49 protein-coding genes (3 of these 49 running past the window's edge) are annotated in these 56,204 nt (G+C 73.3%); 30 read left to right on the top strand and 19 right to left on the bottom strand.

Going from position 1 to position 56,204, the window contains the following annotated elements; genetic code table 11:
* The 6 genes from ACFYP4_RS26675 to ACFYP4_RS26650 form a co-directional block, all read left to right on the top strand.
* A protein-coding gene (locus ACFYP4_RS26675) for a carboxyl transferase domain-containing protein (RefSeq protein WP_358853954.1) crosses the window boundary here: on the top strand, nucleotides 1–798 show its end. Its footprint begins 801 nt before the window's first position; only the last 798 of its 1,599 coding nucleotides appear in the window; its start codon lies off the left edge, out of view; its stop codon occupies nucleotides 796–798.
* A gap of 29 nt (nucleotides 799–827) precedes the next feature.
* Nucleotides 828–2,669 (top strand): biotin carboxylase N-terminal domain-containing protein, encoded by a 1,842-nt coding sequence (locus tag ACFYP4_RS26670; RefSeq protein WP_388788649.1) that lies wholly within the window; start codon nucleotides 828–830, stop codon nucleotides 2,667–2,669.
* Between the two features lie 80 nt (nucleotides 2,670–2,749).
* Entirely contained in the window at nucleotides 2,750–3,883 is a 1,134-nt protein-coding gene (locus ACFYP4_RS26665; protein WP_388788646.1) for an acyl-CoA dehydrogenase family protein, read from the top strand.
* A gap of 68 nt (nucleotides 3,884–3,951) precedes the next feature.
* Nucleotides 3,952–5,517 carry a 4-coumarate--CoA ligase family protein gene (locus ACFYP4_RS26660; RefSeq protein WP_388788642.1) on the top strand — a complete coding sequence of 522 codons (1,566 nt, stop codon included), beginning with the start codon at nucleotides 3,952–3,954 and terminating at the stop codon, nucleotides 5,515–5,517.
* Nucleotides 5,514–6,248, top strand: coding sequence for an enoyl-CoA hydratase family protein (locus ACFYP4_RS26655; protein WP_358853950.1), 735 nt, complete (start codon nucleotides 5,514–5,516; stop codon nucleotides 6,246–6,248). Before ACFYP4_RS26660 ends, ACFYP4_RS26655 begins: the two co-directional genes overlap by 4 nt.
* Nucleotides 6,236–6,841, top strand: a complete 606-nt coding sequence (locus ACFYP4_RS26650; protein ID WP_358853949.1) for a TetR/AcrR family transcriptional regulator — start codon at nucleotides 6,236–6,238, stop codon at nucleotides 6,839–6,841. Before ACFYP4_RS26655 ends, ACFYP4_RS26650 begins: the two co-directional genes overlap by 13 nt.
* Nucleotides 6,842–6,865: 24 nt before the next feature.
* Here the strand turns inward: ACFYP4_RS26650 and pdxH are convergent, their stop codons facing one another.
* On the bottom strand, nucleotides 6,866–7,504 hold the full coding sequence (gene pdxH / locus ACFYP4_RS26645) for a pyridoxamine 5'-phosphate oxidase (RefSeq protein WP_388788813.1): 639 nt from the start codon (nucleotides 7,502–7,504) through the stop codon (nucleotides 6,866–6,868).
* Nucleotides 7,505–7,965: 461 nt separating this feature from the next.
* On the opposite strand from pdxH, the gene ACFYP4_RS26640 reads away from it, so the two are divergent.
* Nucleotides 7,966–9,066: a citrate synthase 2 gene (locus ACFYP4_RS26640; protein WP_358853948.1), complete on the top strand. Its 1,101-nt coding sequence runs from the start codon at nucleotides 7,966–7,968 to the stop codon at nucleotides 9,064–9,066.
* A gap of 25 nt (nucleotides 9,067–9,091) precedes the next feature.
* Here ACFYP4_RS26640 and ACFYP4_RS26635 read toward each other — a convergent pair whose 3' ends face one another.
* Complete coding sequence (locus ACFYP4_RS26635) at nucleotides 9,092–10,120, bottom strand: 2-oxoglutarate and iron-dependent oxygenase domain-containing protein (protein WP_358853947.1); 1,029 nt, start codon at nucleotides 10,118–10,120, stop codon at nucleotides 9,092–9,094.
* A gap of 799 nt (nucleotides 10,121–10,919) precedes the next feature.
* On the opposite strand from ACFYP4_RS26635, the gene ACFYP4_RS26630 reads away from it, so the two are divergent.
* Nucleotides 10,920–12,305: a PAS domain-containing protein gene (locus ACFYP4_RS26630; protein ID WP_358853946.1), complete on the top strand. Its 1,386-nt coding sequence runs from the start codon at nucleotides 10,920–10,922 to the stop codon at nucleotides 12,303–12,305.
* A gap of 52 nt (nucleotides 12,306–12,357) precedes the next feature.
* Here the strand turns inward: ACFYP4_RS26630 and ACFYP4_RS26625 are convergent, their stop codons facing one another.
* Nucleotides 12,358–13,113 (bottom strand): SIS domain-containing protein, encoded by a 756-nt coding sequence (locus tag ACFYP4_RS26625; protein ID WP_358853945.1) that lies wholly within the window; start codon nucleotides 13,111–13,113, stop codon nucleotides 12,358–12,360.
* A gap of 305 nt (nucleotides 13,114–13,418) precedes the next feature.
* Between ACFYP4_RS26625 and ACFYP4_RS26620 the strand changes: the two genes are divergently transcribed.
* Together ACFYP4_RS26620 and ACFYP4_RS26615 are read left to right on the top strand one after the other, a co-directional pair.
* Nucleotides 13,419–14,111, top strand: a complete 693-nt coding sequence (locus ACFYP4_RS26620) for a metal-dependent transcriptional regulator (RefSeq protein ID WP_358853944.1) — start codon at nucleotides 13,419–13,421, stop codon at nucleotides 14,109–14,111.
* 622 nt (nucleotides 14,112–14,733) lie between these two features.
* Nucleotides 14,734–15,663 (top strand): alpha/beta hydrolase, encoded by a 930-nt coding sequence (locus ACFYP4_RS26615; RefSeq protein WP_358853943.1) that lies wholly within the window; start codon nucleotides 14,734–14,736, stop codon nucleotides 15,661–15,663.
* A gap of 402 nt (nucleotides 15,664–16,065) precedes the next feature.
* Here the strand turns inward: ACFYP4_RS26615 and ACFYP4_RS26610 are convergent, their stop codons facing one another.
* The 3 genes from ACFYP4_RS26610 to ACFYP4_RS26600 form a co-directional block, all read right to left on the bottom strand.
* Nucleotides 16,066–17,700, bottom strand: a complete 1,635-nt coding sequence (locus ACFYP4_RS26610; protein WP_388788635.1) for a transporter — start codon at nucleotides 17,698–17,700, stop codon at nucleotides 16,066–16,068.
* On the bottom strand, nucleotides 17,697–18,488 hold the full coding sequence (locus ACFYP4_RS26605; RefSeq protein WP_388788632.1) for an ABC transporter ATP-binding protein: 792 nt from the start codon (nucleotides 18,486–18,488) through the stop codon (nucleotides 17,697–17,699). Before ACFYP4_RS26605 ends, ACFYP4_RS26610 begins: the two co-directional genes overlap by 4 nt.
* Before the next feature lie 106 nt (nucleotides 18,489–18,594).
* Complete coding sequence (locus tag ACFYP4_RS26600) at nucleotides 18,595–19,254, bottom strand: bifunctional DNA primase/polymerase (protein ID WP_388788629.1); 660 nt, start codon at nucleotides 19,252–19,254, stop codon at nucleotides 18,595–18,597.
* A 310-nt stretch (nucleotides 19,255–19,564) separates the two neighbouring features.
* Here ACFYP4_RS26600 and ACFYP4_RS26595 point away from each other — a divergent pair, with 310 nt between their 5' ends.
* Nucleotides 19,565–20,950: a transcriptional regulator gene (locus ACFYP4_RS26595; protein ID WP_358853939.1), complete on the top strand. Its 1,386-nt coding sequence runs from the start codon at nucleotides 19,565–19,567 to the stop codon at nucleotides 20,948–20,950.
* A gap of 237 nt (nucleotides 20,951–21,187) precedes the next feature.
* Nucleotides 21,188–23,212 carry a hypothetical protein gene (locus ACFYP4_RS26590; protein ID WP_388788626.1) on the top strand — a complete coding sequence of 675 codons (2,025 nt, stop codon included), beginning with the start codon at nucleotides 21,188–21,190 and terminating at the stop codon, nucleotides 23,210–23,212.
* 37 nt (nucleotides 23,213–23,249) lie between these two features.
* Here ACFYP4_RS26590 and ACFYP4_RS26585 read toward each other — a convergent pair whose 3' ends face one another.
* Nucleotides 23,250–24,563: an ABC transporter substrate-binding protein gene (locus ACFYP4_RS26585; protein WP_388788623.1), complete on the bottom strand. Its 1,314-nt coding sequence runs from the start codon at nucleotides 24,561–24,563 to the stop codon at nucleotides 23,250–23,252.
* Nucleotides 24,564–24,680: 117 nt separating this feature from the next.
* On the opposite strand from ACFYP4_RS26585, the gene ACFYP4_RS26580 reads away from it, so the two are divergent.
* Nucleotides 24,681–25,181: a hypothetical protein gene (locus ACFYP4_RS26580; protein ID WP_358855215.1), complete on the top strand. Its 501-nt coding sequence runs from the start codon at nucleotides 24,681–24,683 to the stop codon at nucleotides 25,179–25,181.
* 47 nt (nucleotides 25,182–25,228) lie between these two features.
* On the top strand, nucleotides 25,229–26,110 hold the full coding sequence (gene purU / locus ACFYP4_RS26575) for a formyltetrahydrofolate deformylase (protein WP_358855214.1): 882 nt from the start codon (nucleotides 25,229–25,231) through the stop codon (nucleotides 26,108–26,110).
* A gap of 125 nt (nucleotides 26,111–26,235) precedes the next feature.
* Here the strand turns inward: purU and ACFYP4_RS26570 are convergent, their stop codons facing one another.
* Complete coding sequence (locus ACFYP4_RS26570) at nucleotides 26,236–27,597, bottom strand: maleylpyruvate isomerase N-terminal domain-containing protein (RefSeq protein ID WP_388788620.1); 1,362 nt, start codon at nucleotides 27,595–27,597, stop codon at nucleotides 26,236–26,238.
* Nucleotides 27,598–27,611: 14 nt separating this feature from the next.
* Nucleotides 27,612–28,169 carry a sigma-70 family RNA polymerase sigma factor gene (locus ACFYP4_RS26565; RefSeq protein WP_388788617.1) on the bottom strand — a complete coding sequence of 186 codons (558 nt, stop codon included), beginning with the start codon at nucleotides 28,167–28,169 and terminating at the stop codon, nucleotides 27,612–27,614.
* A 343-nt stretch (nucleotides 28,170–28,512) separates the two neighbouring features.
* On the opposite strand from ACFYP4_RS26565, the gene ACFYP4_RS26560 reads away from it, so the two are divergent.
* Both ACFYP4_RS26560 and ACFYP4_RS26555 read left to right on the top strand, forming a co-directional pair.
* Complete coding sequence (locus ACFYP4_RS26560) at nucleotides 28,513–28,887, top strand: STAS domain-containing protein (RefSeq protein ID WP_358855212.1); 375 nt, start codon at nucleotides 28,513–28,515, stop codon at nucleotides 28,885–28,887.
* A 175-nt stretch (nucleotides 28,888–29,062) separates the two neighbouring features.
* On the top strand, nucleotides 29,063–29,575 hold the full coding sequence (locus ACFYP4_RS26555) for an EF-hand domain-containing protein (protein WP_388788614.1): 513 nt from the start codon (nucleotides 29,063–29,065) through the stop codon (nucleotides 29,573–29,575).
* Between the two features lie 21 nt (nucleotides 29,576–29,596).
* Here the strand turns inward: ACFYP4_RS26555 and ACFYP4_RS26550 are convergent, their stop codons facing one another.
* Nucleotides 29,597–31,096 (bottom strand): class I adenylate-forming enzyme family protein, encoded by a 1,500-nt coding sequence (locus ACFYP4_RS26550; protein WP_388788611.1) that lies wholly within the window; start codon nucleotides 31,094–31,096, stop codon nucleotides 29,597–29,599.
* A 204-nt stretch (nucleotides 31,097–31,300) separates the two neighbouring features.
* Here ACFYP4_RS26550 and ACFYP4_RS26545 point away from each other — a divergent pair, with 204 nt between their 5' ends.
* From ACFYP4_RS26545 to ACFYP4_RS26530, 4 genes are all read left to right on the top strand, one after another.
* Entirely contained in the window at nucleotides 31,301–32,494 is a 1,194-nt protein-coding gene (locus ACFYP4_RS26545) for an amidohydrolase family protein (RefSeq protein ID WP_358855209.1), read from the top strand.
* A complete protein-coding gene (locus ACFYP4_RS26540; protein ID WP_388788608.1) occupies nucleotides 32,494–33,648 on the top strand; it encodes an acyl-CoA dehydrogenase in 1,155 nt (384 codons plus the stop codon). The genes ACFYP4_RS26545 and ACFYP4_RS26540 overlap by 1 nt, the downstream gene beginning before the upstream one ends.
* 9 nt (nucleotides 33,649–33,657) lie before the next feature.
* Nucleotides 33,658–34,581: an acyl-CoA dehydrogenase family protein gene (locus ACFYP4_RS26535; RefSeq protein WP_388788605.1), complete on the top strand. Its 924-nt coding sequence runs from the start codon at nucleotides 33,658–33,660 to the stop codon at nucleotides 34,579–34,581.
* Nucleotides 34,582–35,061: 480 nt separating this feature from the next.
* Nucleotides 35,062–35,538 carry an ATP-binding protein gene (locus tag ACFYP4_RS26530; RefSeq protein WP_358855206.1) on the top strand — a complete coding sequence of 159 codons (477 nt, stop codon included), beginning with the start codon at nucleotides 35,062–35,064 and terminating at the stop codon, nucleotides 35,536–35,538.
* Nucleotides 35,539–36,029: 491 nt separating this feature from the next.
* Here ACFYP4_RS26530 and ACFYP4_RS26525 read toward each other — a convergent pair whose 3' ends face one another.
* The gene (locus ACFYP4_RS26525) at nucleotides 36,030–36,965 is read right to left on the bottom strand and encodes a cyclase family protein (protein WP_388788602.1); all 936 of its coding nucleotides are present in this window, start codon (nucleotides 36,963–36,965) and stop codon (nucleotides 36,030–36,032) included.
* A gap of 83 nt (nucleotides 36,966–37,048) precedes the next feature.
* On the opposite strand from ACFYP4_RS26525, the gene ACFYP4_RS26520 reads away from it, so the two are divergent.
* The 4 genes from ACFYP4_RS26520 (at nucleotide 37,049) to ACFYP4_RS26505 (ending at nucleotide 41,793) form a co-directional block, all read left to right on the top strand.
* Nucleotides 37,049–37,993: an SDR family NAD(P)-dependent oxidoreductase gene (locus ACFYP4_RS26520; protein WP_358855204.1), complete on the top strand. Its 945-nt coding sequence runs from the start codon at nucleotides 37,049–37,051 to the stop codon at nucleotides 37,991–37,993.
* 2 nt (nucleotides 37,994–37,995) lie between these two features.
* A complete protein-coding gene (locus tag ACFYP4_RS26515) occupies nucleotides 37,996–39,144 on the top strand; it encodes an acyl-CoA dehydrogenase family protein (protein ID WP_388788599.1) in 1,149 nt (382 codons plus the stop codon).
* 25 nt (nucleotides 39,145–39,169) lie between these two features.
* A complete protein-coding gene (locus ACFYP4_RS26510; protein ID WP_358855202.1) occupies nucleotides 39,170–40,219 on the top strand; it encodes a Zn-dependent alcohol dehydrogenase in 1,050 nt (349 codons plus the stop codon).
* 287 nt (nucleotides 40,220–40,506) lie between these two features.
* Complete coding sequence (locus ACFYP4_RS26505) at nucleotides 40,507–41,793, top strand: MFS transporter (RefSeq protein WP_358855201.1); 1,287 nt, start codon at nucleotides 40,507–40,509, stop codon at nucleotides 41,791–41,793.
* Here the strand turns inward: ACFYP4_RS26505 and ACFYP4_RS26500 are convergent.
* Nucleotides 41,680–42,660, bottom strand: coding sequence for a GlxA family transcriptional regulator (locus ACFYP4_RS26500; RefSeq protein WP_388788810.1), 981 nt, complete (start codon nucleotides 42,658–42,660; stop codon nucleotides 41,680–41,682). The genes ACFYP4_RS26505 and ACFYP4_RS26500 overlap by 114 nt on opposite strands.
* 531 nt (nucleotides 42,661–43,191) lie before the next feature.
* Nucleotides 43,192–43,965 carry a helix-turn-helix domain-containing protein gene (locus ACFYP4_RS26495; RefSeq protein ID WP_388788595.1) on the bottom strand — a complete coding sequence of 258 codons (774 nt, stop codon included), beginning with the start codon at nucleotides 43,963–43,965 and terminating at the stop codon, nucleotides 43,192–43,194.
* Nucleotides 43,966–44,286: 321 nt separating this feature from the next.
* Here ACFYP4_RS26495 and ACFYP4_RS26490 point away from each other — a divergent pair, with 321 nt between their 5' ends.
* The 3 genes from ACFYP4_RS26490 (at nucleotide 44,287) to ACFYP4_RS26480 (ending at nucleotide 46,961) form a co-directional block, all read left to right on the top strand.
* Nucleotides 44,287–44,787: a glycine-rich domain-containing protein gene (locus ACFYP4_RS26490; protein ID WP_388788592.1), complete on the top strand. Its 501-nt coding sequence runs from the start codon at nucleotides 44,287–44,289 to the stop codon at nucleotides 44,785–44,787.
* A 75-nt stretch (nucleotides 44,788–44,862) separates the two neighbouring features.
* Nucleotides 44,863–45,489, top strand: a complete 627-nt coding sequence (locus tag ACFYP4_RS26485; RefSeq protein ID WP_388788589.1) for a class I SAM-dependent methyltransferase — start codon at nucleotides 44,863–44,865, stop codon at nucleotides 45,487–45,489.
* Nucleotides 45,490–45,629: 140 nt separating this feature from the next.
* Nucleotides 45,630–46,961 carry an MFS transporter gene (locus ACFYP4_RS26480; protein ID WP_388788586.1) on the top strand — a complete coding sequence of 444 codons (1,332 nt, stop codon included), beginning with the start codon at nucleotides 45,630–45,632 and terminating at the stop codon, nucleotides 46,959–46,961.
* 112 nt (nucleotides 46,962–47,073) lie between these two features.
* On the opposite strand, the gene ACFYP4_RS26475 is transcribed toward ACFYP4_RS26480, so the two are convergent.
* The 6 genes from ACFYP4_RS26475 to ACFYP4_RS26450 all read right to left on the bottom strand — a co-directional run bounded on the left by ACFYP4_RS26475 (nucleotide 47,074) and on the right by ACFYP4_RS26450 (nucleotide 54,884).
* The gene (locus ACFYP4_RS26475) at nucleotides 47,074–47,703 is read right to left on the bottom strand and encodes a flavin reductase family protein (protein WP_358855198.1); all 630 of its coding nucleotides are present in this window, start codon (nucleotides 47,701–47,703) and stop codon (nucleotides 47,074–47,076) included.
* Nucleotides 47,704–47,825: 122 nt separating this feature from the next.
* Nucleotides 47,826–48,824, bottom strand: a complete 999-nt coding sequence (gene gap / locus ACFYP4_RS26470; protein WP_388788583.1) for a type I glyceraldehyde-3-phosphate dehydrogenase — start codon at nucleotides 48,822–48,824, stop codon at nucleotides 47,826–47,828.
* A 107-nt stretch (nucleotides 48,825–48,931) separates the two neighbouring features.
* Complete coding sequence (locus ACFYP4_RS26465; protein WP_358855196.1) at nucleotides 48,932–49,888, bottom strand: helix-turn-helix domain-containing protein; 957 nt, start codon at nucleotides 49,886–49,888, stop codon at nucleotides 48,932–48,934.
* 36 nt (nucleotides 49,889–49,924) lie between these two features.
* Entirely contained in the window at nucleotides 49,925–50,836 is a 912-nt protein-coding gene (locus ACFYP4_RS26460; RefSeq protein WP_388788581.1) for an enoyl-CoA hydratase/isomerase family protein, read from the bottom strand.
* An 88-nt stretch (nucleotides 50,837–50,924) separates the two neighbouring features.
* Entirely contained in the window at nucleotides 50,925–53,150 is a 2,226-nt protein-coding gene (locus ACFYP4_RS26455; RefSeq protein WP_388788578.1) for an acetate--CoA ligase family protein, read from the bottom strand.
* A gap of 540 nt (nucleotides 53,151–53,690) precedes the next feature.
* The gene (locus ACFYP4_RS26450; RefSeq protein WP_388788575.1) at nucleotides 53,691–54,884 is read right to left on the bottom strand and encodes a flavin-containing monooxygenase; all 1,194 of its coding nucleotides are present in this window, start codon (nucleotides 54,882–54,884) and stop codon (nucleotides 53,691–53,693) included.
* 354 nt (nucleotides 54,885–55,238) lie between these two features.
* Here ACFYP4_RS26450 and ACFYP4_RS26445 point away from each other — a divergent pair, with 354 nt between their 5' ends.
* Entirely contained in the window at nucleotides 55,239–55,691 is a 453-nt protein-coding gene (locus ACFYP4_RS26445) for a DoxX family protein (protein WP_388788572.1), read from the top strand.
* Nucleotides 55,692–55,738: 47 nt separating this feature from the next.
* Nucleotides 55,739–56,204, top strand: partial view of a Zn-ribbon domain-containing OB-fold protein gene (locus ACFYP4_RS26440; RefSeq protein ID WP_388788807.1) — the 5' portion only. It continues 38 nt past the right edge of the window; the window shows 466 of its 504 coding nt (coding positions 1–466); it begins with the start codon at nucleotides 55,739–55,741; the stop codon falls past the right edge of the window.
* A protein-coding gene (locus ACFYP4_RS26435; protein WP_388788569.1) for a GNAT family N-acetyltransferase crosses the window boundary here: on the top strand, nucleotides 56,194–56,204 show its 5' end (the start). 646 nt of this gene lie beyond the right edge of the window; only the first 11 of its 657 coding nucleotides appear in the window; its start codon is at nucleotides 56,194–56,196; the stop codon falls past the right edge of the window. Before ACFYP4_RS26440 ends, ACFYP4_RS26435 begins: the two co-directional genes overlap by 49 nt.

Below are 56,204 nucleotides of genomic sequence, written 5' to 3'. Positions count from 1 at the left end.
GGCGATCCGGGCCCGGCCGCGCCCCCGAAGTACGACGAGGACGAACTCCTCGGCGTCGTCCCGGGCGACCTCAGGCAGCCCTTCGACCCGCGCGAGGTCATCGCCCGCGTCGTCGACGGCTCCGACTTCGACGAGTTCAAGCCCCTCTACGGGACCAGCCTGACGACCGGCTGGGCGAGCCTGCACGGCTATCCCGTCGGGGTGCTGGCCAACGCCCGGGGCGTGCTGTTCAGCGCCGAGTCCCAGAAGGCCGCCCAGTTCATCCAGCTCGCCAACCAGCGCGACATCCCGCTGCTGTTCCTGCACAACACCACCGGCTACATGGTCGGCAGGGAGTACGAGCAGGGCGGCATCATCAAGCACGGCGCGATGATGATCAACGCGGTGAGCAACTCGCGGGTCCCGCACCTGTCCGTCCTCATGGGCGCCTCGTACGGAGCCGGTCACTACGGCATGTGCGGGCGGGCGTACGACCCGCGGTTCCTGTTCGCCTGGCCCAGCGCCAAGTCCGCCGTCATGGGCCCGCAGCAGCTCGCGGGCGTCCTGTCGATCGTCGCCCGGCAGTCGGCGGCGGCGAAGGGACAGCCGTACGACGACGAGGCCGACGCGGCCCTGCGCGCCATGGTGGAGCAGCAGATCGAGTCGGAGTCCCTGCCGATGTTCCTGTCCGGGCGGCTGTACGACGACGGGGTCATCGACCCGCGCGACACCCGCACCGTCCTCGGCCTGTGCCTGTCCGCGATCCACACGGCGCCCTTCGAGGGCGCGCGCGGCGGCTTCGGCGTCTTCCGGATGTGACGGCCATGACGGATGTGAGGTCCCCCCGAGTGATCACTTCAGTCCTCGTCGCCAACCGCGGCGAGATCGCCTGCCGAGTCTTCCGCACCTGCCGCGAGCTGGGCATCAGGACCGTCGCGGTGCACTCCGACGCCGACGAGAACGCCCTGCACGCACGCGTGGCGGACGCAGCGGTGCGGCTGCCGGGCGCGGCGCCCGCGGACACGTATCTGCGCGGCGAACTCGTCGTGCGGGCCGCCCTGGCCGCCGGGGCGGACGCCGTGCACCCCGGGTACGGCTTCCTGTCCGAGAACGCGGACTTCGCGCGGGCCGTGACCGACGCGGGCCTCGTGTGGATCGGACCGCCGCCCGGGGCGATCGAGGCGATGGCGTCCAAGACGCACGCAAAGAAGCTGATGGGGCTCGCTCCTTTGGAGAAGGTCACCCGGGACGACCTCCCGGTGCTCGTCAAGGCGGCGGCGGGCGGCGGCGGACGCGGCATGCGCGTCGTACGCGAACTCGACCAGCTGGATGCCGAGTTGACGGCCGCGCGCGCCGAGGCGCTGAGCGCCTTCGGGGACGGCGAGGTCTTCGTCGAGCCGTACCTGGAGGGCGGGCGGCACGTCGAGGTGCAGATCCTGGCCGACACGCACGGCACGGTGTGGGCGCTGGGCACCCGGGACTGCTCCCTCCAGCGGCGCCACCAGAAGGTCATCGAGGAGGCACCGGCGCCCGGCCTCACCCCCGAACTCACGGCGGAACTAGGCGAACTGGCCGTGCGCGCCGCCCGCGCGGTCGACTACACCGGGGCCGGCACCGTCGAGTTCCTGGTCGCGGACGGCAGGGCCCACTTCCTGGAGATGAACACCCGCCTCCAGGTCGAACACCCCGTGACCGAAGCGGTCTTCGGCATCGACCTCGTGGCGCTGCAGATCCGCGTCGCCGAGGGCGCTGCCCTCGAAGACGGTCCGCCCGCCGCCCGCGGCCACGCCGTCGAGGCCCGTCTCTACGCCGAGGACCCGGCCCGCGACTGGGCCCCGCAGACGGGCACACTGCACCGCCTCACCGTCCCGGACGGCATCCGCCTGGACACCGGTTACACCGACGGCGACCTCATCGGCATCCACTACGACCCGATGCTCGCCAAGGCCGTCGCCCACGCGCCCACCCGCGCCGAGGCGGTCCGCAAGCTCGCCCACGCCCTGGAATCGGCCGACGTCCACGGCCCCGTCACCAACCGCGACCTGCTCGTACGGTCACTGCGGCACCCCGAGTTCACCGGCGCGCGCATGGACACCGGCTTCTACGAACGGCACCTGGCCGCACTCACCGAGGCGGTCCCGGACCCGTACGCGCCGCTCGCCGCCGCGCTCGCCGACGCCCACGGGCGCTCCCGCCTCGGTGGCTGGCGCAACCTCCCCTCCGCGCCGCAGACCAAGCGGTACCTGATGCACGGCACCGAGCACGAGGTCCGCTACCGCCACACCCGCGACGGCCCGACCGCCGAGGGCGTGCGCGTCGTCCACGCCGACGCGGCTCTCGTCGTCCTGGAGATCGGCGGCGTACGGCGGAGATTCCCCGTCAGCCGGTACGGCGACCGGATCCACGTCGGCGCCACCGCCCTGACCGCCCTGCCCCGCTTCCCCGACCCGGTGGCCGACCGCACCCCCGGTTCGCTGCTGGCGCCGATGCCCGGAACCGTCGTCCGCGTGGCGGAGGGCCTGGCCGAGGGGTCCGCGGTGGAGGCCGGACAGCCCCTGCTGTGGCTGGAGGCGATGAAGATGGAACACCGGATCGCCGCCCCGGCCGCAGGCACGCTCACCGACCTGTGCGTCACCCCCGGGCAGCAGGTGGCGGTGGGGTCCCTGCTGGCAGTGGTGCGCGAGGCCTGAAGCACGGGAGGACATCGCCCGGGCGGCACCGACGCGCGGGCGCGACCGGCCACGACGAAACCCGCAGACGAAGGAGCCGCATGAGCCCCGTCATCGAGTCCGACGAGCACAAGGCCCTCAGGGCCGCCGTATCCGCCCTCGGCAGGCGCCACGGCCGCGCACACGTCCGGAAGGAACTCTGGTCGGAGGCGGCAAAGCTCGGCTACCTCGGCGTCAACCTCCCCGAGGAGTACGGCGGCGGTGGCGGCGGGATCTCCGAACTGTCCATCGTGCTGGAGGAGTTGGGTGCGGCCGGCTGCCCCCTGCTGATGCTGGTGGTCTCCCCGGCCATCTGCGGCACCGTGATCGCCCGCTTCGGCACCGACACCCAGAAGCGCGAGTGGCTCCCCGGCCTCGCGGACGGCACCCGCACGATGGCCTTCGGCATCACCGAGCCCGACGCCGGCTCCAACTCCCACCGCATCACCACCACCGCCCGCCGCGACGGCGACGACTGGCTGCTCAGCGGGCGCAAGGTGTTCATCTCCGGCGTCGACATCGCCGACGCCACCCTCATCGTGGGCCGCACCGAGGACGCCCGCACCGGCCGCCTCAAGCCCTGCCTGTTCATCGTCCCGCGCGACACCGAGGGATTCGGGCGGCGGCGGATCGACATGGAACTGCACAGCGCCGAGAAGCAGTTCGAGCTGACCCTGGACGACGTACGGCTGCCCGCCGACGCGCTCGTCGGCGAGGAGGACGCGGGCCTGCTCCAGCTGTTCGCCGGACTCAATCCCGAGCGCGTCATGACCGCCGCCTTCGCGATCGGCATGGGCCGCTACGCGCTGTCCAGGGCCGTCGAGTACGCCCGCGACCGCACCGTCTGGCGGCAGCCCATCGGCGCCCACCAGGCCGTCGCCCACCCCCTCGCACAGGCCCACATCGACATCGAACTCGCCCGCCTGATGATGCAGAAGGCGGCCTTCCTCTACGACTCCGGGGACGACGCCGGCGCGGGAGAGGCCGCCAACATGGCCAAGTACGCGGCCGCCGAGGCCTGCGTGAAGGCGGTCGACCAGGCCGTGCACACCCTCGGCGGCAACGGCCTCACACGGGAGTTCGGCCTCGCCTCGCTCATCACGGCCGCACGCGTGGCCCGGATCGCCCCGGTGAGCCGGGAGATGATCCTGAACTACGTCTCCCACCAGACCCTGGGCCTGCCCAAGTCGTACTAGGAGTCGTAACGAGCGCCGTGCAAGGAGCCGTACCAGGAGCCGTACAAGCACTCGTACCAGGAGGAACCGTGTTCCGCAGCGAGTACGCAGATGTCCCGGCCGTCGACCTCCCCATCCACGACGCCGTGCTCGGCCGGGCCGCCGAGCGGGGCGGCGCCCCCGCGCTCGTCGACGGCGTGGACGGCACCACCCTCACCTACGAGCAGGTGGACCGTTTCCACCGCAGGCTCGCCGCCGCGTTCGCCGAGGCGGGTCTCGTCAAGGGCGACGTCCTCGCCCTGCACAGCCCGAACACCATCGCCTTCCCGACCGCCTTCTACGCCGCCACCCGCGCCGGCGCCTCGGTCACCACCGTCCACCCGCTCGCCACGGCCGGGGAGTTCGCCAAGCAGCTGCGGGACTGCGGCGCCCGCTGGATCGTCACCGTGTCGCCGCTGCTGGAGACGGCCCGCGCGGCGGCCGGGCAGGCGGGCGGCGTACGGGAGATCTTCGTCTGCGACGGCGCGCCCGGCCACCGTTCACTGATCGACATGCTCGGTTCGGCCGCGCCCGAACCGCGGATCGACATCGACCCGGCCGAGGACGTCGCCGCGCTCCCGTACTCCTCGGGCACCACCGGCGTCCCCAAGGGCGTGATGCTCACCCACCGGTCCATCGCCACCAACCTCGCGCAGCTCTCGCCGACCCTGCCGATGGGCCCCGGCGACCGCATCCTCGCCGTGCTGCCGTTCTTCCACATCTACGGGCTGACCGCCCTCATGAACGCACCCCTGCGGCAGGGCGCCACCGTCGTCGTGCTGCCCCGCTTCGACCTCGACACCTTCCTCGCGGCGATCGAGAGGCACCGCATCACGGGCCTGTACGTGGCGCCGCCGATCGTCCTCGCCCTCGCCAAGCACCCGGCGGTCGCGCGGTACGACCTGTCGTCCCTGCGCTACCTCATCTGCTCCGCCGCCCCGCTGGACGCCGCGCTCGCCACCGCCTGCTCGCGCCGCCTCGGACTGCCGCCGGTCGGCCAGGCCTACGGCATGACCGAACTGTCACCCGGCACCCACGTCGTTCCCCTGGACGCCGTGGACCCGCCGCCCGGGACCGTCGGCAAGCTGATCGCGGGCACGCAGATGCGGATCCTGTCCCTGGACGACCCGGACAAGGACCTCGGCGTCGGCGAACCCGGCGAGATCGCCATCCGCGGCCCCCAGGTCATGAAGGGCTACCTCGGACGCCCCGACGCCACCGCCGCGATGATCGACCGGGACGGCTGGCTGCACACCGGCGACGTCGGGTACGTGGACGCCGACGGCTGGCTGTTCGTCGTGGACCGGGTCAAGGAACTCATCAAGTACAAGGGCTTCCAGGTCGCCCCCGCGGAGCTGGAGGCACTGCTGCTGACCCACCCCGGTGTCGCCGACGCCGCCGTCGTCGGGGTGTACAACGACGACAACAACGAGGTCCCGCACGCCTTCGTGGTCCGCCAGCCGGCCGCTCCCGACCTCTCCGAGGGCGAGGTCATGATGTACGTCGCCGAGCGCGTCGCCCCGTACAAGAGGGTGCGCGGGGTGACCTTCGTCGAGAGCGTGCCGCGGGCCGCCTCGGGCAAGATCCTGCGCCGGGAACTGCGGGAGCGGTCATGACGCCCGTCGCCGTCACCCGGGAACGGGGTGTCGCCACGCTCACCCTGAACTCGCCGGGCAGCCGCAACGCCCTGTCCGCCCCGCTCGTCGCCGCCCTCGCCGACGCCCTGACCGCGTGCGGCGAGGACCCGGGCGTACGCGCCGTCGTCCTCACCCACACCGGGAACACCTTCAGCGCCGGAGCGGACCTCCGGCAGCCGCCGGACCCCGCCGCGTTCGTGGCCCTGCTGCGGCAGGTCGTGGAGCTGCCCAAGCCGGTCCTCGCACGCGTCACCGGCCACGTACGGGCGGGCGGACTCGGGCTGGTGGGCGCCTGCGACATCGCGACGGCCGGACCTGAGGCGTCCTTCGCCTTCACCGAGGTCCGCATCGGGGTCGCGCCCGCCGTGATCTCCATGCCCCTGCTGCCCCGCCTCGACCCGCGCGCCGCCGCCCGCCACTACCTCACCGGCGAGCGCTTCGACGCGGCCGAGGCGGCCCGCTGCGGCCTGCTGACGGAGGCCGCCGAGGACGTCGACGCGAGCCTCGCACCGGTCCTGGACGGCCTGCGCCGGGCCTCACCCGAGGCCCTGGCCGAGACGAAACGGCTGCTCACGGCTAGGGTGCTGGAGACCTTCGACCGGGACACCGCCGCGCTCACCGCGCTCTCGGCACGCCTGTTCGCCTCCGACGGCGCCCGCGAGGGGATGACGGCCTTTCTGGAACGACGGGATCCCGCATGGGTGCTGTGACCGCGACCGGCGTCGACCGTGCCCCGAAGCAGGACCGCAGCCGGGCCACCCGGCAGCGGCTGCTCGCGGCGGCCGTGGCCTGCCTCGCCGAACACGGCTGGGCGGGCTCCACGGTCTCCGTCGTCGCCGAACGCGCCGGCGTCTCCCGGGGCGCCGCCCAGCACCACTTCCCCACCCGCGAGGACCTGTTCACCGCCGCCGTCGAGTACGTCGCCGAGGAACGCTCCACCGCCCTGCGCGCCCTCTTCCCGGAGGGCGCCGCCGACCGCCCCGCCGTCGTCTCCGCCCTCGTCGGCCTCTACACCGGGCCCCTCTTCCGCGCCGCCCTCCACCTGTGGGTCGCCGCGTCCAACGAGGAGCAGCTGCGCCCCCGGGTGACCGAGCTGGAGGCCCGCGTCGGCCGCGAGAGCCACCGCATCGCCGTCGACCTGCTGGGCGCCGACGAGACGCGCCCCGGCGTCCGCGAGACCGTCCAGGGACTGCTCGACATGGCCCGCGGCCTGGGCCTGGCGAACCTGCTCACGGACGACGCGGGCCGCCGCGAACGGGTCGTCGCGCAGTGGGGCGCACTCCTCGACGACGCCCTCGGCTGACGGCGCGGCCCCGGCCCGGTCACGTCAGGGGCTGAGCCGCTCCACCCGCCAGGCGCCGTCCGCCCCGGCCACGTACCGGAGCCGGTCGTGCAGCCGGTTCTCGCGGCCCTGCCAGAACTCGACCGACCGCGGGGCGATCCGGAACCCGCCCCAGTGCGGCGGCACCGGCACCCGCTCGCCCTCCGGATAGCGGGCGGTCAACTCCTCGTACGAGGCGTCGAGTTCCGTGCGCGAGTCGATCACCGTGGACTGCGCGCTCGCCCAGGCGCCGAGCTGGGAGCCGTGCGGGCGGGTGCGGAAGTACGCCGCCGTCTCGTCGCGTCCGGTGCGCCGCGCGACCCCCTGGACGATCACCTGGCGGGCCATCGGATGCCACGGGAACAGCAGCGACACGTGCGGATTGGCGGCCAGCTCGCGCGCCTTGCGGGAGTCGTAGTTGGTGTAGAAGACGAAGCCCCGTTCGTCGTACTGCTTCAGCAGCACCGTGCGCGCACTGGGGCGGCCGTCCGCGTCCGCGGTGGAGACGACCATGGCGTTCGGCTCGTACACCACGCCCCGCACCGCGGCCTGCGCCGCCTGCTCGAACCAGCGGCCGAACTGGTCCATCGGGTGGGGAGCGAGGTCAGGCTCGTCGAGACCCTCCGCGCGGTAGTGCGCGCGCATCGCGGCGGGGTCGGCGGCCGGCGGTCCGCCGACGGCCTCGGCGGCCTCGGCCGCACGCTGGACGAGGGGCTCGGCGGCGGATTCATCCGGGAAGCGGTCGGTCACGCGGCCATCCTGCCGTACGGACCCGGGGTCCCGGCGGTGAGCTGCTGGAGCGGATGCGCGAGCGACTGCTCCACGGGTGCGCTTCGTCACTGTGTGGCACTGAGTGCCGCACGCTCTCCCCAAAGGTGGCACTCAGGGATATCGTGCTGCTGCCGTTCCGGTTGGGTGACCGCCGACCGCACGGGGCACCACCGGGGTGACCGCTTCGGACCGCGAGCCGCCGGAGACTTCGGGCAGTCCCGCACGAGTCTTCGGACCCGGCCGGGGAACCGGACCGGACCCGCCCCGCCCACGTCCGGCACATGGTCGCCGAACCCCGAACACCATCTGTCGCACCCACCACGAGGAGCCGCCTGATGTCCGACTTCGTACCCGGGCTTGAGGGAGTCGTCGCGTTCGAGACGGAGATCGCCGAACCGGACAAGGAGGGCGGCGCGCTCCGGTACCGGGGCGTCGACATCGAGGACCTGGTCGGCCACGTCTCCTTCGGGAACGTCTGGGGCCTCCTCGTCGACGGCGCCTTCAACCCCGGACTGCCGCCCGCCGAGCCCTTCCCGATCCCCGTCCACTCCGGCGACATCCGCGTCGACGTGCAGTCCGCCCTCGCCATGCTCGCCCCCCGCTGGGGTCTCAGGCCGCTGCTCGACATCGACGAGCGGCAGGCCCGCGACGATCTCGCCCGCGCCGCCGTCATGGCCCTGTCGTACGTCGCCCAGTCCGCCCGCGGCCAGGGCCTGCCGATGGTCCCGCAGAGCGAGATCGACAAGGCCCAGTCCGTCGTCGAGCGGTTCATGATCCGCTGGCGCGGCGAGCCGGACCCCAAGCACGTGGCCGCCGTCGACGCCTACTGGACCTCCGCGGCCGAGCACGGCATGAACGCCTCGACCTTCACCGCCCGCGTCATCGCGTCCACCGGCGCGGACGTGGCCGCGGCGCTGTCCGGCGCCGTCGGCGCGATGTCCGGCCCGCTGCACGGCGGCGCCCCCTCCCGCGTCCTCGGCATGATCGAGGAGATCGAGCGCACCGGCGACGCCGAGGCCTTCGTCAAGCGGGCCCTCGACAAGGGCGAGCGCCTGATGGGCTTCGGGCACCGCGTCTACCGCGCCGAGGACCCCCGCGCCCGCGTCCTGCGCCGCACCGCCCGCGAGCTCGGCGCCCCCCGCTTCGAGATCGCCGAGGCCCTGGAGAAGGCCGCCCTCGCCGAGCTGCACGCCCGCCGCCCCGACCGGGTGCTGGCCACCAACGTCGAGTTCTGGGCGGCCATCGTCCTCGACTTCGCCGAGGTGCCGGCGCACATGTTCACCTCGATGTTCACGTGCGCCCGCACCGCGGGCTGGTCGGCGCACATCCTGGAGCAGAAGCGCACCGGCCGCCTGGTACGGCCGTCCGCCCGCTACGTGGGCCCCGGCTCCCGCAGCCCCCAGGACATCGCGGGCTACGGGGGCATCACGTCCTGACCCCGGCCCGGTACGCCGTCCGCCCTCACGCGGGCACGAGCAGCCCCGCGTGGTGGCGGGCGGCGACCAGCGGATGCGCGCGGAGCTTGCCCTTCAGCTCGTTGCGCCCGTACTCCGCGAAGAGCGGGTTGGCCGGGTCCGTCGTCACCCCCGGCGCCGCGGACGCGCGCGGGAACGGCAGCGGCTCGACCCGGGCGTCGAGCCGCGGGTTGTAGAAGAACGGCACGGAGAACCGCTCGGTGGCCCCGGGTGGGCTGACCACCCGGTGGCTGGTCGCCAGCAGGTAGCCGTTCGTCGCCACCTCCAGCAGCTCGCCCAGGTTGACGACGAACGCCCCCGGGACCGGCGGCACGTCGTGGAAGAGCCCGTCCGCGCGCTGCACCTGGAGTCCGCCCACCTCGTCCTGGAGCAGCAGCGTCAGGAACCCGTAGTCCTTGTGCGCGCCCACCCCCTGGCCCGCGCCGTCGCCCGCGCTGCCCGGGTACCGCACCAGCTTCAGCTGCGGATGGGCGCGCTCCCCGAACGCGGTCTCGTAGAAGTCGCCGGGCGCCCCGATCGCGGTCAGCAGCTCGCGCAGCAGCCGCGCCGCGACGGAGCTGAGCCGGTCGATCCACGCGAGCGCGGCGGTACGCAGTTCCGGCAGCGCGGCCGGCCACTGGTTGGGGCCCTGCAGCCACCAGTACGCAGGTTCGTCCGGGCCGGGAATCCTGGCGGGCCGCTCGGGGCCGATGTCGAGCTGGTCCCGCCAGTCCCGGCTGCCGCCCGTCCGCTCGTCCCCGGTGCGGGTGTAGCCGCGGAAGTGCGGGGAGTTGACGTTGTCGAGGGCCAGCCGGTCGGCCTCCGGGAGCGCGAAGAACCGCCGCATGGCACCGAGCAGGGCGGAGGTCTCGGCCTCCGGCACCCCGTGCCCGACGAGCTGGAAGAAGCCCACGTCGTGGGCGGCGCTGTGCAACTGCGCGTGCAGCAGCGCACGCGCCTGAGGACCCCGGCCGGCGGCCGACAGGTCGATGATGGGGAGCTGCTGGTACGACGGGTTCGTCGCGGCATTCGTCATGGGATGCGTCCGCAGGGGTGTACGGGTGCCCGGGCCGCCGCCGGGGGTGGGGCGGGCGCCACGGGTGCCGGGTGGGCGTGGAGAGGGAGGGGGCGCTCCCGGGAAGAACCGGGAGGCGGGTGGTGCGGGGCCGGGGTCAGACGGACCGTCGACAGCCCGTGCTCGTGACGCGGACGTAGTCCACATGGCGGCGTCGTACGAGCGAAAGCATGCGCCCAGCGTACTGCGGGTCCCCCGAGCGGGACGCGGCCCCGGTCACATCCGTGGTCCGCTTCCGCGAAGTCGCCCCGGCCGCGGGCGATCCGTGCCCCCCGACGCAGGCGACCCGCGGGCTCTGGTCCCCTCGCCGGGGCGAGGAGGCCGGCCGGACGTACCGGCGAGCCCGCGGGTCGGGTGACTGCGTGGAAATTCGGCCGGCTGCACGCGCGAACACGCGCGCTGGTCCGGCACCGCACTGCATGGGGTGGCGGGCCGCTAGCCCGCAGCCACCTCGCTCGTCCGGGTTCCATACATCTGCCGGATCACCTCCTTTCTCAGCGTGCGCCCAGCCTAGGAACCGATCCCGCACGGCTCAACCGTTTTTTCCGGGACGCCTGCGGTTGGGCATCCCGGGCAGGCGAGGGACCATGGGAAGTGCGCGGCGACGGAGCCGCCGGGGACCGGGGACGGAGCTTCGCCCCGCGACGATTTCCCCGAACTTCGGGGAACGTGGTGTGGGCTGGGTCACGTTCCAGTTGAATGATGACGAGTGAGCGAACCGACGCGCCGTACGTGCGGACGCAGCCTGCAGGGGGTTCAGGTGAGTGCTTCCCGGCGTAGTGGGACCACCGACGAGCTGGGGCCGGACGAGCCCGAGCACGACGGTTCGGATCTTCTTGCCGCGCTGCTGGACGGGATGGACGCGGCGCTGTGCGCCTTCGACGCCGACGGCGTCGTCACGCACTGGAACCGCGAGGCCGAGCGGATCCTCGGCTGGACCGCGGCCGAGGCCGTCGGCCGGCGCGGGTTCGCCGGATGGGCCGTGCGGACGGCGGACGCGGCGGAGGTCGCGCAGCGGCTGATGTCCGCGATGGACGCGCCCGGACGGCAGGTCCACGAGTTCGCGCTGGTCACCAAGGACGGCGGCCGCGTCCTCGTGCGGACGCAGTCGGCGGCCGTCCGCGGACCCGACGGCAAGCCCGCCGGGGTCTACTGCGCCTTCAGCGAGGTGCACACCCAGATCGACCTGGAGCGCTCCATCGCCCTGAGCGAGGCCCTCTTCGAGGACGCCAGCTGGGGCGTCGTGCTCGTGGACGCCGACCTGCGGCCCGCCGTGGTGAACGCCCACGCGGCCCGGGCCCTCGGCACCGGACGCACCGCCGTCCTCGGCCGCCCCCTGGGCGAGCTGCTCGCCCAGGGCGTCGAGGAACTGGAGAGCGCGCTGACGCACGTACTCGCCGAGGGTGCCCCGCCCGCGCCCGCCGAGATGTGGGTGAGCGTGCGCACGGCGGAGGGCGACAAGCGCCGCTGCTGGCGCAGTGGCTTCCTGCGGCTGGCCTCGCCGCTCACGGAGGAGCCCGTGCCGCTGGGGGTCGGCTGGCTCTTCCAGGACGTGACCGAGTCCAAGCAGACGGAACAGGAGGCCGCGCTGCTGCGGTTCCGCGCCAACCAGCTGCACCGGGCCGCGCGGGCCGCCGCGGAGTGCGAGGATCCCGCCGAGGCGGCCACGGTGCACCTGGACTTCGCGCTCGCCGGATTCGCCGACCACGCGCTGATCGACCGCGTGGCGGGCGGCCCGGTGGCCGACGGCGACACCCCGGTGCGGCTGGTACGGGACGCGGCCACGCCCGCCGGGGCGCCGGGTCCGAGCCTGCCGGGCGGGAAGGCGGGGATCCCCGTGCGGTACGCGCCGAGCCATCCCGCGCTCCAGTGCGTGGAGCGGTCCGGATCGGTGCGGGCCGGCGCGGGGAACGCCTCTCCCGAGGCGGCCCGCGAGTGGGCGGTGGCCCGCCAGTGGCCTGCGGACTCCGTGCACGCGCTGTGCGCCGTACTGCGCAGCCGTGGCCGCACGCTGGGCGTCGTGACGTTCCTGCGGGGCGCGGGGCGCAGCCAGTTCGAGCGGGCGGACGCGGTGTACGCGGAGGACGTGGCCGTCCGGATCGCGGCGTCCCTGGACCTGGCGGCCCTGGTGGCGCCGGACCGGTGACCCGGGTCGGAAATCCGTTGGCGGCAGGGGCTCTCCGGAGCCCGGTTCCGGCTCAGTGGCGGTAGAAGATCCGGTCCGCGTACTCGCTCATCACCCGGCCGTTCCAGTCGTGGCCGCCGTCGACGTTGCCCGAGCGCAGGAGCGGGGGCTCGATGCCCCGCTCGGCCAGGGCGCCGGCGGCCGTGGCCATCACGGCCTGGAGCAGCGCGGCGGTGACCACCGTGGAGGCGGGGGCGAAGGGCGCCGGGATGGCGTCCACGCTCAGCTCCGCGTCGCCGACCGCGATCTTCGAGTCCAGCACGATGTCGCAGTGGTCCTTGAGGTAGGTGCCGGAGGCGTGCCGCGACCTGGTCTCCGAGGCGTAGGCGACCGACGTCACGCCGACGACCTTCAGGCCGAGGGCGCGGGCGTTCACCGCCATCTCGACGGGGAGGGCGTTGCGTCCGGAGAGGGAGACGATCACGAGGAGGTCGCCGGCGCGGGCGGGGCTGGAGTCCAGGACGGCGCTCGCGAGGCCGTCGACCCGCTCCAGCGCGGAGCCGAGCGTGGCGGGCATGACGTCGACGCCGACGACGCCGGGCACGGCGAGCAGGTTCATCAGGGCGAGGCCGCCCGCGCGGTAGACGACGTCCTGCGCGGCGAGCGAGGAGTGCCCGGCGCCGAAGGCGAACAGGCGGCCCCCGGCGGCGACGGTGTCCGCGACGAGCGTGCCCGCCGCCTCGATGGCGTCGGCGTCCTCGTCCCGCACCCGCTGGAGCAGGCCGATGGCGGCGTCGAAGAACTGCCCGGCCAGCTTGCTCTCGCTCATCGGCGAAGCCCCTTCGAAGTCGCGTCGGCGGCGGCACGCCGGTGTCGGCGGCGGCCCGGAGCCGGGCGAACCGGCGGCCCGGCCGGGCCGTGCTCCCGTCGTGTCGCGGATCACGTTGCGGTCTGGACCAGTGCCCTGTCAATACGGCCCCCGCGGGCGGCGCGGACAGGCCGTCCGGGCATCGCGCAGCGCGCGGTTTCCCGGGCACGGCACGGTTGTCGGTGGTATGCGTCAGAATTGGGTCCAGGGCCAGCGCACGCGCCGGAGAGCGGTCCAGCTCTCGGCAGAGCAATCGAGGGGCACGTATGTCCGGACTGATCGACACCACGGAGATGTACCTCCGCACCATCCTCGAGCTGGAGGAGGAAGGTGTGGTCCCCATGCGCGCCCGGATCGCGGAGCGGCTCGACCAGAGCGGACCGACGGTCAGCCAGACGGTGGCGCGGATGGAGCGCGACGGCCTGGTGGCCGTGGCGGCCGACCGTCACCTGGAGCTCACCGAGGAGGGCCGCCGCCTCGCCACCCGCGTGATGCGCAAGCACCGGCTGGCGGAGTGCCTGCTCGTCGACGTGATCGGTCTGGAGTGGGAGCAGGTGCACGCCGAGGCGTGTCGCTGGGAGCACGTGATGAGCGAGGCGGTCGAGCGCCGCGTCCTGGAGCTGCTGCGGCACCCCACCGAGTCGCCGTACGGGAACCCGATCCCGGGCCTCGAGGAGCTGGGCGAGAAGGACGGCGCCGACCCGTTCCTGGACGCGGGCATGGTGTCGCTGGCCGACCTCGACCCGGGCGCGGACGGCAAGACCGTCGTCGTCCGGCGGATCGGCGAGCCCATCCAGACGGACGCGCAGCTGATGTACACGCTGCGGCGGGCGGGGGTGCAGCCCGGCTCGGTCGTCAGCGTCACTGAATCGCCCGGCGGCGTGCTGGTCGGCAGCGGCGGCGAGGCCGCGGAGCTGGTGGCGGACGTCGCCTCCCACGTGTTCGTCGCCAAGCGCTGACCTCCGGCGAGCCACACCTCCGAGTCCCTTCGGGTGTCAACTGCCGCGCCGCCAGGGGCAGTTGTGACGTCGAGTCGATCCCGTCGAATTCGAGATCCAGTGCGCGGAATCGCAGCGCCGCGACCGTTTGCGTGCGACGCTGTCGCGTGAGGCATATGACCGAGGGGTTCTTGGCCGTCGTCCGACAGCGATGTCACGCGGGCCGGGGAGGGAGCGGGAGATGTGCCGCAGGACGTGGAGAGGGCCCCGGCGCCGCTCGGCGCCGGGGCCTGTCCTCCCCTGTGCTGACCCGGAGCCCCGAGCTCCCAGGGTCATCCCCACCGGACCTTTTCCCCGAGTGGTCCGTTCCCTGTGGAAGATCTCCCCTCGGTGGCGGCCGTCAATCCCTGGGGGAGGTCACTCGAATGAGGGGTGTTGCCGTGCGAGAGCCCCTTTTCGAATCCCCATTCGATAGCGTGGGTGTGACGGATCATGTGTGACGCGCGCTGTATCACCGGGCACGTGGTGGCGAGGTGAGCGGCGGGCACGGCGGGACCCGGCAGAAGCGGCAGGACGACCAGCGGTACGGAAATGGACCGGCGGAAGTGAGCGGTCCGAGCGAGCCAGGGGGGTGCCAGGACCTATGGTGCGGCGCATCGACGTGACCGGAGCGGCCGGCGTACGGCTCGCGGCCTGGGAGTTCGGCGACCCTCCGAAGGGCGATCCGGGCCGGGCGGCGGAACCGGCCGTGACCGTGCCCGCGCAGGCCGGTGCCGGGCGGTTAGCCGCCGAGCGGACCGAGCAGGGGCCCGGCGTGCTCCTGCTGCACGGCCTGATGGGCCGTGCCTCGCACTGGGCGTCGACCGCGCGCTGGCTCTCCGAGCGGTATCGCGCCGTGGCGCTCGACCAGCGCGGCCACGGGCAGAGCGACAAGCCCCCCGAGGGGTTCTACACCCGCGAGGCCTACGTCGAGGACGCCGAGGCCGCGCTCGAACAGCTCGGTCTCGCGCCGGCGGTCGTCATAGGCCACGCCATGGGCGCGCTGACCGCCTGGCAGCTCGCCGCCAAGCGTCCTGACCTCGTCTGCGGCCTGGTCATCTGCGACATGCGGGCCTCGGCCCTGGGCGCCGCGTCCCAGCGGGAGTGGGAGGACTGGTTCAAGGCCTGGCCCGTCCCGTTCGCGACGCTGGCCGACGTCCGCAAGTGGTTCGGCGAGGACGACCCCTGGGTGGAGCGCCCCAATCCGGCCCGCGGGGAGTTCTACGCCGAGGTGATGTCCGAGTCGGGTGACGGCTGGCGCCCCGTCTTCGAGCCGGAGCAGATGCTCAAGTCCCGCGAGACCTGGGTGTACGACGCGCACTGGGAGGAGCTGACCCAGGTCCGGTGCCCTGCCCTGGTGGTCCGCGGCCTCGACGGCGAGCTCGGCCGCGCGGAGTCCCAGGAGATGGTCCGCGTCCTGCCCCGCGGCGAGTACGCGGAGGTCGCCGACGCGGGCCACCTCGTCCACTACGACCAGCCCGACGCCTGGCGCGCGGCGATCGAGCCGTTCATGGACAGCGTCCTGACGAAGTGAGTGCGGCCGGGCCGCCCGGTGATCCCGCCACGGAGGGTGCGCCCGGGGCTCCGCGCGGGCGCCCGTCCGCGTGACGTGCGGACCACGCCCCGCCGGGGCAGCGGCCCCGCCTTGTGACGGGGCCATGCCGGCATTGGCTCCAGCCGGGCCCGTGCGGGCCCGTGGCAGAGGGCTGCCGTGTCCCCGGTGCGGTGGGGGCACGTACGGCGGCCCGCTGTCGACGGTGCCGGGGGTCTCGCTCGGCCGCGGGGCGGGCCCGTGCCGGGCGGTCGGCGGCCATCGGGCCGGAAGAAATGTGCCCGGCACCTGACCGGATGCCTCGCGCCGCCCCCCCTGGCCGGACCGGCGAGTCACCGCACCATGCCGGCGCACTGCCCGGGGCGCGCACCGCGTCCCGTTCCGTCAGCCCTTGCTCACCGCCGTGAGGATCTCCGGCAGTCGCCGGGCCGTGCGAGGGGCGGCCAGGCGCAGGCCCAGCAGCGTGATCAGCGCGCCGTACGCGGTGCCGGCCGGCAGCAGCAGCCACGTCCACGCGTCGCCGTCCGCGGTCACGTTCAGCCAGATCGTGAGCGCGATGACCGGGGCGCACAGCAGCGCCGCCGCCACCATCCCGCCGAAGATCGAGATCCAGGCGAGGCCCGCCTGGCCCGGGGCCACGTTCTTGTAGCCCTCCTGCGGGATCGAGTACGGGAAGCGGGCCGACGACCAGGCGCCGGTCGCCAGCATCGCGCCGAGCAGCGCGAAGGACAGCCCGAGCACCTCCGGCAGCCGGGCCCAGTCGCCGAGCAGCGCGGTGGTCGCTACGGTCACGAGCGTCGCGTAGGGCAGCGTGATCACCAGCAGCGCCAGTGCCCGCCCGCGCAGCTCGACATAGGCGTCCCGGGTCGACGAGATCGTCGTCGCGACCATCCAGAACGCGGAGGTGTCCTGCCCGAACTGGTTGTACATCTGGATGCCGAGCATGCCGGCCGCGAAGCACGCGAAGTAGACCGACCCGGTGCCCTGGAGGGCGTTGAACACCGGCACGATCAGCCCGACGGCGAGCGAGGTCACCCAGGCCGCCTTGGTCTTCGGGTCGCGCCACACGTAGCGCAGGCTCCGCTCCATGACGGTCCCGGTGCGCCCCGCGGGCAGCAGCCGGCTCAGGCCCGTCGAAGCGCGTTCCCTGGCGGCGGGCTCGGCCGCCTGCAGCGTCGACCCGTCCGGCGAGGTCATCAGCCGGGTCAGACTCCGCGACCAGAGGACCAGCAGGCCCACCAGAGCGGCCCCGGTGAGCAGGAGCTGGACGGCCGCGACACCGTACGAGCCCTCGCTCACCGCGTGCACCGCGCCGATCGCGGAGGCGGGCGGCACCCACCGCAGCACGTCGCCCGCCGGTTCGAGCGCGGCCAGCCCGCCCGCGGAACCGAGCCGCTGCGCGCCGAAGTTGACCAGCTGCGCGCCGACGGCGATGACGAGACCGCTGAGCACCGCGAGGTCGCGCCCCCGGCGGCTGGTCAGCAGCCGGATGTTGGCAGCAGCGACGGCCCGCGCGAGGGCCACGCAGACGAGCAGCGCGAGCGCCGTGGCGATCACCGCGGTGACGTACGCCGCCGGACCGTGCGCGACGGCCAGCACGGAACCGCCGAGCAGGCAGAGCGTGAACAGCGGCCCGATGCCGACCAGGGAGGCCACGAGCAGCGCCCGCACCAGGGGCCGCGGACGCAGCGGCAGCATCACCAGCCGGGTGGGGTCCAGGGTCTCGTCGCCGCTGGGGAAGAACAGCGGCATCACCGCCCAGCCGAGCGCGAGGACCGCCACCAGCAGGACGGTGACGGCGGTGGCGTGGGCGTTGCCGCGCAGGGCGATCAGGCCGATCAGCTGGAGCGCGGCGAAGAGGAGCACGAGCACGGTCGAGGTGACGTACGCGGCCCGCCGCCCGGACGACTGCCGCAGCCCGTTGCGCAGGAGCGACAGCTTGAGACGTACGAAGACGGAAGTGACGGAGGCGGCGGGTGCGGCGGGTGCGGCCGGACCCGGGGCGGTGGCCGTGTTCACCGGGCGCCGCCGCCGAGCCAGTCGAGGTCGGAGCCGGCGGTCCGGCCGTGCGCGCCGACGAGTTCGAGGAAGGCGTGCTGGAGCGAGGGGGCGTCGCCGCGGACCTCGGCCAGCGGGCCGTGCGCGCGGATGCGTCCGGCCGCCAGCACCGCCACCCAGTCGCACAGCGACTCGACGAGCTCCATCACGTGGGAGGAGAAGACGACGGTGGCGCCGGAGGCCGTGTAGCGCTCCAGGACGCCCCTGATGATCTGCGCGGACACCGGGTCCACACCCTCGAACGGCTCGTCGAGGAACAGGACTTCGGGGTTGTGCAGGAGTGCGCAGGCCAGGCCGATCTTCTTGCGCATGCCCGTCGAGTAGTCGACGACGAGCTTGTGCTGGGAGCCCGCGAGGTCGAGGACGTCCAGGAGCTGGGTGGCCCGCTTGTCCACCTCGGCGCCGGGCAGTCCGCGCAACCGGCCGGTGTACGCGAGGAGTTCGCGCCCGGACAGCCGCTCGAAGAGCCTGAGCCCCTCGGGCAGGACCCCGATCCGGGCCTTGACCTGTACCGGGTCGCGCCACACGTCGTGGCCGACGACCTCGACGGTGCCCTGGTCGGGCCTGAGCAGCCCGGTCACCATCGAGAGGGTGGTGGTCTTCCCGGCCCCGTTCGGTCCGACCAGTCCGATGAACCGGCCCGCCGGCACCTCCAGATCGATACCGGCGACGGCGATCTGGTCCCCGAACCGCTTCCAGAGCCGCCGTACGCGTACGGCGGGCACATCCACCCCTGCTGCCTCGGTCATACAAGCACCTTAAGGGGAGCGACCCCGCTGCCGGCGGGGTGCGGGGAACCGCGTGACCGGCCGCGCGGCGGGCCCGGGGCGCGCGCAGCGCGGGACCCGCCCGGCGCTACCGGCGCACGTCCCGCCCGCAGGCGTAGGCGAGCGGCGGGACGAGCTCCTCCGCGTCCGGCAGCCAGCGGTTCGCCGGCGTCGGCCGGCAGGCCCACTGCACGGCACCCCGGAACCCGTGGCGCGTGGGCGGGGCGGCCACGTACGTGCCCTCGCCGAACACCACCAGGTCGAGGGAGGCGGGCGGCCAGCCGAGCGTGCGGACGAGGTCGGGGAGCTTGGCCGCGGCTCCCGGGAGGACGAAGAACTGCATGCGCCGGTCGGGCGTGCAGGTCACCGGACCGAGCGTCAGCTCCATGCGCTCTATGCGCGCGAGGGCCAGGAACCCGGCGGACTCGGGTACGTCGATGGCGTCGAACGTCCGTCCCGTGGGCAGCAGGATCGAGGCCGTGGGCTGCGTCGACCACATCCGGCGGACGACGGACGCGCTGCCCGTCGCCCCGGTCGCCCAGTCCTCGCGCGCCGGGTGTGCGCCGGGCAGGGCGCACGCGGGTTCACCGCAGGAGCAGCGCTGCGTGCCGTCGACCGCCTCCAGCCAGGTGCCGGGGAACACGTCCCAGTGGCGCTCCTCGACGTAGCGCACTGCGGCGTCCAGCAGCGCTTCGCCGCGCTGCACGGGGATCTGAGCGGTCTCGGTGCCTGCGATGGTCTCGTCCACGGTCCACTCAACTCCCGCACCCACCTCGGGTTACGGCCTGCGCGCGGGGGAGGAGCACCGCGCCCGCTTCCGGGGCGCACGGGTGCACGGGCGGGGGCGCGCACGGGCAGCGGCAGCGGGGGGTGGGTAATCCCCTGGGGGGTCGGGCAATCGCCTTTACCCCGGCAAACCTCACATGCCTCGCATCTTCCGTATCTCGATGGGGCATTGATCTTCCTGGCCGCCTCCGCACGCCGGGGGCGGTCACAGAGGACACGTCAACTCCGTGTGTGGGCAGGCACGCGAGTCGCCAGAGAGCAGGGGGTACGCCATGGCCGCAAGGCCGCTCGTCGCGCGGCAGCCGAACGAACGACTGCAGGCGCTCATCCAGGAAGCGGGCTGCTCGAACGCAGGACTGGCCCGCCGGGTCAACATGTGCGGCGCGGAACACGGACTGGACCTGCGCTACGACAAGACGTCCGTGGCGCGCTGGCTGCGCGGACAGCAGCCGCGGGGACGGGCGCCGGCGGTCATCGCCGAGGCCCTGGGCCGCAAGCTGGGCCGCACGGTCACCATCGACGAGATCGGCATGGCCAACGGCAAGAACCTCGCGTCCGGCGTCGGGCTCCAGTTCTCGCCGACCGTCCTCGGAGCCATCGAGCAGGTCTGTGAGCTGTGGCGCAGCGACGTGGGGCGCCGGGACTTCCTCTCCGGCTCCTCCGTGGCGGCCTCCGCGCTGGTCGAGCCGAGCCGCGACTGGCTGATCTCCGCACCGGACTCGCAGGTCGCCCGCGCGGCGGGGCCGCGTGTCGGCCTGCCGGACGTGGCGGCGGTCCGCGCGATGACCCAGGCCCTCGTGCAGCTGGACCACCAGTACGGCAGCGGCCACGTACGGCCCGTCGTCGTGCACTATCTGAACAGCGTGGTCTCCGGGCTGCTCGCGGGCTCCTACCGGGAGGCGGTGGGGCGCGAACTGTTCGCCGCGGTCTCGCGGTTGACCGAGCTGGCCGGCTACATGGCCGTCGACACCGGGCAGCCCGGGCTCGCCCAGCGGTACTACATCCAGGCGCTGCGGCTCGCCCAGGCGGCCGGTGACCGCGGGTACGGCGGCTACGTGCTCGCCGCGTCCATGAGCCACCTGGCCGCGCAGCTCGGCAACCCGCGCGAGATCGCGCAGCTGGCCCGCGCGGCCCAGGAGGGGGCCCGCGGCCGGGTGACCCCGCGTGCGGAGTCGATGTTCCACGCCGCGGAGGCGCGCGGGCACGCGCTGATGGGCGACGTGCGGGCGGCGCAGCTGGCGTCGGGGCGGGCGGTCACCGCCCTGGAGTCGGCGGACGCGGCCTCCGGGGACGACCCGACGTGGATCGCGCACTTCGACGAGGCCTATCTGGCCGACGAGCTGGCGCACTGCCACCGGGACCTGGGGCAGGCCGAGGCGGCGGCGCGGTGCGCGCAGGAGTCCCTCGCGGGGCACCCCGAGTCGCGGGCGCGGCGGCGGGCGATCGGTTTCGTGCTGCTGGCCACCGCGCAGGTGCAGCAGCGCGAGATCGAGCAGGCCTGCCACACGGGCCTGCGTGCCGTCGAACTCCTCGGCACCCTGCGGTCGAACCGCGGGGCGGAATATCTGGAGGATTTCCAGCAGCGGCTGGAGCCGTACCGCGAGGAGGCCGTGGTAAGGGAGTTCGGGGCGCGGATGGACCTTCAGGCGGCGGCCTGAGCGGGCGTCTGCGGGGTTATGGCGCGCGCGAGGTGAACGGACGGGGCGCGGTCGCGTGAACAGCAGGGAAACCGGTGCGCACGCGGTGGAGGGAGGCGTGCGGGGCGCACCGGGGGGCGGTTCCGGCGTCGCGGTCGCCGGGGCGGGGGTCGGGCCATGTGCTGCGTGGCACGGGGTTGTCGGGACCCGGTAGCGTGAGCCGACGATTCCGAAGGTCCCCCATTCGTAGGAGTCCCGGTGACGCAGAGTGGACAGGGCGATTCGCCCTCGGCGCGACCCGCGCGCGAAGGCATCGTGCTGCCCTCCGACGGCGGAGAACCTCTGCTGCCGGGCACGACGGGTGACCGCACGGCGCCGGCCGGCGGCCGGACCTGGGACGGCGGTTGGAGCCCCACCGCCGCCCCGGACCAGGACCCCGGGCCCGGCCGGCATGCACAGCCCGGCCAGGGCCCCGCGCAGCCCGGCTGGGGAGCCCCGGCCGACGGCACGGGCTCGCCGTCCGAGGTGCAGGGTTCCGGGCAGTACGGCCAGGGCGCGCAGCAGGGTTCCGGGCAGTACGCCCAGCCCGGCCAGGGCGCGCAGCAGGGTTCCGGGCAGTACGGCCAGGGCGGCCAGGGCGCGCAGCAGGGTTCCGGGCAGTACGGCCAGGGCGGCCAGGGCGCGCAGCAGGGTTCCGGGCAGCCCGGCTGGGGAGCCTCTGCCGAGGGCACGGGCTCGCCGTCCCCGGTCTGGGGCGCGTCCGAGCCGCACCGCTCCGCCCCCGCCCCGGACTGGGGCACCCCCGCCACCGCCCAGGCGAACTGGGCCGGGCCCGGGACCGGCCAGGGCTGGGACGAGTCGGCGGCGTCCCAGGGCTGGACCGACCCCGGTGCACAGGGCTGGGGCGGGACCCCGGCGCCGTCGCAGCCGCTGCCCCCGGAGGGCACGCGGCCGGGCCGCCACGGCACCGGCGGCCACCGTGCGCCGCAGGCACCCGGCGCGCACGCCTCCGCGCCGCCTCCGCAGGCCCCCGACGGCCGTCACACGCCGTCGCACCGCGCCGGAGCCGCCTCGCCGCTGCCGCCCGCCGCGCCCGTGGACGAGGGAGCCACGCAGTACCTGCCGCCGGTCCCCGCGGCGCCCGACGAGGGCGCCACCCAGTACCTGCCGCCCGTTCCCGCGGCGCCGGACGAGGGCGCCACCCAGTACCTGCCGCCCGTTCCCGCGGCGCCGGACGAGGGCGCCACGCAGTTCCTGCCCCCGGTGAGCCCCGGCGCCCTGCCGCCCGAGGTGCCCTCCGACGCGACGCGGTACCTGGGGCGCGCGAACCACGCCCCGCCGGGACCGCTGCCGTCCGCGGGGCACCCGGACGCCGAGGCCACGCAGTACATCGCCCCGGTCCCCGCGGAGCCCGCCGGAGCGTCGTACGGGATACACCCGGGGGGCCCGGAGGACCGTACGCCCCCCGCGGAGTTCGACAACCTCTTCCGCAGCGAGCCGGAAGGGCCCTCGTCCACACAGCAGTTGCCCCGGATCGACTCCCCGTCCCGGCGGGCCCCGCAGGGCGCGGGTCCCGGCGCGCCGGGCGGCCGGGCCGCCGCGCGCCGCGGCGCCGACGGCGGCAGCGGCGGGGGCGGCGGGGGCGGGGGCAGCCGTACCGGTTCGCGCGTGCCGGTGATCGCCGCCGTCGGCGTCGGCATCGCCGTCCTCGGCATCGGGGCCGGCGCCCTGCTCAGCACCGGTTCGGGCGGCGACGAGAAGAACGAAGGCAAGCCCGTCTCGGCGGCGGCGTCCACCGCGACGCAGTCGCCGTCCGCCTCCGCCGACCCGGCGAAGGCGCAGGCGGTCGCGCTGGACAAGCTCCTGGCCGACAGCAACGGCAGCCGGGCCTCCGTGATCAAGGCCGTCGGCAACGTACGGGCCTGCAACAACCTCGGCCAGGCGGCCACCGACCTGCGTGCCGCGGCCGGGCAGCGCAACAACCTCGTCACCCGGCTGTCCCGCCTCAAGGTCGACAAGCTGCCGAACCACGCGGACCTGACCACCGCGCTCACCAACGCGTGGAAGGCGTCCGCGTCCGCGGACAACCACTACGCGGCGTGGGCCGACCAGGTCGCCGGCAAGCACGGCTGCCACAAGCACCGCGCCCGCACCACCGCACAGTCCCAGGCGGGCGACCGGGCGAGCGGCACCGCCAGCGCGCAGAAGAACAAGGCCGCGGGGCTGTGGAACTCCATCGCGTCCACCTACGGACTGACCCAGCGTCAGGCGACGCAGCTCTGAGGCCCGTTGTTCCCGGGGGAGGCCGGCGGCCGCGCGCTCACAGCGAGTTCGAGGCCGCGCTCTCCAGCGTCTTCGACACGTTGACGAACCCGCGCCGCGCGGAGGCCAGCCGGCCCTGGCGTACGACCTGGACGGTCACGTCGGCGTTGATCAGGCGCGGGAAGTCGACCGCCGCCAGCAGGTCCCCGAAGCGCCAGCTGAGCGTGGGCGTGAGCCGGCCCGTGGTGACCTCGAGGCCGTCGTCGAGCTTGCGCCGGACGGTGCGGGCGCTCACCTCGCCGTCGCCGAGGGCCTCCAGGGCCCGGTGCAGGACGTTGTAGGCGATCCAGGTGGTCTGCACCCCGGCGTCCGAGGGGTTGATCCGGTTGTCGTCGAAGGCCTGCTCGCGGATCACCGTCTTCATGGCGTTCCAGCGCGCGTCGCTCGACGCCGGGTACCAGCTGGTGACGTAGGCGTTCTCGTACGGGCCCGAGGGCCCGCCGGTGGCGTCGATCACCGTCTGGTCGACGCTGCCCAGCACGGACGCGGTGCGCACCTTCGGGTAGTCGTCCCGGTGGTGGCGGAAGGAGTCCATGAAGGCGGCCGTGCGGTCCCCGAGCGCGGACACCACGCAGCCGCGCTTCGCGGGGTCGGAGGACGCCCGGGCGAGGGCCTGGGAGACCTGCGCCGAGTACTCGGTGGAGTCCTCCGCCGCCCGTATGTCCACGGCCGGCGCGTGCCGTTTCCGCTCCAGGCCCGCGCCGATGAGCACCGGGAGTTCGTCACCGGCGATGGTGTCCGGGCGGACGAGCACGACGGGCCCGCACGTCTCGCCGAGCTCCTCACCCAGGCCGGCCAGCAGCGCGGGCTGCCCGCCGTTGACGGGGTAGGAGAACGGGCTCTTGAACTCGTCGTCCGTGAGGCCGTAGCCGCCGATGTACGGGATGCCGGCGCCCTGCAGCGGGGAGAGGAAGGAGCTGCCGTGCTGGCTGTAGGAGCCGACGACGGCCACGACGTCCTCCCTGGCCGCGCGCCGGGCGCACTTCGCGGCGTCCACGGAGTCGTTGTGGTCGTTGCAGGTGAGCACCCTGAGCTCGCGGCCGTTGATGCCGCCGCGGGAGTTGACCCAGCGGGCGTACGCCTGCGCCATGGCGGGCATGCCCGGCTTGTTCGTCGCGGCGGTCTCCTCGGGCGCCCAGGTCATGACGGTGATGGAGTCGCCCCCGGAACCCCCTGTGACACCGGGGACGACTCCACAGCCGACGGCGATCGACGCACACACCGCCAGAGCGCCCGCCGCCAGCAGCGTGGCCCTCAGGGGGCGGGACGGTCGGGAGGGGGAGGAACTGCGGGTGCGTCGCCTGCCGGTCATGCCCACGCACGATTCCGTCACATCACCAACCCGGGAGTGACCATCGGTCAACACACGGTGACATACAGGTGAACAACGGGGTGTGGTGAGCGCCCCTGTGAAGGGAACGTACGATCGATGACCGTGCAAGGTTCGGAGAAGTCTTCCCGTCGCGGGCACCGCTCATCCACCATGGGCGGCATGCCACTGAACGACATGCCGTGGTGGCGCTGGCGCAGCAATGTGCGCTCCGCGCTGCACATGCTCTCCGACCCCGGGTTCCAGCGGGACGTCTGGCTCGCGGGCGTCGACGGGTACGGGGACGTCACCGACGCCGTGTACCGCCTGGTCGAGGACACCTGGCTGGACAACTGGTCCGCCGAGAAGTACGTCGGCACGATCCTCCGCGACTCGCAGGAGGCGGCCCTCGTCGACACCGCCGTGCTGCGCGTCCTGCGGATCATGCACCAGGTCGGCCCCGACGCGCCGGTCTCCGCCTATCTCGACCACCACGCATGGCCGGAGGCGGTCCGCGCCGCCCGCGAGGCGCACGTGCGCCTCGCGACGAGCGACGGGGACGACCCCGACGTGCCGCCCCGCACGCTCGAGGTGCTCCGCATCCTGACCCGGTCCGCCTAGCGATACACCCGCCCGGCCCGGCTGCCGGATATGGGACCCTGGCGTGCATGAACGAGCAGTCCGTCCCCGCCGCCGCGCCCGCCGAGCAGTACGTCCTCATCCTCTCGTGCCCCGACAAGCAGGGCATCGTGCACGCCGTGTCGAGCTATCTCTTCATGACCGGCTGCAACATCGAGGACAGCCAGCAGTTCGGCGACCACGACACGGGCCTGTTCTTCATGCGGGTCCACTTCTCGGCCGAGGCACCGGTGACGGTGGACAAGCTCCGCGCGAGCTTCTCCGCGATCGGTGACGCCTTCCACATGGACTGGCAGATCCACCGGGCCGAGGACCGCATGCGGGTCGTCCTGATGGTCAGCAGGTTCGGTCACTGCCTGAACGACCTGCTCTTCCGCGCCCGGATCGGCGCGCTGCCCGTCGACATCGCCGCCGTGGTCTCCAACCACACCGACTTCGCCGAACTCGTGGCGTCGTACGGCGTCCCCTTCCACCACATCGCGGTGACGAAGGACACCAAGGCGGAGGCCGAGGCGCGGCTCCTGGAGCTGGTGCGCGCCGAGGACGTGGAGCTGGTCGTCCTGGCCCGCTACATGCAGGTCCTCTCGGACGACCTGTGCAAGCAGCTGAGCGGCCGCATCATCAACATCCACCACTCCTTCCTGCCGAGCTTCAAGGGCGCCAAGCCGTACCACCAGGCGCACGCCCGCGGTGTGAAGCTCATCGGTGCCACCGCGCACTACGTGACGGCGGATCTCGACGAGGGCCCGATCATCGAGCAGGAGGTCGAGCGCGTCGGCCACGACGTGACCCCGGACCAACTCGTCGCCATCGGCCGCGACGTGGAGTGCCAGGCCCTGGCCCGCGCGGTGAAGTGGCACGCGGAACGCCGCATCCTGCTCAACGGCCGCCGCACGGTGGTCTTCGCGTAGCAGCGGCCTCCGGGCGGGCACACCCGGGCGGCACCCCGCCTCCGGCCGTGTCCGCCCGCCTCCCGTTGCCTCCGGCTGCGTATGACCGCATCCCGCTGCCTCCGGCTGCATCCGGGCGCGTCCGGCTACATGCGGCTCAAGGACGCCGCCGCGCTCAGCACGTCCTTGATCGCCTCCCGGTCCCCGTCCTGCCCGGCGGCGGCCTCATCGGGCGGTACGTGCCCCGCGGCCAGCCGGCAGAACTCCACCCCGTCCAGGGCGACATGCGCGACCTCCCGCTCGGCGGAGCCGACCGCGCCCGGCGAGTCGAGCGGGACGAGCCACTCCCCGCCGCCCGCGCCCTCGATCTCCAGCCGCAGGCTGCGACCGGGCGCGCCGGCGGCGACGAGGTGCCGGGCCGGCGGGGACGACAGACCCGCGCGCCGCCGCTCGGCCAGCGACACGGGCAGCATGCGGGCCGCCAGGTCGATCATCCGGTGCAGATGGCGGGGTGCGGGCGGCTCGTACGGGTAGTCCACCGCCTCGGCTATGTCGCCCGCGTGCACCCAGCACTCGAACGCCCGGTCCAGCATGGAGTCGCGCAGCGGCAGCTCGAAGCCGCCGTACGGCACGGGCAGGAGCCCGGAGCCGCCGCCCGCGAAGGACACCGTGCGGACCAGGTTGTGGCTCTGCTCCCGCCAGGGGCCGCGCAGGGCACGGGTGGGCGGGAAGTGCGACGCGGCCCAGTACGCCTCGGTCCGCCCGGCGGGCGACCCCTCGTCCGCGCGGGTCCCGCCCAGCGGATCGTCCAGCCCCAGCGCGACGGCGACCAGACCGTCGACGCTGAGCAGGTGGGCGATCACTCCGGCGACGGTCGTACGGCGGCTCACGGGACCTTCGCCGTCGAACCAGCGCAGCCGCACGGGCGCGTGCCACTCGGCGCCGCCGATGTCCTGCAGCAGCGCGTCGAGCCGTGCGGTCTCCGCGTCGTACGGGGCCGCCCAGTCGGGCACCGGGATGCGCGGCGGGCGCCGGCCGAGGCAGCCCTCCAGCACTCTGGTGCGCAGCGTCGGGTCGAGGTCGAGGCTCTCCGCCGGGTGCAGCAGTCCGACCGCCTCGCGCAGCCGGCGGGCCTCGTCCGCGCAGGCGCCGCACTCGCCGAGGTGTTCCTCGACGGTCAGCGTCTCCTCCGGTGAGCAGGCGGCGAGCGCCCAGGCGCCGAGGAGCGATTTCAGGACACGGTGCTCCAGGAGCAGCGGCGCGGGGGAGCGGGGCACCCCGGCCGGGTCCGGCTCGGGAAGCGGAAGTCCGGTGTCCTCGACGGAGGCGCGCGGCAGCGGGATGAGCGCCGGCCGGCCGGGACCTTCCCCGGAACCGGTCTTCCCGGGACCGCTCTCCACCCCGCCGGGACCGCTGGGACCTTCCCCGCGGCCGGTCTCCCCGCCGCCGTGTCCCCCGTGCGCGCCCTCCGGGCCGAGGCCGTCGAACCGCTCGGCGTCCCCGGTCACCGCGTGCTCCCCGGTTAGGGCGGGGTCCCGGACGGACCGGCTTCGTGCGCCGTCGAAAGCAGCTGGAGTCCGAGGCGCAGCCGGCGCCGGGCCTCGTCCTCGGTGATGCCGAGGTCCGCGGCGGTCTGGCGGTAGTCGCGGCGCTGGAAGTAGGCCCGCTCCAGGGCGGCCCGCAGCGGGGTGGGCATCGAGGTGACGATGTAGTCCGCGCGGGCGGCCACCGAGGCGCGGCGCACCCGGCGTTCCAGCTCCTCCGCGCTGCCCCGGCCGCCGGCGAGCGCGGCGGTCTCGGTGACGCGCAGGCGCTGCACGGCGAGCCGGTGGGTCAGCGTGGCGACCCAGGAGCGCAGCGGGCCCTGCTTGGGGTCGTAGGCGTCCGGGTTCTCCCAGACGTGGGCGAAGACCTCGCGGGTGATGCCGTCGGCCGCGTGCTCGTCCCCGAGGACGCGGTGGGCGAGTCCGTGCACGAGCGAGGCGAACCGGTCGTACAGCTCGCCGAGCGCCGCCGCCTCCCCGCGAGCGAGCCGCTGCTGCATCTTGCGGTCCCAGCGGGGCGGTGCGTCCTTCGCCATACGGCCCCTCACCCCTGCTCGTCGTGGTGCCCGTTCTGCCGGGTCCAGCCTGTGCGCGTCGCTGTCTTGAATGTAGTCGGCACGTCCGGCGACGCACGCCCCTTTACGGCAATGTGCGCCCCTTGACGAGCGGCGTTTGGTAGTGGACTCCCGTCGGCGCGGCGCCTACCCGTCCCCGCCCCGATCAGACCTGACCCGGACAGATCGACCGGGAACGGATTGGCTCGACCGGGACGGGCTTTCGATCACCGGCGGGTGTTTCATGGAAAAGGCTGCCGGGCAGCCGCGCAGGAGAAGCGAGGGAGCGCATTCCGCTTCCGGCGAGCGACGAGAGGCGTGGCTGGTGACGCTCAGGGTGACCGACGGGGAGCAGGGCGACTGGGCCGTGCTCCAGGTGACGGGCGAGATGGACCTGGTGACATCACCGGTGGTCCGCCAGCGGGTGCACGACGTGGTGGCCGACGGCCGCCACAGTCTCGTCCTCGACCTGTCCGAGGTCTTCTTCTGCGACTCCAGCGGGGTGGGCGTGCTCATCGCGACCCGCCGGCTCATCCGTTCCTGCCAGGGGCGGCTGCGGCTGATCCTGCCCGCGCAGGGCGCGGAGGACGGTTCGCACGTCAACCGGGTGCTCGCCGCCCTCGGGGTGCGCCGCCTGTTCGAGGTCTTCCCCGACCTCGTCACCGCCCTCGACGAGGAGTCGCAACCGCTGTCCGCGTGAGAACCGGGTCACCTCGCCGTGGCGCGGTGCCACACAGGTGTCCCGGAATTCCCGCGGTCTTGGTACAAGCGCCGGTTTCCCGCTCCCGGGAGGGCACCGGCGTCGTACGCTCCCTGCCAGATGAACGCGCAGTCCGGCTGAAAGTCCGGCTCTGATGTAAGGCGGTCCGAACACCATGGTCAGCACCGAGTACGAGCGCAGGATCGCCGCCCGGTTCGCCACCTTCGACCAGGACGGCAACGGCTACATCGACCGCGAGGATTTCAACGCGGCGGCCAAGTCCGTCCTCGCCCAGTTCGCCACGGCGGCCCGGTCGGACAAGGGCCAGGCCCTGTACAGCGGCGCCGAGGCGTTCTGGCAGGGCATGGCGGGCATCGCGGACCGGGACGGCGACCAGCGCATCACGCGCGCGGAGTTCGTGAACGGCGCGGCCAAGCGGCTGCGCGACAACCCCGACCGCTTCGCCGAGATCGCGCGCCCCTTCCTGCACGCGGCGCTCGCCGTGGCCGACGGCGACGGGGACGGCGCCGCCACGGTCGAGGAGACGGCGCGGGTCCTCCAGGCCCTGGGCGCCCCGGAGGACGTCGCCGCCGCCGCGGCCGGCAGCCTCGACACGGACGCCGACGGCCGTATCGGCGAGACGGAGGTCGTCACCGCCTTCGCCCGCTACTTCACGGTGCCCGAGTGAGAGCCGCGGCCCGCTCGGCGGTCACGCGGAGAAGCGCTCCCTGAGCCGGTACTTGAGCACTTTGCGCAGGGTCTCGTTGCGCGGAAGGGCGTCCACCACCTCCAGTTGCTCCGGCAGCTTGTGCACGGACAGCCCTTCCCCGCGCAGATACTCCGTCACGGCCGGCAGGGTCAACGCGGGCGCCCCCGGCGGCTGTTCGACCACCGCGCAGACCCGCTCGCCGCGTTCGGCGTCGGGCAGGCCGATCACGGCGGCGTCGCCGACGGCCGGATGCCGGTGCAGCAGGTCCTCGATCTCCCTGGCCGAGATGTTCTCGCCCTTGCGGATGATCACGTCCTTGAGGCGGCCGGTCAGCACCAGATGACCGCTGTCGGTCAGCCGGCCGAGGTCGCCGGTGCGCAGGAAGCCCTCCTCGTCGAAGGCCTGCGCCGTCTGCGCCGGGTCCAGGTACCCCTGGCAGACGGCTTCGCCGCGCAGCCGCACCTCCCCGTCCACGATCCGGATCCGCATGCCCTCGGGTGGTCTTCCCTCCGTCGTCGCGAGGTTCTCGGCCGTGTCGTCGGGCGAGCCCATCGTGATCATCGGAACCTCGGTCATCCCGTATCCGTGGGTGAGCTGGACGCCCATCTCGCGCACCACACGGTGGTAGAGCTCGGGCGGTTTCGGCGCCCCGCCGCCCGCCAGCAGCCGCAGCGTCGGGATCACCTTCGCGCCGGGCCGCCTGCGCTGTTCGGCGAGGAACATCGAGTAGAACGCGGTGGAGCCGCCGGCCACCGTCACCCCGTGCCGGCGGTACTCGTCCAGGGCGGCGGGCAGCGCGAAGTGCTCGAACAGCACCGCGGGGAAGCCGTACAGCAGCAGCATCACCGTGTAGTCGGGCCCGGCGATGTGCGCGTACGGGAAGGCCATCGAGCCCACGTCGTCGGCCGACAGGCGCAGCGCGTGCGCCAGGCAGGAGCCGCCCGCGATCAGTGAACGGTCGGTGTGCAGCACGCCCTTGGGGTCGGAGGTGGTGCCCGAGGTCCAGTAGACCCACCGGACGGCGGTGCCGTCGGCGGGCGGGGCGGGCAGCACGGACGGATCGCCGTCCGGCAGGTCGTCGTACGCCTCGAAGACGCCCTTCGCGCCGAGCGCGCGCGCCATCTCCGTGTGGTCGAAGCCGCGCCACACGCCCGGTACGGCGAAGAACTCGGCCCTGGACGCCCGCAGGGCGAAGCCGACCTCGCGGTGCCGGTAGAAGGGGATCACCGGTGACTGCACGGCGCCGAGGCGGGCCAGTGCGAAGGACAGCAGCGCGGTCTCGATCCGGGTCGGCAGCTGCCAGGCGACCACCGTGCCGGGGCGTACGCCCATGCCGTACAGGCCCGCCGCCACCCGCTCGGCGCGCCCGCGCAGCTCGCCGAAGGTCAGCCGGCGGTCCCCCTGGAGCAGGACGGGCCGGTCGGGGGTCAGCTCGGCGCGACGGCCGACCAGTTCCCAGAGCGTGTGCGACGCGGCGAGTGCGTGTGCGGTGTCGGTCACGTCGATCCCCTCGCTGCCGGTTCCCTGCGGCCTGTCACCGCCGGTCCCCCGCGACCGGCCGAAAGCCCGGAACTGATGGACAGTCAGATAGTGGGCAGAGCGTAGGGCGCACCGCCTTGTCGGTCCAGGGGTGCGGGGCTAGCCTGGTTTCTGACGGGTCATCAGATACGTCGCCGGACATGCACCCCACGGTGGAGGGGACCCATGACGGAACTGCCGCGGATCGTCAGCGTCGACGACCATGTGATCGAGCCCGCGCACCTCTTCGAGACCTGGCTGCCGCAGAAGTACCGGGACCGCGGCCCCAGACCGCTCACCGCGGGCATCGGCGAACTCGCCTACGTCGCCGGCAAGTACCGGATCACGATGGACCCCGACGGGCCGCCCACCGACTGGTGGATCTACGAGGACCTCAAGTTCCCGTACAAGCGCAACATCGCCGCCGTCGGCTTCGACCGCGACGAGATGACGCTGGAGGGCATCACCCGCGCGGAGATGCGGCGCGGCTGCTGGGATCCCGCCGAGCGCCTCAAGGACATGGACCTCAACCACGTGGAGGCCAGTCTCTGCTTCCCCACCTTCCCCCGCTTCTGCGGGCAGACCTTCGCCGAGGCGCACGACAAGGAGGTCGCCCTGGCCTGCGTCCGCGCGTACAACGACTGGATGGTCGAGGAGTGGTGCGGCGACAGCGGCGGCCGGCTGATCCCGCTGTGCCTGATCCCGCTGTGGGACATCGGCCTGGCGGTCGCCGAGATCGAGCACAACGCCGCCCGCGGGGTGAAGGCCGTGACCTTCTCGGAGATCCCCACCCACCTCGGGCTGCCCTCGATCCACTCCGGTTACTGGGACCCCTTCTTCGCGGTCTGCCAGGAGACCGGCACCGTCGTGAACATGCACATCGGGTCCAGCTCGCAGATGCCGGCGGCGTCCCCGGACGCACCGCCCGCCGTGCAGGCCTCGCTGAGCTTCAACAACGCCATGGCCTCGATGATGGACTTCCTCTTCTCCGGCGTGCTCGTGAAGTTCCCCCGCCTCAAACTCGCCTACTCCGAGGGGCAGATGGGATGGATCCCGTACGCCCTGGAGCGAGCCGACGACGTCTGGCAGGAGCATCGCGCCTGGGGCGGGGTCAAGGACCTGATCCCGGAACCGCCGTCGACGTACTACTACCGGCAGATCTTCTGCTGCTTCTTCCGCGACAAGCACGGCATCGCGTCCCTGGACACCGTCGGCCGCGACAACGCCACCTTCGAGACGGACTACCCGCACGTCGACTCGACCTTCCCGCACACCAGGGAGGTCGCCCTCGATCACGTGCGGGGCCTGGACGACGAGACCGTCCACAAGCTGATGCGCGGCAACGCGATCCGCATGCTGGACCTGGACCTCGACAGGTAATGGACCTCGCGTACACGCAGGAGGAGCAGGACTTCCGCGCCCGGCTGCGCGCCTGGCTCCGCGAGGTGCTCCCCGGGCTGCCCCCCAGACCGTCGCCCGACGACTGGCCGGGACGGCGCGCGTACGACCTCGGCTGGCAGCGGATGCTGTACGAAGCCGGGTACGCGGGGCTGCACTGGCCCGTCGACGCGGGCGGCCGGGGCGCCACCCCGACCCAGCACCTGATCTTCCTGGAGGAGACCGAGAAGGCGGGCGCGCCCTACGTGGGCGCCAATTTCGTCGGGCTGCTGCACGCCGGGCCCACGATCGCCGCCGAGGGAAGCGCCGGGCAGCGGGCGCGCTGGCTGCCGCCCGTGCTGCGCGGCGACGAGGTGTGGTGCCAGGGGTTCTCCGAGCCGGACGCGGGCTCGGACCTCGCGGCGCTGCGCACGCGCGCCCGCCGGGACGGCGACGACTACGTGGTGAGCGGAACCAAGATCTGGACCTCGCACGCGGAGGTGGCCGACTGGTGCGAGCTGCTGGTGCGGACGGACCCCGGAGCCCCGAAGCACCGCGGGATCTCCTGGCTCGCCCTGCCCATGGACGCCCCGGGCGTAACGGTCCGCCCGCTGCGCACGCTCGCGGGCTCCACCGAGTTCGCCGAGGTGTTCCTCGACGAGGTGCGCGTCCCGGTGGCCAACCGGGTCGGCGCCGAGAACGACGGCTGGCGCGTGACCATGGTGACGCTCTCCTTCGAGCGCGGCACGGCGTTCGTCGGTGAAGTCGTCGCCTGCCGGAGGGTGTTGGGCGAGATCGCCCGGGAGGCCCGGCGGAACGGCCGCTGGGACGACGCCGTGCTGCGCCGCCGCCTCGGCCGGCTGAACGCCGAGTTCCGCGCGCTGTGGCGGCTGACGCAGTGGAACGTGAGCGAGGCGCAGCGGACCGGCGGGGTACCGGGCGTCGGCGGGTCCGTCTTCAAGCTGCGGTACTCGCACGCCCGGCAGGAGCTGTACGACGCGGCGGCCGAGGTGCTCGGCCCCGGCGCGCTGGACCTGCGGCACGCGTGGACCCTCGACCGGCTGTCGTCGCTCTCGTACACCATCGCGGCGGGCACCTCGCAGATCCAGCGGAACATCGTGGCCGAACGCATTCTGGGCCTGCCGAAAGGACGGTGACGGCTCCCCGTGCACTTCCAACTCACCGAAGATCAGCTGGCGTTGCGGGCGGGGGTGCGCGCGCTGCTCGAAGGACGTTTCGGCGCCGGGGCGCTGCGGGCGGCGGTGGCCTGCGGCGGTCTCGACCGTGCGCTGTGGCGCGAGCTCGGCGCGGCGGGCTTCTTCGCGCTGCGCCTGCCGGAGGCGGACGGCGGCGTCGGCCTCGGCCTGCCGGAGGCCGTACTGGCCTTCGAGGAAGCCGGGCGCGTGCTGCTGCCAGGACCGCTGGTGGCCACGCATCTCGCCGCCGGGACGGTGCCCGGGGCCGCCACCGGGGAGACGGTGGTGACGGCCGCGTACGGCGGACTCGTGGAGTGGCTGCGGGAGGCGGACGTCGTACGGGGGCAGACGCGGGCGCCCTCCGCCGGTGCGGTCACCGGGGGGACCGTGCTCCCGCCGGTGCGGGGAGCCGTACCGCTGACGTCCGTGGATCCGTCGACGCCCCTGCACCGGGTGCCCGTCCGCGTACCGCCCGATCCCGTCGTCGTCCTGCTCACCGCCGCCGAACAGCTGGGCGGTGCGGCCCGCACCTGCGAGCTGGCGGTGCAACACGCCCGGGCGCGCGAGCAGTTCGGGCAGCCGATCGGCGCCTTCCAGGCGGTCAAGCACCTGTGCGCCGAGCTGCTGGTACGGGTGGAGACCGCACGCGCGGCGGTCTACGCGGCGGCCGTCACCGCCGACCCGCTGGACATCGCCGCCGCCCGGCTGCTCGCCGACGAGGCGGCGGTGCGCGGCGCCCGGGACTGCCTCCAGGTGCACGGCGGCATGGGCTTCACCTGGGAGTCCGACGTGCATCTGTACCTGAAGCGGGCCTGGGTCCGGACACAGCGCGCGGGCTCCGTCACGGAGAGTGAGGAGAAGTTGGCTGGAAATCTGCTGTCCGAATCCTCCTGATGAGGCTCTGTTCAGGGGAGTGCGCGCAGGCCGCCCGGAGGGATGTCGCGGATCGTGGCAGTCGGCAATCACGGAGCGTCGAGACCGGGTTGTGTCCTAGGCGTGACTCGTCACCGCCTGGAGTCGGCACCGTGCTCCGGTACCTTGTGTGGGATGCGAGTGGTTGTGAGGCCGGACCGTACCGGTGCTGCCCCCGAGGCGGCCCCGGATCCGGCGATGTGCGCCGCTCGCAGGGCGGGACGGACCGTCGTCCCCGCCTGTTCGACTCCCCGTCACGAGCGTCGCACAGTATGCCGTACGCGTACTCCTTCGCGCTGGAATATGCCCGAAGCGCTTGTTGGGGTGACTGTACGTCAACCATGCTGTCTCTCAAGGGAATCACGTTCCGTGACCCTGGTTCTGGCCATGCAGGTGAAGGCCACGATCGTGGCCCTGGTGAGGCGCGAGGCGATGTGTCCGCCGGTTCGGATGGTGTGAACGGTGCAGGTGCTTCAAGTGCAGCTGGAGATCCGGCCCGACCCCGCAGAGGTGGGTCGCGCCCGTCGCTGGGCCCGTGCGCGGCTCGCGGTGTCCGGGATAGAGGCCGACGAGCCGCTGGCCGAGACGCTGATCCTGCTCGTCTCGGAGCTGGTCACCAACGCGGTGGTGCACACCGGCTGCCCGGCCGTGCTGCGCCTCCAGCTGGGGGTGCGTGACGAGCCCCCCGGTGTGCCCGCGGGCACCGTGCGTCTGGAGGTGGCCGACGCGAGTGGTTGTCCCCCGGCCCCGCGGCACGCGCACGGTGACGACACCAACGGCCGCGGCCTGGAGCTGGTCGACGGTCTCGCCGACCGCTGGGGCTGGAGCCGGGAGGGTGCCGGCAAGCGCATCTGGTGCGAGGTGGACCGCTGCGCCCCGGGCGTCTCGCGGGCGGTCGCGTACCCGTCGTACGAGGGTTACGCGTACGAGGCCGTGTAGCGCGCCGCCGCCCTGACGGTGCGGCCCGCCGCGAAGGGTGCATCCACGCACGGCGAGGTGCGTACCTGCACGGCAACGGCTTCCGTGGCGGGGTCCACGGCTGAATGCGCCGGGCTGTGCTTCCGTGCGCGCCACCGTGAGGCGGGGCGCAGGTGATGAATCCCCTTGCGGGTGTTGACGTTCCGTGTCCGTTTGATCACGCTTGTGGTCAGCGATGCGCCGCGAGGGGACGCCGAGGGTTTCGGTGACGGAAGCCCTCGGCGAGTGCGGATCGCGATTCGGCGTCGGTTCCCCGAGGGCCACGGGGGAGCAGGGGAGCGGGGGCGGTGCGCCGGAGCCGGATGGCGGCGCGCGGTGCCGTGCTCGGGGCGGGCGGCGGCGCGCCGCCAGCCGCTGTCCGCCGCCCGGTGGCTGTCCCTCCGGCCGCCCTGTCACGGTGCCTGTCCCTCCGGCCCTTGCCCGGTGTCTGTCCCTCCGGTCGTCTCCGGTGTCTAGAGCACGGCTACCGGTGCGACCGGAGAGCCCGTGGCGCCGACGAACGGTTCAGGGGTGGCCGACAGCAGAAAGCTGTAGCGGTTTTCTTGTCCACAGGCTGTGGACAACTCTTCGAGATTCCAGTTCTGGCCCTGCAGCATCCCCATCTCGACCAGATCGAGCGCGTGTACGGGCAGCCACAGATCCTCTATTTCCGGAGGAAATATCTCAAAAGTGAGGGTGTCGTTCGCGACCGCGGCGACATCGCGGGCGTGGAACCACTCCGGAGTGCGGACCGACAGCCCCGGCGACGGATAGCCGTACGCCTGCTTGTCGCCCGCCAGACAGACCTGGATCTGGCCGGTGCGTACGAGGACGATGTCCCCGGCGCGCACGCGCGTGCCCGCCAGCTCCTCGGCGGCGTCGAGATCCTCGGGGGTCACGGCGTGCCCGCCGTCCAGCCGGTCCTCGCCGCGGGCGCGGGCGACGTCGAGCAGCACGCCGCGCGAGACGATGTGCCGCGGTTTGTCGATCCCGCCGAAGGCGGCGCCGCCGTGCGGGGTGATCGAGTCGGCCGGCCGGCCGTTGTAGAGCCTGCCCGAGTGCGACACGTGGGGGAGTGCGTCCCAGTGGGTGGCGGCCTGGAGTCCCATGGTCACGACGTCGTCGCTGCACGCGACGGTGCCCGGGCCGAACAGCTCCTGGTTGATCTGCACCATCACATGCAGCGGGTTGACCCGCCCCGGGATCATGCCGGTCTGCACCCCGTCCTGCTGGAGCGGCAGCGCGAGCGGGATCCGGCGTCCGGTCCGCACGCACGCCGCGGCCTCCCGCACCACTGCGTCGGTGACGAGGTTCAGTGTCCCGATCTCGTCGTCGGCGCCCCAGCGGCCCCAGTTGTTGACGCGCTCGGCGAGGTCGCGGAACGCCGGATGCGGCGTCGTCGGTGACATGGGTCCTCCACGGGGCTTGTCTGCGGGTGTCCGACGGGCCATAAAATCTAACGGTCCGTCAGAAACCGCGGGAAGGGGCCGGCGTGGGGAACTTCTTGGCAGGCAAGGTGGTCGCCGTGACGGGGGCCGGCCGCGGGATAGGCCGAGCCGTCGCGCTCGCCGCGGCGGCCCAGGGAGCGCGCGTGGTCGTCAACGACTACGGGGTGTCGGTCGAGGGCGGTGAGCCGACGAGCGCGGTGGCCGCCGCCGTGGCCGGGGAGATCGAGGCGGCGGGCGGGGACGCGGTCGCGGTCGCCGACGACATCTCGACGATGGCGGGCGGACAGCGCGTCGTCGACACGGCCCTGACGTCGTACGGACGCGTCGACGGCGTCGTGTGCACGGCGGGGATCCTGCGGGAGCGGATGCTCTTCAACATGACCGAGCAGGAGTGGGACCCCGTCGTCGCCACACACCTGAAGGGCACCTTCACGGTCTTCCGCGCCGCCTCCGCGGTGATGCGCGGGCAGGGGTGCGGCACACTGATCGGCTTCACCAGCGGCAACCACCAGGGATCCGTCGCCCAGGCCAACTACAGCGCCGCGAAGGGCGGTGTCATCTCCCTCGTCCGCAGCGCGGCGCTCGGCCTGCACAAGTACGGGGTCACGGCGAACGCGGTCGCCCCGGTCGCCCGCACCCGGATGTCGGCGAACGTCCCGATGGAACTGGCCGAGATCGGCGAGCCCGAGGACGTGGCCGCGCTGGTCGTCTACCTCCTCTCCGAGCGCGCCCGCGAGGAGCGGATCACCGGCCAGGTCTACACGATCGCCGGCCCCAAGATCGCGGTCTGGGCCCAGCCGAGGGAGCTGCGCGCCGGTTACGCAGAGGGTTCCTGGACCCCCGAGCGGATCGCCGACTTCCTCCCCGGGACGGTGGGGACGGACCCGATGCCGCTGCTGGAGCGGGTCGAGGCGATGGCCCGGGCCGCCGCCGCGAAGGAGCGCCCGAACGCGCGGCGAACCGTGAGAGCGGCCGACGTGAGGCGGTGACCGTGGACTTCGCATTCGGACCCGAGGACGAGACCTTCCGGGGCGAGGCCCGCGCCTGGCTGGCCGAGCACCTCCCGGGCGAGTACACCCGCGGGGGCTGGGAGCGGGAACTGGGCGCGGCAGGCTGGATCGGGCTCGGCTGGAGCGAGGACGGCTACGGCAACCGGACCGCGTCACTGACCCAGCAGGTCGTCTGGGCCGAGGAGTACGCCCGCGCGAAGGCCCCCGCCCGCACCGGCCACATCGGCGAGAAGCTGCTCGCTCCCACCCTCATCGCCCACGGGACACCGGAGCAGAAGGCCCGCTTCCTGCCACCGGTGGCCCGCGGCGAGGAACTGTGGTGCCAGGGCTACAGCGAGCCGGGCGCGGGCTCCGACCTCGCCGGCGTGCGCACCACCGCCGTACGGGACGGGGACTCGTACCGCGTCACGGGACAGAAGATCTGGACCTCCCTCGCCCACGAGGCAGGCTGGTGCTTCGTCCTCGCCCGTACACGGCCGGAGTCGGCCCGTCACCACGGCCTGTCGTTCCTGCTCGTCCCCATGGACCAGCCCGGCCGCGTCGAGGTCCGGCCGATCCGCCAGCTCACCGGGACGAGCGAGTTCAACGAGGTCTTCTTCGACGGGGCGGTGGCGCGCGCCGAGCACGTCGTGGGCGGCGAGGGCAACGGCTGGCGCGTCGCGATGAGCCTGCTCGGCTTCGAGCGGGGGGTGTCGACCCTGGCCCAGCAGATCGGCTTCGCACGGGAGTTGGGGCAGGTGATCGAGACGGCCGTCGCCACCGGCGCGGCCGACGACCCCGTCGTCCGCGACCGCCTCGTCGAGGCGTGGGCGCGGCTGCGCACGATGCGCTGGAACGCCCTGCGCACACTGGGCGGTTCGCGGACGGCGGAGCCGGGTGCGCCGAGCGTGGCCAAGCTGCTGTGGGGCCGTTGGCACCAGGAGCTCGGCGAGCTGGCGATGCGGGTGCGCGGGGCCGGGGCGGCCGTAGGGCCCGCGGACTGGTCACCGCGGGAGCCGTACCGGATCGACGCGTTCCAGCACCTGTTCCTCTTCAGCCGGGCCGACACCGTCTACGGCGGCTCGGACGAGATCCAGCGCACGATCATCGCCGAGCGGGTGCTCGGCCTGCCGAAGGAGCCCAGGGGATGACCCCGGGCGGAGGGGAGCCGGTGCGATGCGAGGCGTGATCTTCGACGGCAGGCGGACCGAGGTCGTGGACGACCTGGAGGTGCGCGACCCGGGACCGGGCGAGGTGCGGGTGGCGATCTCGGCGGCCGGCCTGTGCCACAGCGACCTGTCCGTGCTGGACGGCACCATTCCCTTCCCCGTCCCTGTGGTGCTGGGGCACGAGGGTGCGGGGACCGTCGAGACGGTGGGCGCGGGCGTCACCCATGTCCGGGCCGGCGACCACGTGTCGCTGTCCACGCTCGCCAACTGCGGAGCCTGCGCGGAGTGCGACCGGGGACGGCCGACCATGTGCCGCAAGGCGATCGGGATGCCGCGGCAGCCGTTCACGCGGGGCGGCAGGCCGCTCTTCCAGTTCGCCTCCAGCTCGGCCTTCGCGCAACGGACCCTCGTCAGGGCGGTGCAGGCGGTCCGGATCCCCGACGACATCCCGATGCCGTCCGCCGCGCTGATCGGGTGCGGGGTGCTGACCGGTGTCGGAGCCGTGCTGAACCGGGCGCGGGTGGAACACGGAGACACGGTGCTCGTCATCGGCACGGGCGGCGTCGGGCTCAACGTCATCCAGGGCGCGCGGCTCGCGGGCGCCCGGCGGATCGTGGCGGTGGACGCCAATGCGGCCAAGGAGGCGACGGCCCGCCGGTTCGGCGCCACCGACTTCCTCACCTCGACGCAGGGCGTGCGGGACCTCCTGCCCACCGGCGTGGACCACGCCTTCGAGTGCGTCGGCCGGACCGAACTCGTCCGCGAGGCCGTCGACCTGCTCGACCGGCACGGCCAGGCCGTCCTCCTCGGTGTCCCGTCGGCGACCGCCGAGGCGTCCTTCCTCGTCTCCTCGATGTACCTGGACAAGTCGATCCTCGGCTGCCGCTACGGCTCCTCGCGCCCGCAGCGCGACATCGCCCGGTACGCCGGGCTCTACCAACGGGGACAACTGCTGCTGGACGAGCTGGTGACGAGGACGTACCCCGTCGAGGACTTCGAGAAGGCGGCGGACGACACCCGCCGGGGGAGGGTGGCGCGGGCGGTCCTGACGTTCTAGGCAGCGGTCCTGACGTTCTAGCGGGCGGTCCTGACGTTCCGGCAGGTGGTCCTGACGTTCTGGCGGCGGGTCGCGTGCGTTCCGGCGGCGGGTCGCGCGTGTGTTCCGGCGGCGGGTCGCGCGTGCGTTCCGGCGGCGGGTCGCGTGCGTTCCGGCGCCGGTCGCTCGTGCTCCGCGGAGCGCCGTCGCGCTCCCGCTCCTCCCCGCTCCGGTGGACCCGGCCGGAGTTTTCCACAGGGCGGCGAAAATTCGCGGCCGGTGTCGGCCAGGTCCCCTAACGTCGTCGCATGAGCTATCGCGACATCGCCTCCAAGCGGGTCCTGGCCTGGGCGTTCGTGGCCGTCGGGGCCCGGCTGCCGGTGGCCATGGCCCCGCTCGCCCTGGTCTTCCTGGTTCGCGAGCGCCCCGGCGGCTACGCGCTGGGCGCGGTCCTGGCCGCGGCCTACGTGGCCGGCGAGATCGCCGGCGCGCCCCTCCTGGGCATGCGGCTGCGCCCGGAGAGAGCCCGCTCCCAACTGGCCGCGGGTCTCGCGGCCGGCACGGCCGGCTTCGCGGGTCTCGGCGCGCTCCCGCAGGCGCCCGCGGCGCTCCTCGCGGCGTGCGCGTTCCTCGCCGGCGCGGCGCCCGGCGCGGTCCCGGGCGGCCTGCGCACCCTGCTCACCGGCATCGTCCCGAAGCGGGCCGCCGCCCAGGCCCTGTCGGCCGAGTCGATGCTGATGTCGGGCATCTGGGCGCTGTCCCCGGCCCTGGTCACCGTCCTCGCGCTGGGTGTCTCGCCCGCCGTGCCGCTGCTGCTGGCCGCCGCCCTGATGGGGACCTCCGTCGCGGGCCTGTGGCTGCTGCCCGCCGGCTGGGAGGCCGACCCGGAGGACCGCGACGGCGTCCCGCTGCCCCGCCTGCTGGCCCGCGCCTGGCCGGTGTACGTCACGGGCGCGGCGAGTCTGTCCCTGCTCGCCCTCGCCGAACTCGTCCTGCCCGCCCTCCTGGAGCAGCGCGGCATCGGCGTCGGCTGGTCGGGCCCGCTGCTGACCGGTCTCGCACTCGGGTCCGGCGTGGGCGCGTTCGTGTACGGGCTGCGGTCCTGGCGGGGGGACCTGCGGACCCGGAGCGTCGTGCTGATGGCCGGTGTCTCCGCGTGCGTGGCGCTGGTCGCGCTGATACCGGACACCGGCTGGATGGCCGTCGCCCTCGTCGTCGCGGGCGTCCTCCAGGCCGCTGCGATCCTCACCCGCAACCTGTCGCTGCGCGAGGCGCTCCCGCCGAGCGCGCTGGCCGCGGGCTACTCGGTGATGTACGCGGCGGTCGGCGCGGGGTACGCGGCCACCGGCTCCCTCGCGGGCGCCCTGCTGCACTTCGTCACGCCGTCGACCGCGATCCTGGCCGGCGTCGCGCTCACGGCGGTGCTCACGGCGGTGGGGGCGGTGGGGGAGGGACGCCGGTCCCCGGCCGGTGCGGACCGGTCAGCCGGCGTTGCCCACGGGACCGGTGCCGACCCCGCCGCCGTCCCGGCCGCCCGCTCCGGCACGGAAGGTGCGGCGGTACGTGGTGGGGGTGACGCCGAGAGCGGCCTGTAGGTGCTGGCGCATCGACTGGGCCGTGCCGAAGCCGGCGTCCCGGGCGACCTGGTCGACCGACAGGTCGCTGGACTCCAGCAGATGGCGGGCCCGCTCCACGCGCTGCCTGGTGAGCCACTGCCCGGGACTGATACCGGCCTCCTCGCGGAAGCGGCGGGTGAAGGTGCGTACGGACATGGACTCCTGCTCCGCCATGTCGCGCAGCTGGATCGGCTCGTTCAGGCGGCCGAGGGCCCAGGCGCGGGCTGCCGACGTGGTCGCCACCTGCGGCTCGGGGACCGGCCGGTGGACGTACTGCGCCTGACCGCCGTCGCGGTGCGGCGGTACGACGGTGCGGCGGGCCACGTCGTTGGCGACGGCGGTGCCGTGGTCGCGGCGTACGAGATGGAGGCACAGGTCGATCCCGGCGGCGACACCGGCCGAGGTCAGGACGTCGCCGTCGTCGATGAAGAGGACGTCCGCGTCCACCCTGATCTGCGGGAAGAGGCGCTGGAAGTGCTCGGCGGAGGCCCAGTGCGTGGTGGCGGGGCGGCCGTCGAGGTAGCCGGCGGCGGCCAGCACGTACACACCGGTGCAGATGGAGACGAGCCGGGTGCCGGGCCGGACGTGGGCGAGGGCGGCGGCCAGTTCGGGTGTCAGGACACCCTCGTCGTAGACCGGGCCCAGTTCGTACGACGTGGGGACGACGAGGGTGTCGGCGGTGGCCAGCGTTTCCGGGCCGTTCTCGACGAGTACGGCGAAGTCGGCGTCCGTGTCGACGGGGCCCGGCGGGCGGACCGAGCAGGTGACGACGTCGTACAGCGGGCGCCCCTCGGCGTCCCTGGCCCGCCCGAAGATCCGCTGCGGGATGCCCAGTTCGAAGGGCATCACCCCGTCCAGGGCGAGGACGGCGACGCGGTGCCGGTGGCCGGGTCCGGGTCCGGGTCGGGCCCCGGGGCCTGCGGCTTCCGCGGTTGCCCCGCGACCCGCGGCTTCCTCGGCCGTCCTCGGAGCTGCGGCCGTCCGCGGCTCGGCGGGGGACTTCCGGCGCGGGGCGGGCTCGGGGAGCGGGACGCTCGCGGGGGCGTCCGGGGTCGTCGCGGCCGCGAGGTCCTCGGGGACCGCCGTCGCCGGGGCCGTAGTGGCTTCGGGCGGGCGGGGGAGAAGGGCCATGGCCCGATCCTAGCGAATGCTGTCCTTCGGGCCACTCGATCAGGCGGAGTTGACGATCACCGGCGCGGCGGCCTTCCGTTCTTCGGGCCTGCTCATCGACCCGTTGAACGAGGACTTCGCGTAGTGATGCTTTGGGGGACTTGAAAGTGGTGTTGCGCACCTGCCGGTTTCGAACCCGCCCAGGCCGGATCGGGTGGTCAGGCGCCTGCACAGGGCGGCTCCCGCAGGGGGGAGCGCCCAGATCGCTCACCGCGGTGTGGTCGAGTACCGCTCGATGCTCGCGCGGCCTGTCGATCGGTCGAGAAGGCGCAATTCCCACGGACCCGTGTTCACATCGAAGTCCTTGCCGAACCCGACCCACTTGCCTGCCATGCGTCGGCCCGTCGGCTCGATGAGCAGCTGAATCGCACCGTGGTACCGGGCGCCCTGGTAGTACCCGTCAGCCGCCGTCTGCTCGGTCCACGTACCAGTGACGACGTTCCGATCAACGGTGAGATCCAAAGACAAAGGGCTGTCCGGGTTGGTCGATGCTCCGGGCAGACTCTGGGCCGTCAGCCGGTTGCCGTGCTGGACGATCACGACGTGATGCTTGCAGTCGAACGTCTCGTCACGGCTGGACGAGTAGAACTCGTACCGGGACAGCCAGATGCCCGCGTACTCGCTCTGCAGCCCTGGCTCCGGGCTCGTGGCAGCGTCAGCCGTGCCGACTTCCCCAGCCTCCATGTCGTGGCCTCCTGCCCCGTCCGAGTGGACGCGTGCCATCGGGATCGCGAACCCCAGCGACTCAGGGGTACGGCCGGTCAACCGCTTCAGTGCCCGCGCATACAGCGGGCGGCATGTCCTGGTCTCCCCGGACTCCCAGCGTTGCACGAGTCGCTTGGAGGCGTCGTTCGGCTCCCCCAACTCCTCGCCTGCGCCGCGTAAGCCCCGAGCGAACTCGTCTTGGCTGAGATTCATCGACTTGCGCACGGACGTCAGCACGTCGTTGGGGATTCGCTCCCGCTCGGCTGGAGTCGTCATGATCCGAGGGTAGCCACGTCAAGCCTCCAATGACACCGGTTTGACGCCCTTGGGGTGGCACCGACATGACGCCCGAGAGACGCCCTGAACGTCGCCGCGATGGTCGTGATCGATCCGGAACATGGTCGTCATGTCCATCCGCATCAGCGCTTACACGGTGAGAGCCGACGGCACTCAGACCAAGCCGCGAACCCTGTACGAGGGTGAGGGAGGGGAGCCTCTCGCTTCTGGCCTCATGCCGCCGTGCCTGTGTCCCAAGTGCGCGGGTGGACGACGTAACCGGAGCACCACAGAACCCCAATTACGTGGAGGCAAGCCAGCATGAGCACGGCAGTAGTGACCCGCGACCCGAAGGCGTATGTCACCCCGGACGTGTGGAAGCGGGAGGTAGCCCTCCTCCTTCGCAACCCAGAGAACACGCGCGAACTTGCGGAGGCCAAGTTCGGACAGGCCATCGCCTACCTGATCACGTGCGGCGAGAACCCGGACCTTCTCATGGGCCCGTCTGAACAGGTGGACGAAGCATGGCACTCGTTCATGCTCGACTCGATCCCGTACCACCACTTCACCAGCCGGCACTTCGGCCGGTACATCCACCACGTTCCGGAGCTTCCGGGGACGACGGCCGGGGTCCAGTGCGTCAGCGACGACACGGCGAAGGAGGACGGGCGCGACCGCAGGAGCGGCGGCCCGCTCGTTCTGGCGCAGACGATCAAGGCCATTAAGGCGGCCGGGTTCGAGATTGACCGCGACCTGTGGGGCATGGAGAACGCGGCCAACTGCAACCAGTGCCACGCCGGGTGCCACGACTCGCCCAAGTAACGGTGACGACCAAGTGAGTGGGGGCCTGTCTCCGTAGGTTGGGGGTGGGCCCCTCTCGCTGGAAAGGATCAACGCATGTCATTGGCTGAGTCCTGGGACAGGTACGCGGTTGGGAGCAAGCCGCGCAGGATCGTGAACGCCAAGGGTGATACGACCTGGCTGAACTGGACTCAGTACGCCGACCACGGCCCGGACGAGAGCGTGCTGGGCCCCGTGGCCGGACGCCGGGTGCTGGAACTCGGCTCAGGGAGCGGTAGTAACCTCGCGCACCTCGTGACGCTTGGCGCGACCGGTCAAGGGGTGGACATCGCCCCTGCTCGCAAGACGGTCGCGCGGGAGCGCTGGGGCGATCTGCCGGGCCTTGAATTCCATACGGCGGAGGCGACGGTGTTCCTGAACGAGACGGACGAGAGATTCGATGTCGTGCTCTCGATCTTTGGTCCCGTGTGGTTCGTCGATCCGGCCACCTTGCTCCCGCTGATCCGCTCGCGTATGGCCCCGGGCGGCATCCTGGCCTTCTCACATTTGCCCCCAGCAGGCCAGGGGCCCAAGCCTGAAGCCGGACTGCGGCACGACCGCACTCCGGATGAGTGGAGTCACATCTTGACGGGGCACGGCTTCTCTGACGTGCGTGTGTCTCTGATCGACCCACCAGAGGGCAGGGCAGTGGGCACGCTGCTTGTCCGCGCCTTGGCGGCCTGACCGCATGGCTGTGCGCCTGCCTCAGGCGCTCTCTCCGAGGGGTGCGGTACGGCGGGGGAGAAGGGCCATGGCCCGATCCTAGCGAATGCTGTCCTTCGGGCCACTCGATCAGGCGGAGCGCGGGCCGGAAGCTCTAGGACGTGACCCAGACATCCGAAGCCACCGCCGCCGGAACGGAATCCGGACCCGCCCTGCCGTCCCGACCCGGACGCATCCACCGCGCGTGGTTCGTCGCGGCCGTGACCTTCGTGACGATCATCGGCGCGGCGGCCTTCCGTTCGCTGCCGGGCCTGCTCATCGACCCGTTGAACGAGGAGTTCGGCTGGTCGCGGGGCACGATCGGCGGGGCGGTGTCGGTGAACCTCGCGCTGTACGGGCTGACGGCACCCTTCGCCGCCGCGCTGATGGACCGCTTCGGCATCCGCCGGGTGGTCGCGGTCGCGCTGCTGGTGATCGCCCTCGGCTCCGGGGCGACCGTGTGGATGACGGCACCCTGGCAGCTCCTGCTCTGCTGGGGCCTCCTGGTGGGCCTCGGATCGGGCTCGATGGCACTGGCCTTCGCCGCGACGGTCACCAACCGCTGGTTCACGCAGCGCCGCGGCCTGGTGACCGGCATCCTCACCGCGGCCTCGGCGTCGGGCCAGCTGATCTTCCTTCCGCTCCTGTCCTGGATGATCACCTCGCAGCGCGACTGGCGTCCCGCGGCCGTGACGGTGTCCCTGGCCGCCCTCGCGGTGGTCCCCTTCGTCTGGCTGCTGCTGCGCGACCACCCGGCCGACGTGGGCCTGAAGCCGTACGGCGCGACGGAGTTCGTGGCGAAGCCCCCGCCGGTGCCGGGGGCGGCGCGGCGGGCGGTGACGGTGCTGTTCTCCGCCGTCCGCACCGGCCCCTTCTGGCTGCTGGCCGGCACCTTCGCGATCTGCGGCGCCTCCACCAACGGCCTGATCCAGACCCACTTCGTGCCGGCGGCCCACGACCACGGCATGCCGATCACGGCGGCCGCCTCGCTCCTCGCGGTGATCGGCGTCTTCGACGTGATCGGCACGGTGGCCTCCGGCTGGTTCACCGACCGCTTCGAGCCGCGCCGGCTGCTCGCGGTGTACTACGCGCTGCGGGGCGTCTCGCTCCTGTTCCTGCCGATGCTGCTGGCGCCCGGCGTGCATCCCCCGATGATCTTCTTCATCGTCTTCTACGGCCTCGACTGGGTCGCCACCGTGCCGCCCACCCTCGCCCTGTGCCGTGAGCAGTACGGCGAGGACAGCGCGATCGTCTTCGGCTGGGTCCTCGCCTCGCACCAGGTGGGCGCCGCGCTGGTCGCCTTCCTCGGCGGGGTCGCGCGGGACGCCTTCGGCTCGTACGACGTCGTCTGGTACGCCTCCGGGGCGCTGTGCGCGGCGGCGGCGCTCATGGCGCTGGTGATCCGGCGGCGGCCGGTGCGCCCGGCTCCGGCGGTGGCCGGGGCGCCGGCCTGAGCACGGGGTGAGCCGCGGGCGGGGGTGCGGCGGGTGCGGTGAGCGGGCTGCGGGCCCGGCGGAGGGGCGGCGGTCGAGCGGCGGGCGGGTTCGGACCGGCCGGCGGGGCGGCTCAGGCCGGGGGAGGGAGGAAGCGTCCGCGGTGGAAGAGGAGCGGTGGCCGGTCCTCCTCCGACGTGCCGAGCGCGGTCACCCGTCCCACCACGACGAGGTGGTCGCCGCCCGTGTGGACCGCGTGGACGGTGCAGTCGATCCACGCGAGGGTGCCCGCGAGGCGCGGGGAGCCGGAGACGGGCGCCGCGTCGTACGCGACGCCGGCGAACTTGTCCGCGCCGCTCACCGCGAAGCCGCGGCACAGCTCGCCCTGGTGCGCGCCCAGCACGTTCACGCAGAAGACGCCCGCGCGGGCGATGCGGGGCCACGTCGCCGACGTACGCCCCACCATGAACGCGATCAGCGGCGGGTCGAGCGAGAGGGCGGAAAAGGACTGGCAGGCGAAACCGGCGGGGCCGTCCTCCCCCTCGGCGGCCGGGGCGGTCACCACGGTCACGCCGGTCGCGAAGCTCCCGAGGACCCGGCGGAACTGCGCCTGGTCGACGGGCGCCCGCTCGTCGTCGCCGACCGCGCGCAGCTCGGGGCGCGGCAGCGTCTCGACCGGCGCCCCGGCGGGCTCCGCGACGGTGGGAGCCCCGGCCGACCTGAGGTAACGGACGGCGGCGGCCGCCATCCCTGCGTGTCCCATCACCCCTCCATTGAAACTGACGGAGCGTCAGTTGGGAAGGGGTGGCGGCGACCGGCCGATGCCCGCCGACGCCCCCGTGAATCAGGGCGGTTCGGGAGGCGGGGCGCCACCGCCGCGTCCGGTCAGGGGGTGGCGAGGAACTCGAGCGTGTCGATCACGCGGTTCGAGAAACCCCACTCGTTGTCGTACCACGCGACCACCTTGACGTGGCGGCCGTCGACGCGGGTGAGAGCCGAGTCGAAGATCGACGAGGCGGGATTGCCCGTGATGTCGGACGACACGAGCGGGTCGTCCGAGTACTCGAGGACGCCGGCGAGCGGCCCGTTCGCCGCGGTGCGGTATGCCGCCAGCACGTCGTCGCGTGTCACGTCGCGGGCGACGGTCGTGTTGAGTTCGACGATCGAGCCCACCGGCACCGGTACGCGGATCGAGTCGCCCGACAGCTTGCCCGCGAGGTTCGGCAGCACCAGGCCGATCGCCTTGGCGGCGCCGGTCGTGGTCGGCACGATGTTGACGCCGGCGGCCCGGGCGCGACGGGCGTCGCGGTGCGGACCGTCCTGCAGGTTCTGCTCCTGGGTGTAGGCGTGCACCGTTGTCATGAACCCGTGCTCGATACCGGCGAGTTCGTCGAGGACCGCGGCCAGCGGCGCGAGCGCGTTGGTCGTGCAGGAGGCGTTCGAGACGATCGTGTGCAGGGCCAGGTCGTAGGCGTCGTTGTTGACCCCGAACGCGAGCGTGACGTCGGCGCCGTCCGACGGCGCGCTGACGAGCACCTTCTTCGCGCCCGCGTCGAGGTGGGCGCGCGCGGCCTTTGCCGAGGTGAAGCGGCCGGTGGCTTCCAGGACGATGTCGACGCCGAGCTCGGCCCACGGCAGCCGCGCCGGTTCGCGCTCGGCCAGCACCGTGATCCGGTGGCCGTCGACGACGAGGGCGTCCCCGTCGACGGTCACCGGGCGCCCGAGCCGGCCGGCGGTGCTGTCGTAGGCGAGCAGCCGGGCGAGCGTGGCGGGCTCCGTCAGGTCGTTGACGGCGACGACCTCCAGGGCGCTGTCGCGCTCCAGCAGTGCGCGCAGCACGTTGCGCCCGATGCGGCCGAATCCGTTGATGGCGATGCGAGTCATGAGTGATGTCCCTTCCCTTTCACCCCAGGCTCGCCCGCGGCCGTCGCCGCTGACAGTGGCGGGATCGCCATGGTTCAAAAGGATCCCGCCACGCGGTGTCGACGGGGCTACTCGCCCCGGGTGAAGGTGCGCCGGTACTCGCTCGGTGTGGTGCCGAGGATGCGCTGGAAGTGCAGACGCAGGTTCGCGCCGGTGCCGAGCCCGATGTCGGCGGCGATCTGTTCGACGCCGCGCTGCGAGCGTTCGAGCAGCTCGCGGGCCAGGTCGATACGGGCACGCATCACCCACTGCATCGGTGTGCAGCCGGTCTCCTCGACGAAGCGCCGGGAGAACGTGCGCGGCGAGACCCCCGCCTGCCGCGCAAGTACGTCGAGGGTGAGGGGCTCACCGAGCCGGTGCAGCGCCCATTCGCGGGTGGCCGCGAACCGCTCGCCGAGCGGCTCGGGGACGCTGCGCGGCACGTACTGGGCCTGGCCGCCGCTGCGGTAGGGGGCGGCGACCAGACGCCGGGCCGCGTGGTTGGACGCGGCCACTCCGAGGTCGCCGCGCAGGATGTGCAGGCACAGGTCGATGCCGGAGGCGGCGCCGGCCGAGGTGAGCACGCTGCCCTCGTCGACGAACAGCACGTTCTCGTCGACCCGGACGAGCGGATGCCTGGCCATGAGTGCCCGCGTGTAGTGCCAGTGCGTCGTGGCGCGCCTGCCGTCGAGCAGTCCCGTGGCGGCGAGCGCGAAGGCACCCGTCGAGATGGCGGCGAGCCGCGCGCCCCGCTCGTGCGCGGCGACCAGCGCGCCGACGACGGCCCGCGGCGGGTCGTCGCGGTCCGGGAACCGGTAGCCGGGGACGAAGACGATGTCGGCCCACGCGAGCGCGTCGAGCCCGTGGGCGACGTAGTACGCGAGGCCGTCGCCGCCGGTCACGAGACCGGGTGCCGCCCCGCACACCCGCACCTCGTACGGCATGCTCGCGCGGGTCGTGAAGACCTGGGCGGGAATCCCGACGTCCAGCGGCTTCGCCCCCTCGAGCACGAGGACGGCGACGCGATGCGGTCGGGGTGCGGGCACAGGTAGAGGTTACGGTGGGCCGTCGCCGCCGTGGGTTCAGCGGCCCCGGTACCGCGGGCTTCGGCGTGCCACGAAGCTCGCGACGCCCTCCCGGGCGTCCGCCGTCGTCATGTTGATCTCCTGCGCCGCCGCCTCCAGCGCGAACGCCGCGGCCCGGTCGCCGTCCAGGGAGGCGTTGACGAGCTGCTTGGTCAGGGCGAGGGCGCGGGTCGGGCCCGCGGCGAGCCGCTCCGCCCAGGCGCGCGCCGTCTGCTCCAGGGCCCCGGCGGGGACGACACGGTTGACGAGGCCGAGCCGTTCCGCGTCCGCGGCGGTGAGCGCGTCGCCGAAGAACATCAGCTCCTTGGCGCGCTGCGGTCCGGTCAGGCGCGCGAGCAGATAGGCGCCGCCGCCGTCCGGGACCAGTCCCCGGCGCGCGAACACCTCGATGAACGTGGCCGGTTCGGCCGCGAGGACCAGGTCGCAGGCGAACGCCAGATGGGCGCCGATACCGGCGGCGGTGCCGTTCACGGCCGCGATCACCGGCTTCTCGCAGTCGAGGACGGCGGAGACGAGCCGCTGCGCGCCGAGCCGGATGGTGCGGGCCACGTCACCGGGCACCCGGTCACCGCCGGCCGGCGTGCCCCGCAGGTCGGCGCCCGCGCAGAAGCCGCGCCCCGTCCCGGTGACGACGACGGCCCGGACGCCGGGGTCGGCGGACGCCTCCGCGAGGAGCGCGATCACGCGTTCGCGCTGGTCCGGGGTGACGGCGTTCATGGCCTCGGGCCGGTTCAGGGTGATCCACGAGACGGCGTTGTCAGTGGCGTGCAGTACCCATGAGTCGGGGGATCTCTCCGGGTCACGGGGGCGGCCCTGGTCGCTGGTGCGCCCGTGACCCGGGGAGCCGTCGGGGGAGGGCGCGTCGGCAGGGGACGCGTCGGAGAGGGACGCGTCGGGGGAGGACGTCATGGGGGAGCTCCGTTTCGTACGGCGGGTCGCGGCGGCGGTGCCGGGGCCGCGGGCCCGGGGTGGACCGGCGGGCCGGTCGCGCGGCCGGTCAGTGGCAGACCACCAGCGCGTCCAGGGCCACGGCGCCCTGCCCCCGGGGCAGCACCATCAGCGGGTTGATGTCCAGCTCCGCGATGTCGTCCCCGAGTTCCAGCGCCATCCGCTGCACCCGGAGGATCACCTCGACGAGCGCGTCCACGTCCACGGGAGGGCCCCCGCGTACGCCGTCGAACAGCGCCCGCCCCCGCAGCTCGGCCGGCATGGCCCGCGCCTGGTCCTCGCCGAACGGTGGCACCCGTACGGCCACGTCCCGCAGCACCTCGACGAGGACGCCGCCGAGCCCGACGGTGACGGTCGGCCCGAAGAGCGGGTCGTGCGTGACGCCCACGACCGTCTCGACGCCCCGCTCGACCATCTGGCACACGAGTACGCCGTCCAGCGAGATCCCCTCGTAGCGCGCGATGTCGGTCAGCTCGCGGTAGGCGTCCCTGACCTGGCTGGCGGAGGTCACGGAGACCTTCACGAGGCCCAGTTCGGTCTTGTGGGCGATCTGCGCGCCGGACGCCTTCATGACGACCGGGTAGCCGACCAGGCTCGCCGCGCGTACGGCCGCCGCCGCGCTGGTCACCAGCTGCTCGCGCGGCACCCGGATGCCGTACGTCCGCAGCAGCTGCTTCGCCGCGTGCTCGCTCAGCTGCTGTCCCGGACGCATCAGCGCCCGCGCCTTGCGGAAGGAGGGCGAGTGCGTGCGGGGCGCCTCGTCGAAGGGCGAGCGGTACGCGGCGGCGAACCGGTGGTGTTCCAGGTGGGCGCGGACGGCGGTGATGCAGTTGGCGAACGTACGGAAGGTGGCGACCCGCGCCGAGCCGAGCAGGGTCTCGCGGTATGCGGACTCCGTGCCGACCGGCGACCCCCACACCACGCACACCAGCTTGTCCGTCCGTTCCGCCGCGTCCACCAGATCCTGGGCGAGCTTGTCGCTCATCGGCGGGAAGGGCCCGGTGACGGGGCAGATCAGCACCCCGACGGACGGGTCGGCGAGGATCGCGTCGATGATCTTCCGGCCCCGCATGTCGCCCACCGGGTGGCCGCCGTTGTCGACGGGATTGGCGACGTTCAGGTACTCCGGTATCCAGGTGTGGAGTTCCGCCTGCTTGGCGGGGGACAGCGTGGGCAGCGACAGCCCGGCCGCCGTCGCCAGGTCCGCGAAGTGCGCGCCCGTGCCGCCCGAGATCGAATAGACGACGACGCCGTCCGCCCGCGGGGTGCGGGCGCGGGCCAGCAGGGCGGCGGTGTCCTGGAGTTCGTCGAGTCCGTCCACGCGGATCACGCCGTACTGCCGCATCGCCGCGTCCACCACGGCGTCCGAGCCGGTCAGCTTTCCGGTGTGCGAGGCGGCCGTGCGGGCGCCGGTCTCGGTGCGGCCCACCTTGACCGCGACGACCGGCACTCCGCGGCGCGCGGCGCGGTCGGCGGCGAGCAGGAAGGAACGGCCGTCCTTCAGGCCCTCGAGGTAGCAGGCGATGGCGCCCACCTCGGGACGCTCGGCGAAGTAGGAGATGAAGTCGGCGCTCTCCAGGTCGGCCTCGTTGCCGGTGGGGGCCCAGTGGGAGAGGCGGATGCCCAGCTCCTGGAGGGCGAAGACCGGGCGGCCCTGGTGTCCGGACTGTGTGATGAGCGCGATCGCGGGCCCTTCCAGGTCGTCGCGGAACCGCTCGAAGGCGTTGAGGTTGGTGTTGGGCCCGAGCAGCCGCAGCCCGGACCGGGCGACGGCGGCGGTGAGGCGGGACTGCGCCGCCGCACCCTCGGTTCCGGTCTCCGCGAACCCGGACGCGAAGGCGACCGCGAAGCGCACCTTGGCGTCGGCCAGTTCCGCGATCACGGGCACGGGGTCGCCGACCAGCAGCACGGCCAGGTCGACCCGCTCGGGCAGCTCGCCGACGGAGGGGAAGCAGGGGATGCCGAAGACGGCAGGGCGGGTGGGGTGCACGGGGTGGAGGCGGGCGCCGACCCGCTCGGCCCACGTGACCAGTTGCCGGGTGATCCCGGCGTTCGGCCGCCCGTCGGAGTCGGAGGCGCCGACGACGGCCACGGACTCGGGACGGAAGAAGCGGTCCAGATCGGGGACGGCGGCATACAGCGGACGGCCGCTGACGTCCAGGTCGTCCGGTTCGGCGGGTCTGCCGTGGACGACCGGTGAGGGTTGCTCGCCGCAGGCGATGACGCGGGCCCGGCGGGAGTCGGTGGTGAGGGTGCCGTGGGTTGATCCAAGCATCGGTCCGCCCGCTCCTGTGTGAGAGCCATATAACTGACGTAGTGTCAGATTACGTAACTGACGCTCCGTCAGGAACCGTCGTGCAGGCAAAGGCTGTGGGCGGGGAGAGGGGCGTGGGCCGTGGGGACGGCGCGGGTGGGCTGGGGGCGGGGCCGTGGCGGAGGGCTCCCGGGGGCGGGGTCGCGGGGCCGGGGAGGTGCGTACCGGAGTCGGTACCCGCCGTGCGCCGGAGCGGAACCCGGCGGAGGATCGGCGTCCGGAAAGGAGCGCCGGGGGGGCCGGAACGGGTGGGATTCGGCTCCCGGGGTTCCCAGGGTTCCCGGTGCTCAGGCGGCCGGGGGTGCGCGCGGGGGCGTGTGCCGGTTCGCGTGTCGGCTGCCCGGCCGGCCCCGCGCCGGTCATCCGCTCGGTCACCGGCTTGGGCGATGGCTCCCCGCAGTGCGCGGGGGTACCACGTCCCCGGGTGGCTCACTGCCGTCGGCCGGTACGTGGGGGACGACCGCTGTTACCGCCCCCCCGGGCCCTTCGCGCGGGCTGCCGCTACCGCCGGCCGCCGCTTCGGGCGGTCTTCCGGGCGATCGCCTTCGCTATCTTCTGCGCGTCGAGGGCGAGTTCGCGGAACATGCCGCTGATGGGGTTGGTGAAGCCGGTGAAGTACAGGCCGGGAGCGTCCCGCGGGGTGCGGGCGCCGTGGACGACGGGGCGGCCGCGTGCGTCGAGTACGCCGAGGTGACCGACGAGTCCCTCCAGCGCGCGCCGGTAGCCGGTGGCGGCGATGATGACGTCCGGCTCGATGCGGTCGCCGTCCGCGAGGACGACCCTGCCGTCCTCGAAGCGCTCTACCGCGGCCACGATCTCGACCCGCCCCTGGCGCACGGCGTCGACGAGACCGACGTCCTGGACCGGGATCGCGCCTTCCCGCACCCGGGAGTAGAGCCCGCGGTCCGGCCGGGGCAGCCCCTGCGCCGACAGGTCGGGCACGCTGACCCGGGCCACCGGGACGGCCAGCCGGTCCACCAGCCGGACCGGCAGGCGGCGTACGAGGATGCCGGTGAACTGGGCGGCCCAGCCGGCCGTCGAACGGCGCACGATGTGCGGTGCCGTGCGCACCGCGAGGCGTACCCGCGCGGCGCCGCCCTCGGCGAGGTCCACGGCGATCTCCGCACCGGTGTTGCCGATGCCGACGACGAGGACGTCCCGGCCGGCGTAGGGGGCGGGGTTGCGGTACTCGCCGGCGTGCAGCAGCTCGCCGGTGTACGCGTCGCGGCCGGGCCAGTCGGGCAGCCGGGGGGTGTGGTTGTGGCCGGTGGCGACGACCACGGCGCTGCCGGTCAGCCGTCGGCCGCCGGTGGCGTGCAGCAGCCAGTCGTCCCCCGACCGTTCGATGCGGGAGACCTCGACGCCGGTGACGATCTCCAGTTCGTGGTGCTCGGCGTACTTCTCCAGGTAGCGCACCACGTTGTCGCGGGACACCCACCGGCCGAAGGAGCGCGGCATCGCGAGTCCTGGCAGGGCGGACAGGCGGCGCGTGGTGTGCAGGTGCAGCCGGTCGTAGTGGCGCCGCCAGGAGGCCCCGACGCGGTCCGACCTCTCCAGCACGACGGCTCGTACACCCCGGGCACGCAGTGCGTACGCCGCGGAGAGTCCGCCGGGGCCGCCGCCGATCACGTACACGGGGCGGTCTTCGTGGGACGGCACCGGGCGGGGTGTCGAGGAAACTGTCGAGTCGGCCATGAGCGCGAGCGTAATCACGTCCTGACTTGATGGGTCTCGGTCAAGACCGGAATCGGTTGCGAATTGATCACGGCTGTGTCGAGGGCGGGTGGGGCCGGTGACGCGGGCCTCCGTGCTGTGGTGACGGCGTGTGTGCGAGCGGGCCGCCGGCAGGTGCGGAGGGGCTGCCCCGGGGCAGGCCGGAGGTGGAGGCGGAGCGCGTTCCGGGGCAGGCCGAGGTGGAAGCGGAGCGTGTGTTTGAGCGGGCCGTCGCGGGGCGCGGATCGGTGCCGGGCGCGTACGCCTCTTGCGCAGGCGCCTTGCCGTGCGCTGAACTGACGTACCGTCAGATTTTGAGTGAAGGCGTGGATGCCGATGGACACGATCTGGCTCACCGGCGCGCAGTGGCTCGCCGTGCTCCGTGTCGGACTCGGGCTGTGGTGGCTGGAGAGCTGGCGGCACAAGGACAAGAAGGGCTGGTTCGAGCGGGGGACCGGGATCGCTTGGGCGGCGGACGTCGCCTCAAGACACCGCTGGGGCGCGGTCCGCAGCGGCTTCGACACGGTCGTCGCACCCCGGCCCCGGACGATGGCGTACGTCGTTGTCTACGCCGAACTCGCCCTGGGGCTCGGCCTGGTCGCCGGTTTCCTCACCCCGGTCGCCCTGGCCGGCGGCCTGCTGCTGAACCTGCTCTACCTCGTCCTGATGATCCACGACTGGGCCGAGCAGGGGCAGAACGCGCTGATGGCGCTCATCTCGGTCGTCGGCCTCTTCGCGATGTCCTGGCAGACCTGGTCGGTGGACGACGCACTCGGGCTGTTCCCGTGACGGGGGCGGGGGAGACGGCGGGGACGGCGGCCGGCCCGCCGGGAGCTCTGCGGCCGGACCGGTTCGATCTCCCGGAGGCCGACGCGTTCAGCCGCCCCTACTGGGAGGCGGCGGCCGGGGGACGGCTGCTGCTGCGCCACTGCGCCGCCTGCGGACACACCCACCACTACCCCCGCGAGTTCTGCCCCCGCTGCTGGAGCGAGGACGTGCACTGGCGGCCCGCGAGCGGCCACGCCACGCTCTACACGTGGTCCGTCGTCCACCGCAACGACCTGCCGCCGTTCCGCGGGCGCACGCCGTACGTCGCCGCCGTCGTCGACCTCGCGGAGGGCCCGCGGATGATGACCGGCATCGTGGAGTGCGAGGAGGCGGCGCTGCGGATCGGGATGGGGCTGGAGGTGACGTTCCGGTCCACGGGGTCGCCGGGCCCGGCGGAGTTCTGGGTGCCGGTCTTCCGGCCCCGGGGTGGGTGCCGGGCGGCGGGGCGGGATTCAATGGCCGGATGGCCGACGC

It is taken from the genome of Streptomyces sp. NPDC005551, assembly GCF_042871785.1.
Lineage (GTDB): Bacteria > Actinomycetota > Actinomycetes > Streptomycetales > Streptomycetaceae > Streptomyces.
The sequence above is the reverse complement of the archived record's forward strand: the minus strand, read 5'-3'. Positions and strand labels throughout refer to the sequence as shown.

What these genes read in the sequence shown, in the direction of transcription:
- ACFYP4_RS26665 (WP_388788646.1), top strand. Translation starts at nt 2,750, where the DNA reads ATGAGCCCCGTCATCGAGTCCGACGAGCACAAGGCCCTCAGGGCCGCC.
- ACFYP4_RS26655 (WP_358853950.1), top strand. Translation starts at nt 5,514, where the DNA reads ATGACGCCCGTCGCCGTCACCCGGGAACGGGGTGTCGCCACGCTCACC.
- ACFYP4_RS26650 (WP_358853949.1), top strand. Translation starts at nt 6,236, where the DNA reads ATGGGTGCTGTGACCGCGACCGGCGTCGACCGTGCCCCGAAGCAGGAC.
- pdxH (WP_388788813.1), bottom strand. Translation starts at nt 7,504, where the DNA reads ATGCGCGCGCACTACCGCGCGGAGGGTCTCGACGAGCCTGACCTCGCT.
- ACFYP4_RS26640 (WP_358853948.1), top strand. Translation starts at nt 7,966, where the DNA reads ATGTCCGACTTCGTACCCGGGCTTGAGGGAGTCGTCGCGTTCGAGACG.
- ACFYP4_RS26635 (WP_358853947.1), bottom strand. Translation starts at nt 10,120, where the DNA reads ATGACGAATGCCGCGACGAACCCGTCGTACCAGCAGCTCCCCATCATC.
- ACFYP4_RS26625 (WP_358853945.1), bottom strand. Translation starts at nt 13,113, where the DNA reads ATGAGCGAGAGCAAGCTGGCCGGGCAGTTCTTCGACGCCGCCATCGGC.
- ACFYP4_RS26620 (WP_358853944.1), top strand. Translation starts at nt 13,419, where the DNA reads ATGTCCGGACTGATCGACACCACGGAGATGTACCTCCGCACCATCCTC.
- ACFYP4_RS26615 (WP_358853943.1), top strand. Translation starts at nt 14,734, where the DNA reads ATGGTGCGGCGCATCGACGTGACCGGAGCGGCCGGCGTACGGCTCGCG.
- ACFYP4_RS26605 (WP_388788632.1), bottom strand. Translation starts at nt 18,488, where the DNA reads ATGACCGAGGCAGCAGGGGTGGATGTGCCCGCCGTACGCGTACGGCGG.
- ACFYP4_RS26595 (WP_358853939.1), top strand. Translation starts at nt 19,565, where the DNA reads ATGGCCGCAAGGCCGCTCGTCGCGCGGCAGCCGAACGAACGACTGCAG.
- ACFYP4_RS26585 (WP_388788623.1), bottom strand. Translation starts at nt 24,563, where the DNA reads ATGACCGGCAGGCGACGCACCCGCAGTTCCTCCCCCTCCCGACCGTCC.
- ACFYP4_RS26580 (WP_358855215.1), top strand. Translation starts at nt 24,681, where the DNA reads ATGACCGTGCAAGGTTCGGAGAAGTCTTCCCGTCGCGGGCACCGCTCA.
- purU (WP_358855214.1), top strand. Translation starts at nt 25,229, where the DNA reads ATGAACGAGCAGTCCGTCCCCGCCGCCGCGCCCGCCGAGCAGTACGTC.
- ACFYP4_RS26565 (WP_388788617.1), bottom strand. Translation starts at nt 28,169, where the DNA reads ATGGCGAAGGACGCACCGCCCCGCTGGGACCGCAAGATGCAGCAGCGG.
- ACFYP4_RS26555 (WP_388788614.1), top strand. Translation starts at nt 29,063, where the DNA reads ATGGTCAGCACCGAGTACGAGCGCAGGATCGCCGCCCGGTTCGCCACC.
- ACFYP4_RS26545 (WP_358855209.1), top strand. Translation starts at nt 31,301, where the DNA reads ATGACGGAACTGCCGCGGATCGTCAGCGTCGACGACCATGTGATCGAG.
- ACFYP4_RS26540 (WP_388788608.1), top strand. Translation starts at nt 32,494, where the DNA reads ATGGACCTCGCGTACACGCAGGAGGAGCAGGACTTCCGCGCCCGGCTG.
- ACFYP4_RS26525 (WP_388788602.1), bottom strand. Translation starts at nt 36,965, where the DNA reads ATGTCACCGACGACGCCGCATCCGGCGTTCCGCGACCTCGCCGAGCGC.
- ACFYP4_RS26510 (WP_358855202.1), top strand. Translation starts at nt 39,170, where the DNA reads ATGCGAGGCGTGATCTTCGACGGCAGGCGGACCGAGGTCGTGGACGAC.
- ACFYP4_RS26505 (WP_358855201.1), top strand. Translation starts at nt 40,507, where the DNA reads ATGAGCTATCGCGACATCGCCTCCAAGCGGGTCCTGGCCTGGGCGTTC.
- ACFYP4_RS26500 (WP_388788810.1), bottom strand. Translation starts at nt 42,660, where the DNA reads ATGCCCTTCGAACTGGGCATCCCGCAGCGGATCTTCGGGCGGGCCAGG.
- ACFYP4_RS26495 (WP_388788595.1), bottom strand. Translation starts at nt 43,965, where the DNA reads ATGACGACTCCAGCCGAGCGGGAGCGAATCCCCAACGACGTGCTGACG.
- ACFYP4_RS26490 (WP_388788592.1), top strand. Translation starts at nt 44,287, where the DNA reads ATGAGCACGGCAGTAGTGACCCGCGACCCGAAGGCGTATGTCACCCCG.
- ACFYP4_RS26485 (WP_388788589.1), top strand. Translation starts at nt 44,863, where the DNA reads ATGTCATTGGCTGAGTCCTGGGACAGGTACGCGGTTGGGAGCAAGCCG.
- ACFYP4_RS26475 (WP_358855198.1), bottom strand. Translation starts at nt 47,703, where the DNA reads ATGGGACACGCAGGGATGGCGGCCGCCGCCGTCCGTTACCTCAGGTCG.
- gap (WP_388788583.1), bottom strand. Translation starts at nt 48,824, where the DNA reads ATGACTCGCATCGCCATCAACGGATTCGGCCGCATCGGGCGCAACGTG.
- ACFYP4_RS26460 (WP_388788581.1), bottom strand. Translation starts at nt 50,836, where the DNA reads ATGACGTCCTCCCCCGACGCGTCCCTCTCCGACGCGTCCCCTGCCGAC.
- ACFYP4_RS26455 (WP_388788578.1), bottom strand. Translation starts at nt 53,150, where the DNA reads ATGCTTGGATCAACCCACGGCACCCTCACCACCGACTCCCGCCGGGCC.
- ACFYP4_RS26450 (WP_388788575.1), bottom strand. Translation starts at nt 54,884, where the DNA reads ATGGCCGACTCGACAGTTTCCTCGACACCCCGCCCGGTGCCGTCCCAC.
- ACFYP4_RS26445 (WP_388788572.1), top strand. Translation starts at nt 55,239, where the DNA reads ATGGACACGATCTGGCTCACCGGCGCGCAGTGGCTCGCCGTGCTCCGT.